This window comes from Variovorax sp. GW460-12-1-14-LB1 (assembly GCF_059423605.1).
Window position 1 is genome coordinate 1 of record NZ_JBWKYF010000035.1, and the last position, 54726, is coordinate 54726.

Consider the following 54726-nt stretch of genomic DNA (forward strand, 5'->3'; position numbering starts at 1 on the left):
CGCCACCCCCACCAAGGCGCGCGGAACGCCCACCGCGCCGACCAACAGCGTGGGCCCGCTCACGCCGCACCTGTACGCCCCCGACGCGGTGCGACCGCTGCGCGCCAAGGAACACTTCCTGAGCGCCGACACGCTGGTCGAGCTGCACGAGCACCCGTGGCCGCAGCTCACGTTCTCGACGCGCGGCGTGATCCGCCTGAGCACGCAGGATGGCAGCTACATCGTGCCGCCGTCGCGCGCGCTGTGGGTGCCGGCCAACATGCCGCACAGCATCACGCTGATCGAAGACGCCGAGCTGCGCACCGTCTACCTGCACGCCTGGATCGCGCCCACCTGGGAGAAGTGCGAGGTGCTCGAGATCAGCCCGCTGCTGCGCGCCCTGATGCTTGCGCTCGACACCACGCCCGACGGCCTGCCCCCGGCCGACCCGCACGCGCCGCAGCGCGAACGCATGATCGCGCCGTTGCTGGTCGACGAGGTCGAGCGCGCCACGCAGATCCGCATCGACGTGCCGCTGCCCTCCGACAAGCGGCTGCGCCAGCTGTGCGAGACGCTGCTGCGCAACCCGGCCGACCGCGCCACGCTGGCCGAGCGCGCCGCCGCCATCGGCGCCAGCGAGCGCACGGTGGCGCGGCTGTTTCGCGACCAGCTCGGCATGAGCTGGCAGCAATGGCGCCAGCAGGCCGTGATGGCGCACGCGCTCCCGCTGCTGGCGCGCGGCATGGCCGTGAGCCAGGTGGCGTCGGCCAGCGGCTACGCCACCGACAGCGCCTTCTGCGCCATGTTCAAGGCGGCCACGGGGCGCTCGCCCACCTCGTTCCAGCACCGCAAGCGACCGGCCACCCTTTGATGCCGCAGGGCATGGGCGGGGCACGCCATGGTGCTCTGGCAAGATCGGCGACCGACACCGACACCATGCACTCACCGATCCCCCTGCACATCGCGGCCGAGGCCAGGCCTGCAACGTGGACCGCCGACATCTGGCTGCGCATCCGCCGCCATTTCCTGCTGAAGGCGGTCGGCACCACGGCCTTCACGTGGCTGTTCTTCATCGGCTACTTCCACCTGCTGCGCAACCCGGCCTTTCCGGTCACGGTGATGCCGCTGACGGCGCTGGACCACCTGATTCCGTTCCAGCCCTACACGCTCGGCGCCTACCTGTCGCTGTGGGTGTACGTGGGCTTTGCGCCGGGGCTGCAGCTCACGTTTCGCGAGCTGGTGGTCTACGGGCTGTGGATCGGCGCGCTGTGCCTGAGCGGCCTGGGCCTCTTCTACTTCTGGCCGACGCAGATCCCGCCGCTGGACATCGACGTCTCGGGCTACCCCGGCTTCGCGATGCTGCAGGGCGTGGACGCGGCGGGCAACGCCTGCCCCTCGATGCACGTGGCGGTCGCCATCTTCACCGCCGTGCGCCTGGCCGACGTGCTGCGCGCGGCGCGCACGCCGTGGCTGTTGCAGGCGATCAACTGGGCCTGGTTTGCCGCCATTGCCTATTCCACGCTGGCGGTCAAGCAGCATGTGGTGCTCGACGCGGTGGCCGGCGCGCTGCTCGGGCTGGCCTTTGCGCTGCCCTCGTTGCGCTGGCGCCCCGGCCCCCGTTGATCTGGGGCCGCCCCGAGGATTTCCCTAAGGTCGAAGCGGATATCATCAATCACCATTGATCATCAACACAGGCCGAACGAGGAAGGGATCGACCCCGTGGCCCGCCACCCGCAAGGGACAGGCAGCCCATCGATCAACGGCGGCACAAGACGACAGGCATCGCAGATGAGTTCGCTGAAGGAATTGCAGGACCTGATCCACGAGAAGTACGGCATCGAACCGTCCAAGCTCGACCCCCACGCCTCGATGCGTGAAACCGGCGGACTCGATTCGCTGGCCCTGGCCGAATTCCTGTTCGCCATCGAAGACCATTTCGGCATCACCATGCCCGACGACGACGCGAGCATCGACACCCTGGCCGAGCTCGCGCAACTGGTCGACAAGGTCCGGGCCGCCAAGACAGCGTGAGCACGCACGAAGTCGCCGTCACCGGACTGGGCGTCATGGCGCCGCATGGCGACGCGCCCGACGCGCTGTTCGACGCATTGCTGCAGGGCCGCTCGGCCATCGCACCGGTCTTTCCCGAACTCCCCAAGCCCGCCGCCGCCGCCACGGTCGCCTTCGACGAGACGCGCTGGTTCACCAAGCTGCAGCTCGCGGGTGTCGACCGCGTGAGCCAGCTGGCCGTGGCCGCCGCCGACCTCGCCCTGCGCGATGCGGGCCTGGCGATGAGCGATGCCGGCATCGATGCCGAGCGCGTCGGCGTCTACGCCGGCTGCGGCATGGGCGGCGCCGCCGCGCTCGAAGCCGCCTACCGCGGCAACGGGCGCGTCTCGCCGCTCACCATTCCCGCCTTCATGCCCAATGCGCCGGCCGCCCACGTGGCGATGCGCAACGGCGTGCTGGGCCCGGTGCTCACGTACTCGGTCGCCTGCGCCTCGTCGTCGGTGGCCATCGCCGAGGCCGCCAAGGCGGTGCAGCGCGGCGAGGTCGACATCGCCATCGCGGGCGGCAGCGAAGCGCTCATCGTCCCGGGCGTGGTGCTGGCCTGGCAGGCCATGCAGACCCTGGCCGGCTTCCAGCCCGGCGAAGCGGCCGGCGCGGTGCGCCCCTTTGCCACCGACCGCAGCGGCTTCGCACTGGGCGAAGGCTCGGCCTTCCTCATTCTCGAATCGGCCGAACGCGCCCGCGCGCGCGGCGCCCGCCGCTACGCCACGCTGGCCGGCTGGGGCCTGAGCAGCGACGCCACCCACCTCACCAAGCCCGACGCACCGGGCCAGGCCCGCGCCCTGCGCGCCGCACTGCGCCAGGCCGGCCTGCAGCCGCGCGACGTGGGCTACTGCAACGCCCACGGCACGGCCACGCGCATCGGCGACGTGGTCGAGCGCAACGCGCTGGCCGAGGTCTGGGGCGCCGATTTCGACGCCCTGCGCGTCAGCTCGACCAAGGCGCTGCACGGCCACATGCTGGGCGCGGCCGGGGCCATCGAGGCGCTGATCACCGTGCTGGCGCTGCACCGGCGCGAGCTGCCGCCCAACGCGAACTGCCGCGAGGTCGACCCCGACTGCCGGATGAACCTCGTCGCCCCCGGTGACAGCGCCGCGCCCGCGCTCGACGCCGCCATCAGCAACTCCTTCGCCTTCGGCGGCACGAACTCGGTGCTGCTGTTCCGCCGAGGCTGAGCCGCGTGCTCTTGCGGGCGCTGCGCACCCCGTGGCGCTGTGCCCCGCGCGATAGAGACATTCCGGGCTCTCCGGTATGCTGGTGGGCGCTTCTCCCCCCATGTCCGTCCAAGGAGGCCACCATGCACGTTCGCTCCACATTCGTCGCCCTTGCCCTGCTCGCCGCAGGCGCTTCGGTGCAGGCCAACAACCTGCTCGACCAGCTGAAAGAACAGGCCGGCGCGGCGGTCAACTCGCAAGGCAGCAGCAACAGCAGCGGTGGCAGCTCGGCGCTCAGCGGCCTCAGCCTCGGCGGCTTCAAGATGCCCGCCATCGGCTCCAGCACCATCGGCAGCGCGGCCGGCGTGCTCGAGTACTGCGTCAAGAACAACTACCTCGGTGGCGATGCCGCCTCCGTCAAGGACAAGCTGCTGGCCAAGATCACCGGCCAGAAGAAACAGGAAAACGACTTCGCGAGCGGTGCCAAGGGCCTGCTCAAGGGCGGCGACGGCAAGTCGCTCAACCTCAAGGGGCTGTCGTCGAAGGTCAAGGAAAAGGCCTGCGACTACGTCCTGAAGAACGCGACCTCACTGATCTAGGCTCTTTCTCTCTCTCCCGCTCTCCGCGCGCGGCGTGCCCGCCGTGCGCGCGCCCCGCTTCATGAATCCGGCTTCTCCCTCCTCTTCCCCCGCACCGTCTCTTCGCCAGCGCCTCGCACGCTGGGTTCCCTGCCTCGGCTGGCCCCGCCCGTCCGCCGCGCTGCTGCGCAACGAGGCCATGGCCGGCATCACCGTCGCGCTGATGGTGCTGCCGCAGGGCGTGGCCTATGCGGCGCTGGCCGGCATGCCGCTGGTCACGGGCGTGTACGCGGCGCTGTTTCCGGCGCTCATCGCCGTGATGTTCAGCTCGTCGCAGCGGCTGTCGGTCGGGCCGACCGCGCTCACCAGCCTGCTGGTGGGCGCGTCGCTCGCGCCGCTGGCGGTGGCGGGCAGCGACGAATGGGTGGCGATGGCGGTGTGGCTCACGCTGATGTCGGGCGCGATCCAGATCGTGCTCGGCGCGGGGCGCTTCGGCTGGCTGCTGCGGCTGGTCAATTCGCCGGTGCTGATCGGCTTCACGCAGGGCGCGGCGGTGCTGATCGCGATCTCGCAACTGCCCGCGTTGCTGGGCTTCACGGGGCGCACCATCCCGCAGGTGCTGCAGGGCGGGCCGCTGCCCGACCTCACGGCCATCGCCTTCGGCCTGGGCAGCATCGCCGTGCTGTGGCTGGGCAAGCGCTGGGTGCCACGCTTTCCGACCACGATGGCGCTGGTGGCCGGCGCGGCCGCCATCAGCTGGAGCATCAACTACGCGCTGCGCGGCGGCGCCGTGGTGGGCGCCCTGCCCTCGGGCCTGCCCTCTTTCTACTGGCCCGGCCTGCTGCCGGCGCACACCTTCAGCGCGCTGGTACTGCCCGCGCTGATGATCACGCTGGTGAGCTTTCTCGAAACCGCGTCGAGCGCCAAGGTCGACAACGGCCGCGCCGGCACGCTGTGGAACGAAAACCAGGACCTGATCGGCCAGGGGCTGGCCAAGCTGGCCTCGGGCTTCACGGGGTCGTTCCCCACCAGCTCGTCGTTCTCGCGCTCGGCCATCACGCTTTACGCGGGCGCGCAGACCGGCTGGGCGACGCTGTTCAGCGTGGCGGTGGTGGCCGGCGCGCTGCTGTGGCTCATGCCGCTGCTGTACCACGTGCCGCAGGCGGTGCTGGCGGCCGTGGTGGTCACGGCCATCCTCGGGCTGGTGAAGCCGTCGAGCTTCACCGCGCTGTGGCGCGTTTCGCGGCTCGAAGCCGGCATCGCCTTCGGCACCTTCGTGCTCACCATCGCCACCGCGCCGAGCATCTACTGGGGCGTGCTGGGCGGCCTGCTCGCCAGCCTGGCGCACTACATGTACCGCCACCTGCACCCGCGCATCATCGAAGTGGGCCTGCATCCCGACGGCAGCCTGCGCGACCGCCACCTCTGGAAGCTGCCGCCGCTCGCGCCGCAGCTGTATGCGGTGCGCATGGACGCCGAACTCGACTTCGCCTCCGCCTCCACGCTGGAACGCGCGCTCACGGTCGCGCTGGCCGAGCGCCCCGACCTGACCGACGTGTGCCTGTTCGCGCAGCCGATCAACCGCATCGACATCACCGGCGCCGAGGTGTTCGGCTCGATCCGCCGGATGATGGAATCCAAGGGCGTGCGCCTGCACCTGAGCGGCATGAAGCTGCCGGCCATGCAGGTGCTGGAACGTGCCGGCCTGCTCGCGCCGGGACCGATGCTCTTCAGCTACCGCACCGACGCCGAGGCGCTGGCCGCGCTGATGCCGCGCATCGACATGCCCGAAGAAGCCGAAGCCGCGGCCTGACCGCGCCCTTCTCTTCGCAGACGCGGGCGCCATGAAAACCACCATCGAAGAACTGGTCGCCTTCCGCGCCGTGGTGGACACCGGCTCGATCACCGCCGCGGCCGACCAGCTGGGCCAGACCGTGTCGGGCATCAGCCGCGCGCTGAGCCGGCTCGAACAGAAGCTCGGCACCACGCTGATGCGGCGTACCACGCGGCGGCTCGAGCTCACCGAGGAAGGCGCCGCCTTTTTGCAGCGCACGCGCGCCATCCTCGATGCGATCGACGATGCCGAAGAGCACATGGCCGCGCGCCGCCAGCAGCCCGCCGGGCGCCTGCGCGTGAACGCGGCCTCGCCCTTCATGCTGCACGCCATCGTGCCGCTGGTGCCGGAGTTCCGACGGCTCTATCCGCAGATCAGCCTGGAGCTCGACACCGACGACCTGCCCATCGACCTGCTGGAGCGGCGCACCGACGTGGCGATCCGCATCGGCCCGCTGCGTGATTCCACGCTGCATGCGCGCCCGCTCGGCACGCACCGGCTGCGCGTGCTCGCGAGCCCCGCCTACCTCGAGGCCCACGGCAAGCCGCGCAAGGTCGACGAGCTGGCCGGCCACGCACTGCTGGGCTTCACGCAGCCCGAGTCGCTCAACCGCTGGCCGCTGCGCGGCGTGCATGGCGACGAATGGACCATCGCGCCCACCGTGGTCGCGTCCAGCGGCGAGACGCTGCGCCAGTTGGCGCTGGCCGGCGTGGGCATCGTCTGCCTGTCGGACTTCATGACCGCCGCCGACCGCGCCAGCGGCGCGCTGGTGCAGGTGCTGCCGAAGGACACGGTCGACGTGCGCCAGCCGGTCAACGCGGTGTACTACCGCAACACGCAGCTGTCGGCGCGCATCACCTCGTTCCTCGATTTCCTGTCGCAACGCATGGGCTGAGTTCAGCCCGGCGGCATCCGTTCGAACTTCGGCAGCGCCGGGTCGAGGAAGTCCCAGGCGTGCCCGCGCACCGCGTACGTGACCGCCTGCGGCCGGTAGCGCCCCGGGTCGTCCAGGCTCGCGGCATGCACGGTGAAGACGCCGGGCATCGCGGCGAAGGTCATGTACACGGGCGAGCCGCAGGTCGGGCAGAACGCGCGCGTCTTGATGTTGCCGCTGTCGCCCTTGAGGCTCCACAGCGTGGCCGCGCCGGTCTGCTTCACCTCGGCACCCGCGAAGCTGAGGTACGAGCCGTGGCCCGTGCCGCTCTTGTGCTGGCAGTCCAGGCATTGGCAGTCGTTCTGGAACACGGGTTCCCCTGAAATCTCATAGCGGATGGCGCCGCACGCGCAACCGCCGGTGTAGGCCGGGTTCATGGTTCTTGTCCTTTCGAAGTGGTGAAGGGCAATCTAGCCGCGCGAGGACTGGAGCGGGGAGTAACAAGATCGTCGTGAATCCGGAGCGGGCCAGAATCCGGCAGTCACGAAGACGCATCCCCAAGGAAATGCCATGCACGTCGATCTGGTGTCCGAAGCCCAACACGATTCGCTCATCGAGCTGCTGGCCGAACTGCACGCCTTCTACAACGAAGGCGCGCGCGTGCCGCGCGAGCTGGTGCGCGAACACCTGCTGGGCAATCTCCTGGCGCCCGGCTCACCGCACCAGCTCGTAGTCGCATCGACAGACGCGCGCACCGTGGTCGGGCTGGCCGCGATCACCTGGGTCTTCTCGCTGGTCGACTTCGCACCGGAACAACGCAGGCACTGCCAGCTCAAGGAGCTCTACGTGAAGTCGGGCCACCGCAGCGCCGGGGCGGGTCGCGCCCTCATGGCCTGGGTGGCCGCGCGCGCCGTCGCGCAGGGGTGCCACCGCATCGACTGGCCCGTGAAGGCGACGAATGCGCGGGGCATCGCGTTCTACGAAGGGCTCGGCGCGTTCCGGGTGGCCGAGCGGCTGAGCTACCGGCTGCTGCAGCCGGCCCTGGGCGAACTGGCGGCCTTCACGGTCCCTGCGTGACCGCCACCCGCTCGACCGCCGCCGACGCGATCTCGTAGCCGCTCACGCCCATGTCGGCCGATGCGTAGCGCGCCGCCTTGAGCGTGCCGCTCACGCGCACCGTGTCCATGGCGTGCAGCCCCTTCACGGGCGCGGGCGCGATCACGTGGACGATCTGGTTGGCGGGCGGCGGCGGGGTGTGGATGCAGGCGCCGAAATACGGCACCAGCAAGAACTCGCGGATGCCGTCTTGCGTGGCATCGAGCGGCACGACGAAGCCCGACAGCTTCGCGGGCCTGCCGTCGAGCGCGACGTTGACCGGCGCGTTGTCCCAGACGGCACGCATCTCGTCGAGCATCTGGATCGCGCGCGGGTCGTTGTCGCGCAGCGCCTCGAGGCTGATGTTGCGGTAGCGCTGGGTCGGGTCCCACTCCTTGGGCACCAGCGCGTCCCAGGCCATCTCCTGCGCGGCCGGCGCGCTGGCCGCGCCCTGCCCCTGGGCCGCGTCCGGGCTGCAGGCGGACAGCAGGCTGCCCGCGACCGCCATCAGCAGCACCATTCCCGTGCGACGAACAAAAACACTCATGGCCCCGATTGTGCTTGCCGAAGGTGACACAGCGCTCGGGGCAGGCCGGAAGACCTGCCCTGAAACGAATGGGCACACATGGCAAAAAGGCGGGCGCCGCGCCAGAATGCCGCACCACGACCACGAGGAGATCCGCATGGCACCCACAGGATGGCTTGGATTGACGTCACTCGGCACGGTTCACACCGCGATCAGCCTGATCGCCGTGTTCGCAGGCATCTGGGCCCTCCTGCGCTACAAGGAAATCACCCTGCGCACCAGCCTGGGCCAGGTCTTCGTCTGGACCACGGTGCTGACCTGCCTCACGGGCTTCGGCATCTTCCAGCACGGCGGCTTCGGCAAGCCCCATGCGCTGGGCATCATCACTTTGGTGGCGCTGGCCGTCGGCGCGCTGGCGGGGTACGGGCGGCTCGGGCCGAAATCGCGCTACATCGAGGCGGTCGCTTATTCGGCGAGCTTTCTCTTCCACTGGATTCCGGCCTTCACCGAAACGCTGACGCGCCTGCCGCTGGGCGCGCCGCTGCTGCCGAACGCCGAGGCGCCCGAACTGAAGGCGATCACCGCGGTGCTCGGCGCGCTGTACGTGGTCGGCGTGACGCTGCAGATCAAACGGCTGCGCGGCGACAAGCCGGTCAGTCCTGCACCCGCCCGCGCAGGCTCTTGATCTGCGAGCGCTGGCTCTTGCCTTCGAGCCGGCGCTGCTTCGAACCGTAGGTGGGCTTGGTGGCGCGCCGCACGCGCGGCGGCGTGGCCACGCTGTCGATCACCGCCTGCAGCCGCGCGAGCGCGTCGGCGCGGTTCATCTCCTGCGTGCGGTGCTGCTGCGCCTTGAGCACGAACACGCCTTCCTGCGTGATGCGGCTGTCGCGCAAGGCGAGCAGCCGCTCCTTCACATCGGCCGGCAGCGAGCTGGCATGGATGTCGTAGCGCAGGTGCACCGCGCTCGACACCTTGTTGACGTTCTGCCCACCCGCCCCCTGCGCACGGATGGCGCTGATCTCGACTTCGTCGGGGTCGATCAGGAGTGGGGGGCGGAGCATGCCCGCGAGTGTGCCCTCAAACGCGCTCGAAGACGGCGGCAATGCCTTGGCCGCCGCCGATGCACATCGTCACCAGCGCGTAGCGGCCGCCGGTGCGGTGCAGCTCGGCGATCGCCTTCGTCGTGATGATCGCGCCGGTCGCGCCCACCGGGTGGCCCAGCGAAATGCCCGAGCCGTTCGGGTTCACCTTGGCGGGATCGAAGCCCAGCTCCTTGATGACGGCGCAAGCCTGCGCCGCGAACGCTTCGTTCGACTCGATCACGTCGAAGTCGCTGACCTTCAGGCCCGTGCGCTCCAGCACCTTGCGCGTGGCCGGCACCGGGCCGATGCCCATGTACGCCGGCTCGACGCCCGCGTGCGCGTAGCCCACGAGGCGCGCCAGCGGCTTCAGGCCCAGCGCCTTCACCCGGCCGCCTTCGGCCAGCACCACGGCGGCGGCGCCGTCGTTGATGCCCGAGGCGTTGCCGGCGGTCACGAGGCCGTCCTTCTTGAAGGCGGGCTTCATCTTCGACAGCGTGTCGACGGTGGTGTCGGCGCGCACGTGCTCGTCGGTGTCGAACAGCACGACGCCCTTGCGCGTCTTCACCTCGACCGGAACGATCTGCTCCTTGAAGCGGCCCGCGGCAATGGCGGCGGCGGCGCGCTGCTGGCTGGTCACAGCCAGTTCGTCCATTTGCTCGCGCGTGATGCCGTAGCGCGCGGCCACGTTCTCGGCCGTGATGCCCATGTGGATCTTCTCCCACGGGTCGTGCAGGATGCCCAGCATGTAGTCGACCAGCACCGCGTCGCCCATGCGTGCGCCGTAGCGGGCCGAGGTGTCGAAGTACGGGCCGCGGCTCATCGATTCGGAGCCGCCGCCGATGGCGATGTCGCAGTCGCCCAACGCAATGGCCTGCGCCGCCGACACGATGGCCTGCAGGCCCGAGCCGCACAGGCGGTTGACGTTGAAGGCCGGCGTCTCGATCGGGCAGCCCGCGTCGATGGCGGCCACGCGGCTCAGGTAGGCGTCCTTCACGTCGGTGGGGATCACGTTGCCCATCACCACGTGGCCGATGGCGTCGGCTGCGACGCCGCTGCGCTCGATGGCGGCCTTGACGGCGGTGGTGGCCAGTTGCGTGTTGGGCACGTCCTTGAGCGCACCGCCGAAGGTGCCGATGGCGGTGCGGGCAGTGCCGACCACGAAGATGTCGCGTTGGGTCATGGGATGGATCTCCTGGATTGAAAAAACGAAAACAAGGAATTCTTCAGCGGCCCGTGAAGGCCGCGGGCTTCTTGCCGAAAAAGGCATCGAGGCCGATGCGGAAATCGGCAGTGGCCGCGCACGACTGGAACGCGGCCGACTCGGCATCGAGCTGGCTCGCGAGGTCGCGGTCGAGCGAGCCGCGCATCAGCCGGCGCAGGTGGCCCAGCGCCACGGTCGGCCCCTTGGCCAGCCGCTGCGCGAGGGCCATGGCTTCGGATTCGAGTTCGGCCGCAGGCACCACGCGGTTGATGAGGCCCATGCGCTCGGCGGCGGCGGTGTCGTAGGTGTCACCGAGCATCGCGATTTCCAACGCGCGGCGCATGCCGACCAGGCGCGGCAGCGCCCACGAGGCACCGACGTCGCAGCTGGTGCCGACGTTCACGTAGGCCAGGTTGAAGCGCGTGCCCTCGGCCGCGAGCACGAAGTCGGCCTGCAGCATCAGGCTCAGGCCGGCGCCGGCCGCCACGCCGTGCACCTGCGCGACCAGCGGCGCGTCCATGGCGTCGAGCACGGTCAGCGCCTCGTGCAGCGGGCCGATGAGGTCGGCCGCGCCCTGCTTCGGGTCGGCGCTCAGCACGCCGAGGTCGCCGCCGGCCATGAAGCCCTTGCCCGCGCCGCTCAGCAGCACGGCACGCACGCTCTTGTCGGCAGCCAAAGAACGCGCGGCGGCGAGGAAGGCGGTGGCCATCGGCACGTCGATGGCATTGAGCGCGGCCGGCCGGTTGAAGCGCAGCGTGGCCACCGCGCCTTCGCGGCCCACCAGCAGGGGCGAAGAAGAAGTCTCTGAAGTCATGGGTTCGCTTTCGTCGGGGCGCGCTGCAGCACGCCGTTGAGCAGCAGCTCGATGCCCTGGTCGGCGATCTGGTCTGGCGTGAGGTCGCCGTCGGGGCGGTACCAGCGGCCGATCCAGCTCAGCGCGCCGGCCAGCATGAAGGCCGCCATCTTCGGGTCGCAGGGCGCGAGCGCGCCTTCGGCCACGCCCTCTTCGATCAGGCGGCGGAAATGCCCGTCGATGCCGGCCTTGAGGCGGCGCAGTTCCTTCTTGAGCGGATCGGGCAGCGGGTCTTCGCCGATGCGGATCACGCACATGCCGAAGTCCTGCGTGACCACGCCCGAGTAGATGCGCATGCAGGCCTTGAGCTGGTCGATGGCGCTGCCGCCCGCGGCGCGCACCTCGCCGATGCCGGTCTGCATGAGATCGAGCGCCATCTTCACGCACTCGAGCAGGATCTGGTCCTTGTTCTCGATGTAGTAGTACAGCGTGGGCTTGCTCACGTTGAGCCGCTCGGCAATGTCGTCGAGCGAGGTCGCGTGGAAGCCGCGCTCGTTGAAGAGCTGGGCGGCCGTGCGCAACACGGCCATGCGCTTGACCTCGCGCTGCTGCGCACGGCGGTCGGCGGGCGCCCACGGAGAGGCTGAAGCAGGAACGGCGGTGGAACGGGGCATGGGGTTTGTGCGGGCGGGGAAAGTCCCGATGCCGCGAACTGCGGCGAACACGGACATTACCGGCCAGTAGGAATTTTACGGGCCAGTAGCATTTCGCTGCTGGACACAAACCCTGACCTTGCGGCGCGCCCCTTAGCCATGCCTGACGAGACTCGACGGGATACCCCCATGTCCGCACCTTCCGCCACGGCCCCGGTGCTGCAGGCCGAGGCGTTGACGCTGGCATTCGGCGGCGTGAAGGCGCTCACCAATGTCGGCTTCAGCGTCGCGCCCGGCTCCATCACCGCGGTGATCGGGCCCAACGGCGCGGGCAAGACCTCGCTGTTCAACACCATCTCGGGCTTCTACAAGCCTTCGCAGGGCCGCGTGCTGTTCGAGGGCGCGGACATCACCCGCCTGCCCGCCCCCAAGCGCGCCGCGCTCGGCCTGGCGCGCAGCTTCCAGAACATCGCGCTGTTCCGCGGCATGACCGTGCTCGACAACATCAAGCTCGGCCGCCACACCCACCTGAAGACCAACGTGTTCGACGCCCTCTTCTACCTGGGCCGCGCGCGCCGCGAAGAGGCCGAGCTGCGCCGCGACGTGGAAGAACGCATCATCGACTTCCTCGAGATCGACCACATCCGCCACGCCTCGGTGGCCGCCCTGCCCTACGGCCTGCAGAAGCGCGTCGAAATGGCGCGCGCCCTGGCCATGCAACCCAAGGTGCTGATGCTCGACGAGCCCGTGGCCGGCATGAACCGCGAGGAGACCGAAGACATGGCGCGCTTCATCCTCGACGTGCGGCGCGAGTGGGGCATCACGGTGCTGATGGTGGAGCACGACATGGGCATGGTGATGGACCTGTCGGACCACGTGGTGGTGCTCAACTTCGGCCAGGTGATTGCGCAAGGCACGCCCGCGCAGGTGCAGGCCGACCCGGAAGTGATCCGCGCCTACCTCGGCGCGGGCGACGTCGGCGAGCTGCGTCGCCGGCTGCGCGGTGAAGCTGCCGTGGGAGCCGTCTGATGGATTGGGCCTACCTCTTCGAGATCGCGCTCACCGGCATCGCCGGCGGCGGCCTGTATGCGCTGGCGGCGCTGGCCTTCGTGCTGGTCTACAAGGCGACGCGCGTGGTCAACATCGCCATCGGCGAGATGCTGATGGTTGGCGCCTACCTGTTCTTCACCTTCGCCGCGAGCTTTTCGCTGCCGATCTGGATGGCGGTGCTGGGCTCGGTGATCGGCACCGGCCTGCTGGGCGCGGTGATCGAGCGCACCATCATCCGCCCGCTGCTGGGCGAGCCGCCGATCTCGGTGTTCATGGTGACGGTGGGGCTGGCGTCGATCCTCGTCGGGCTGGTCGAGATCATCTGGACCGCCGACCAGCGCCGCCTGCCCGAGTTCCTGCCCAACACGCCCGTGATGATCGGCGAGGCCTTCCTGGCGCCCAAGATCGCCTACGGCGCACTCATCGCCGTGGTGCTGATCGGCCTGGTGCTGCTGCTGTTCCGCTTCTGGCGCGGCGGCGTGGCGCTGCGGGCCACCGCCTCCGACCAGGCGGCGGCGTACTCGATGGGCATCCACGTGCCGCGCGTGTTCTCGCTGGCCTGGGTGGCCTCGGCCATGATCGCGGCGGTGGCCGGCATCATCGTCGGCGCCATCGGCGGCATCTCGTCGTCGATGGGCGTGTTCGGGCTGTCGGTGCTGGTGGTGGTGATCGTCGGCGGGCTCGACAGCGTGCTCGGCGCGCTGGTGGGCGGCGTGCTCATCGGGTTGATCGAAGCACTGGCCGGCTCCTACCTGGGCGGCGAATACAAGCTGCTCGCCACCTTCATCGTGCTGGTGTTCGTGCTGATGGTGCGGCCGTACGGGCTCTTCGGCACGCACGAGATCGAGAGACTCTAGCCATGCGCATCGGCACCCTCAAGCAAAGCTACACCGCCGACGCGGCGCTGTTCGATTCGCGCACGCAGAAGGTGTGGCTCGCGATCGGCACGGCGCTGCTCGTGCTGTTCCCCTTCATGGCCAGCGACTACTGGCTGTACCTCGCGTGCCTCGTCGCCATCAACGTCGCGAGCGCCACGGGCCTGAACATCCTCACGGGCTACACGGGCCTCGTGAGCCTGGGCCAGGCCGCGTTCATGGGCCTGGGCGCGTACACGGTCGCGATCATGCAGACGCGGCTGGGCACGCCCTTCCTGCTCAACATCCTCGCGGGCGGCGTGGTCGCGATGCTCGGCGGATTGGTCGTCGGCATCCCGTCGCTGCGCGTGAAAGGCCTGTACCTGGCCATCGCGACCATCGCGGCGTCGTTCATCACGCACTTCCTGTTCGCCAACCTCAAGCTCACGGGCGGCACCACGGGCATCTCGCTGCCGCCCGCGCAGCTCTTCGGCCTGCCGCTGGACACCTCGTTTCGCCTGTACTGGGTGATCGTTCCGGTGATGGTGCTGATGGTGCTCGGCGCGGCCAACCTGTTTCGCACGCGCGTGGGTCGCGCCTTCATCGCCATCCGCGACCGTGACATCTCGGCCGAGGTGCTGGGCATTCCGCTCTTGCGCTACAAGCTGCTGTCGTTCGGGCTGTCGTCGTTCTATGCGGGCGTGGCGGGGGGCCTGTGGGCCTACTTCTTCCGCGTGGTCACGCCCGAGAGCTTTCCGCTCCTGATGTCGATCTTCTTCCTGGCGGCCATCATCGTCGGCGGCATGGGCACCATCCTGGGCGGCATCTTCGGCGCCGTGTTCATGACCATGGTGCCCGAGCTGCTCAAGCTGGTGGTCGACCTGCTGCCGGGCGGCGTCGAGATGACCGTGTTCCTCTCGCCGGTGCGCACCGTCGTCTTCGGCCTGCTGATCGTCGGATTTCTGGTGTTCGAGCCGCACGGGCTCGCAGAAGTGTGGCGGCGCCTGCGCCGCTTTTTCCATCTATGGCCGTTTCGTAACTAGAACCAGGAGACACACATGCCCAAGACAACGAAGAAGCTTTCCCCCCAGCGCCGCGCCCTGCTGATCGCCGCGGGCCTGGCCGCCGCCGTGCCGTTCGCAGCGAACGCGCAAGGCAACGAGGACATCGTCATCGGCGGCTCGATCCCGATGACCGGCGTGTTCGCCTTCGCGGGCGTGGGCATCAACGCCGGCATTGCCGACTACGTGAAGATCGTCAACGACGCGGGCGGCATCAAGGGCCGCAAGCTGCGCTACGTGCCGGAAGACACGGGCTACAAGGTCGACGTGTCGGTGGCGGCCTTCAAGAAGATCACGAGCCAGAACAAGGTCAACCTCTACTACGGCGACTCCACCGGCTTCTCCAAGACCATCAACCCCGAGCTGGACCGCGGCGGCCAGATCTTGATGGCGGGCGCCTCGTTCGCCACCGAGCTGAACGACCCGGCCAAGTACCCGAACCAGTTCCTGGTGGGGCCCGACTACACCGAGCAGATCGGCATCCTGCTGCGCCACATCGCCAAGGAAAAGCCGGGCGCCAAGGTGGCCTTCGTGTACTCCGATTCCGAGTTCGGCCGCGACCCCATCGAGGCCAGCGAAGCTGCCGCGAAGAAGCTGGGCCTCAGCGTGCCGGTGAAGCTCATGACACCCGCGGGCAGCGTCGACGTGTCGACCGAGGTCATCAAGCTGCGCCGCGCCGCGCCCGACTACACGATCTTTCACGGCTACATCCTGGCGCCCATTCCCGAGTTCGTGCAGCAGGGCAAGCAGATGGGCATGACCAGCAAGTGGATGGGCACCTTCTGGACCATGGACAGCTCCACCGTCATGAAGATGGGCGAAGGCGGCGACGGCTTCATGGGCGTCATGCCCTACCGCTACTACTACGACACCTCGGCCAAGGCGCCGATGCTCGACAAGATCCGCGCGCTGCGCCCCGAGTACCAGAGCACGGCCTACACGCAGGGCTTCCTCACGGCGATGCTGTTCACCGAGGCCGCCAAGCGCACGCTCGACGCCGGCAAGCCGCTCGATGGCAAGAATCTGAAGGCCGCGCTCAACACCATCAAGGACTTCGACACCGGCGGGATCATCGGCACGCCGATCACCATCAAGGGCAACTCCATTCCCGTGGGCCGCGTCTACAAGGCCGACATGAAGGCGCAGAAGATGGTGCCGGCGTCGGACTGGATCGCACTGAACTGACCGACACGATGGACGCGCGCGCGGCACCGCCCGACCTCGTGCTCGAGGTCAACAACATCGAGGTGGTCTACAACAAGGTCGTGCAGGTGCTGCGCGGCCTGTCGCTGGCCGTGCCGCGCGGGCAGATCGTGGCGCTGCTGGGCAGCAACGGCGCGGGCAAGTCGACCACGCTGAAGGCGGTGTCGGGCCTGCTCGCGCTGGAAGACGGCGAGGTCGAGGCCGGGCGCATCGTGTTCGACGGCGCACCCACCGAGCGGCTCGCGCCGCAGCAACTCGTGCGGCGCGGCCTGAGCCATGTGATGGAAGGCCGGCGCGTGTTCGAGGACCTCACGGTCGAAGAGAACCTCGTCGCTGCGACCTACGCGCTGACCGGGCGCGCGGGCGTCGCGCCTGCGTCGCGCAACTTCGACGATGTCTATGCCTACTTCCCTCGCCTGCACGAGCGCCGCAAGGGCCTCGCGGGCTACCTCTCGGGCGGCGAGCAGCAGATGCTCGCCATCGGGCGCGCGCTGGTGGCGCAGCCCCAGCTGATATTGCTCGACGAGCCTTCGCTGGGCCTGTCGCCCAAGCTGGTCGAGGACATCTTCACGATCATCGCGCGCATCAACGCCGAGCGCGGCACCTCGATGCTGCTGGTGGAACAGAACGCCAGCGTGGCACTGGCCATCGCCCACACGGGCTACATCATGGAAAGCGGCAAGGTCGTGATCGACGGCAGTGCCGAGCGCCTCGCGGCCGACCCCGACGTGCGCGAGTTCTACCTGGGCGTGGGCGGCAGCGGCGAATCGCGCAGCTTCCGCGAGCTGAAGCACTACAAGCGCCGCAAGCGCTGGCTGTCATGACGACCCCGACGATGAACGCGCTCCCTTCGCTCACGCTGCCGCAGATGCTGCGCGAGCAGGCACGCCTGCAGCCGCAGCGCATCGCGATCCGCCAGAAGGACTTCGGCATCTGGCATCCGCTGGACTGGGCCGGCTACCTGCAGCGCGCCAGCCGCTTCGGCCTGGGCCTGCACGCGATGGGCCTCGCGCCCGGCGGGCACCTGGGCGTGATCTCCGAGAACCGCGTCGAGTGGCTGCTCGCGCAGATGGGCGCGGGGCTCATCGGCGCCGTGACCGTGGGCGTGTACCCCACGAGCCCGAGCAACGAGGTGGCCTACGTGGTCGGCCATGCGGACATCGAGGTGATCGTCTGCGAAGACCAGGAGCAGACCGACAAGGTGCTCGACGCCCTCGACCAATTGCCGCGCCTGCGCAAGATCGTCGTGATCGAGACCAAGGGCCTCGCGAGCTACCCGCCCGACGTGCGCGAGCGCATCGCGACCTTTGCGGAAGTCGAGCAGGCCGGCGCCGAGGTGCTGGCACGCGACGGCACCGCGCTCATCGACGCCGCGCTGCAGCGCCAGACGCTGGCCGACATCGGTTTGATGATCTACACCTCGGGCTCCACCGGCAAGCCCAAGGGCGCGATGATTTCGTACCGCAACATCCGCGGCGTCGTGCCCGGCATCGTCGATCGGCTCGGGCTCGACGGCAGCACCACGCACCTGTCGTACCTGCCGCTGTGCCACGTGGCCGAGCAGATGCTCACGGCCTTCGTGCCGCTGTACCTGGGCTCGCAGGTCAACTTCGGCGAATCGATCCGCACCGTGCAGGAAGACCTGCGCGAGGTGGCGCCCACCATGTTCCTCGGCGTGCCGCGCATCTGGGAAAAGCTGCACGCGGGCATCAGCATCAAGATGCAGGAAACCGGGCGGCTGCAGCGCGCGCTGTTCCGCAAGGCCATCGAGGCCTGCGCGCCGCTGGCCGAGAAACCACGCAGCGCCTGGACGCTGGCCGAGCGCGGCCGCTTCGCCCTCGCCTACTGGACCGTGCTGCGCGCCCTGCAGAACTTCATCGGCCTGCGCCGCGCGCGCATCGCGCTCACGGGCGCGGCGCCGATTCCCGCTGACGTGGTGCGCTTCTTTCGCACGCTGGGCGTGCCGCTGGTCGAGGTGTATGGCCTCACCGAATCGACCGGCATGGTCTCGGGCCACCGCGCGGACGCCGTGACCATCGGCACCGTCGGCCCGCCGACGCTGGGCACCGAGCACCGCGTGGGTGAAGCCGGCGAGCTGCTGGTGCGCGGCGACATGGTGTTCGAGGGCTACTACAAGAACCCCGAGGCCACGGCCTCATCGATCCGCGACGGCTGGCTGCACACGGGCGACGTGGTGCGCGAGGAAGCCGGTGGCCAGCTGCGCATCATCGACCGGCTGAAGGACATCATGATCACCGCCGGCGGCAAGAACCTCACGCCCTCGGAGATCGAGAACACCATGAAGGGCAGCCCCTTCATCAAGGAATGCATCGTGGTGGCGGACGGCCGCAAGTTCGTCGGCGCGCTGCTGCAGATCGACTACGAGACGGTCGGCAAATGGGCCGAGGCGCAGCGCCTGCCCTTCACGCATTTCCGATCGCTGGTGGAAGAACCCAAGGTGCGCGCGCTGATCGAGGCCGAAGTGGCGCGCGGCAATGGGAAGCTGGCGCAGGTGTCGCAGATCAGACGTTTTCATCTGCTCACCAAAGAGTTGGACCATGACGACGGTGAAGTCACCGCCACCATGAAGGTGCGGCGCTCCAGCATCTACAAGGCCTACGCCAACGAGATCGAGGCGCTGTACAGCGCCTGATCGAAGAAAACGGGGCTCAGTCGCCGCGCACGGGCCGGGCCCGCACGTCGGTCACATCGTCGGCCGGGCCCAGAACGACCGGGCTGCGCACTGACTCGCCGCGCGCACGGGCACTGACCACGTCGGCCGCCGTGGGCTCGGCCGGCTGTTGTGCCGCATGGCGAAATCGGTCGAAACCCGAACGCGGGTTGAAACGCATGACCCAGGGCGTCACGGGCTTGCCCGTGAGACGCCCCCAGGCGTAGCGCACACCCCACACCGCCGCCAGCAGCAGGGCCGCCACAGCCAGGCTGGCCGCGAAGACCAGCCCCAGGAGCAGAAGAATGACGCGAAGAATGAAGTTCATCATCCGACTTTAGGCCGATGCAGCCGCCGTTGGTTCCCCGCCCTTGCGGAACGAGAACTGGCCCGGCGACTGGATCGGGTCGGTTTCGACTTCGATCGTGTCCTTCGGCCCGAAGCTGCCGTCCAGCAACAGCTTCGAGAGCGGGTTCTCGATGCGCTGCTGGATCGCACGCTTGAGCGGACGCGCACCGAACACCGGGTCGAAGCCGACCTTGGCGATCTCGGCCAGCGCCGCGGGCGACACCTGCAGGCCCAGGTCCATCTTCGCCAGGCGCGCCTGCAGCACCTTGAGCTGGATCGCGGCGATCGATTCGATGTTCTTCGCGTCGAGCGCGTGGAACACGACGGTCTCGTCGATGCGGTTCAGGAACTCGGGGCGGAAGTAGTTCTTCAGCTCGTCCCACACCGCTTCCTTGATCTCCTCGCTCGGCTGGCCCACCATCGACTGGATGATCGGCGAGCCGATGTTGCTGGTCATCACGATCACGGTGTTCTTGAAGTCCACGGTGCGGCCCTGGCCGTCCGTGAGGCGACCATCGTCGAGCACCTGCAGCAGCACGTTGAACACGTCGGGGTGGGCCTTCTCGACCTCGTCGAGCAGCACCACGCTGTAGGGCTTGCGGCGCACGGCTTCCGTGAGGTAGCCGCCCTCTTCGTAGCCCACGTAGCCCGGCGGCGCGCCGATGAGGCGGGCGACCGAATGCTTCTCCATGAACTCGCTCATGTCGATGCGGATCAGGTGGTCTTCGCTGTCGAACAGGAAGCCCGCGAGCGCCTTGCACAGCTCGGTCTTGCCCACGCCCGTGGGGCCGAGGAACAGGAACGAACCCGTGGGGCGGTTCGGATCAGAAAGGCCCGAGCGCGAGCGGCGGATCGCATTGGCGACCGCACCGATGGCCTCGTCCTGGCCGACCACGCGCTCGTGCAGCTTGTCTTCCATGACGAGCAGCTTGTCGCGCTCGCCCTGCATGAGCTTGGCGACCGGGATGCCGGTGGCGCGCGCCACGACCTCGGCGATTTCTTCCGAACCGACCTGCGTGCGCAGCAGCGTGGGCGCGCTGGACTTGCCCTTGCTCGCCTCGCTCTCCTCGGCTTCCTTCAGGCGCTTCTCGAGCGCCGGCAGCTGGCCGTATTGCAGCTCGGCGACCTTGTTGAAGTCGCCCTTGCGCTTCCACTCCTCGATCTGGAACTTGATCTTGTCGATGTCTTCGCGCACGTGCGCGCTGCCCTGGGCCTGGGCCTTCTCGGCCTGCCAGATCTCGTCGTAGTCGGCGATTTCCTTTTGCAGCTTGGTGATCTCGTCCTCGATGAGGCCGAAGCGCTTCTGCGAGGCTTCGTCCTTCTCGCGGCGCACGGCTTCGCGCTCGATCTGCAGCTGGATCAGGCGGCGGTCCAGACGGTCCATGACCTCGGGCTTGGAGTCCATCTCGATCTTGATCTTGGCCGCGGCCTCGTCGATGAGGTCGATGGCCTTGTCGGGCAGGAAGCGGTCGGTGATGTAGCGGTCACTCAATTCGGCCGCGGCCACGATGGCCGGGTCGGTGATCTGCACGCCGTGGTGCACTTCGTACTTCTCCTGCAGGCCGCGCAGGATGGCGATGGTGGCTTCGACGCTCGGCTCGCCCACGATGATCTTCTGGAAGCGGCGCTCCAGCGCGGCGTCCTTCTCGATGTACTTGCGGTATTCGTCCAGCGTGGTGGCGCCCACGCAATGCAGCTCGCCGCGCGCGAGCGCGGGCTTGAGCATGTTGCCTGCGTCCATGGCACCTTCGGCCTTGCCGGCGCCGACCATGGTGTGCAGCTCGTCGATGAAGACGATGGTCTGGCCTTCGTCCTTCGCGAGTTCGTTGAGCACGGTCTTCAGGCGCTCTTCGAATTCACCGCGGAACTTGGCACCGGCCAGCAGCGCGGCCATGTCGAGCGACAACACCCGCTTGCCCTTGAGCGACTCGGGCACTTCGCCGGCGACGATGCGCTGGGCCAGGCCTTCGACGATGGCGGTCTTGCCCACGCCGGGTTCGCCGATGAGCACGGGGTTGTTCTTGGTGCGGCGTTGCAGCACCTGGATGGCGCGGCGAATTTCCTCGTCGCGGCCGATGACCGGGTCGAGCTTGCCCAGGCGGGCGCGCTCGGTGAGGTCCAGGCAGTATTTCTTGAGGGCTTCGCGCTGGCCTTCGGCGTCGGCGCTGTTCACGCCCTGCCCGCCGCGCACGGCCTCGATGGCGGCCTCGAGCGACTTGCGGCTCAGGCCGTTGTCCTTGGCGATCTTGCCGATGTCGGCCTTGCTGTCGGCCACGGCGAGCAGAAAGAGTTCGCCCGCAATGAACTGGTCATTGCGCTTGATGGCTTCCTTCTCGGTCGCCTGCAGCAGCTTGCCCAGCTCGGGGCCGACCTGCACGATGTCGTGGCCCTGCACCTGGGGCAGTTTCTTGATGGCGCCTTCGGCCGCCTGCAGCAGCCCGGGCACGTTGACGCCGGCACGCTCCAGCAGGGCGCGCGGGCCGTCGTCCTGGCGCAGCATCGCGACCAGCAGGTGCGCCGGTTCGATGTAGGCGTTGTCGCTGCCAAGGGCGAGCGACTGGGCGTCGCTCAGTGCTTCCTGAAATTTGGTGGTGAGTTTGTCTTGTCGCATGGTGGTATTCCTGCATCCAAAATAGGGCTGTTCGGGCACGATTCAAGGTTGCGAATCGGATTTGCACCCTGGGCACGGGTATTGCACCGGGCCCCGCACCGTCCTGCCGTAGGCATTTCTCTCTTTCTTCGAATGGAGTCGATCATGGTTTTTTCAATGCAGCGCGTCCAACCGATGCGCCGCGCGTTCAGCGTGGGTCTCTTGGCAGCGGCCATGGGCATGGCCGGCCTGGCACAGGCCCAGAGCGGCACGCCGGTGCGCCTCTTGGTGGGCTTTCCCGCCGGCGCGGGCACCGACGCCATTGCACGCACCCTGGGCGAAAAGCTCAAGGACGTGCTGGGCGTGCCCGTGGTGGTCGAGAACCGCGCGGGCGCGGGCGGCCAGATCGCGGCGCAGGCGCTGAAGGCCGCACCGGCCGACGGCCACACGCTGTTCCTGTCGCATGACCACTCCATCTCGATCCTGCCGCAGGTGGTGAAGAACCCGGGCTTCAACCCCGCCACCGACTTCGTGCCCGTGGCCGGCTTTGCCACCTTTGCCAACGTGCTGGCGGTGTCGGGCGGCACGCCGGCCAAGAGCATCGACGAGTACGTGAAGTGGATCCGCACGCAAAAGGGCGGCAAGGAAACCATCGGCGTGCCGGCACCGGCGTCGATCCCCGAGTTCCTGGTGAAGATGATCTCGGACAAGTACAAGATCGACGTGCAGCCCGCACCGTACCGCGGCAGCGCGCCCATGACGGCCGACATGCTGGGCAACCAGATCACGGCGGGCATCGCCTCGGTGCCCGACTTCATCGAGAACCACCGCGCGGGCAAGGTGCGCATCGTGGCCTCGATCGGCGCCAAGCGCCAGGCCCTGCTGCCGAACGTGCCGACCTTCACCGAGCTGGGCTTTGCGAACCTGGAAGACCTGCCCTACTACGGCATCTTCGCGCCAGTGGGCACGCCGCAAGCCGTCATCGACAGGTACGGCGACGCGCTGCAGAAGGTGCTGGCCATGCCCGACGTGAAGCAGAAGCTCACCACCATGGGCCTGACGGTCGGCTACGAGCCCCAGGGCCAGTTCGCGGGCCGCGTGCGCAGCTACACGCAGACCTGGGAAAAGATCATCCAGGCGAGCGGCTTCAAGCCCTGAGTCGCGCGATCTGGTACGACCCGGCACGGCCGTCACCTGGGTGATCTTCCGGCCCGGCGGGGCCCCTCTACGATGGGCCCTCGCCTTCCAACAACAAAGCCGGAGACACATCCCTCATGCGATTCACGACCCTCGCCGCCTCGCTGGCGGCCGCGCTGCTGCTCGGCGCCTGCGGCAGCACAGCCCCCATTTCCCCCGCCGAAGTCGGCGAATTGCGCCCCGGCTCGGGCTACCTCAAGGGCTACCTGCCCAGCGCCGAGCTGCCCGACAGCCTCGCCCTGCTGCCGGCGCCCCCGGCCGAAGGCTCCGCCGCGCTGGCGGCCGACGGCGCCACCTTCCGCGCGCTCACGGCCCTGCAGGGCACGCCGCGCGGCGCACTCGCGGTACAGGACGCAAACCTCAAGTTCCCGAAGGCCGCCGAGGTGTTCTCGTGCGCGCTGGGCATGCCCATTTCCGAGCAAGCCACGCCGAACCTGAACATGCTGCTGCGCCGCACGCTGGCCGACGCCGGCACGGCCACCTACAAGGCCAAGAACACCTACAACCGCACGCGCCCCTTCGTGGCCTTCAAGACCGGCAGCTGCACGCCCGCCGAAGAAGCCTCGCTGGCCAAGGACGGCTCGTACCCTTCGGGCCATTCGGCCGTCGGCTGGGCCTGGGCGCTGGTGCTGACGGAACTCGCACCCGAGCGCGCCGATGCACTGCTGCAGCGCGGCCGGGCCTTCTCGCAGAGCCGCGCGATCTGCGGCGTGCACTGGCAGAGCGACATCGAGAACGGCCGGCTGGTCGGCGCAGCGACGGTAGCCAGGCTGCACACGAACCCGGTGTTCCAGGCGCAGATGGCGGGTGCCCGGTCAGAGATCGCGAAGGCACGCGCAGCAGGCGCGGTGCCCGCTCAGGACTGCGGTGCGGAAGCCAAGGCACTGGCGGCCTCGGCACTGATCGCGCCCTGAGCCTCGAACGCGCCGCTCAGGTGGCGCTGTTCGAAGCCGCGATGCCCCAGCGTGCCAGCGCTTCGTCGTCGGTCACGCGGGCATCGACCCAGCGGGCGCCTTCGGGCGTCTGCTCCTTCTTCCAGAACGGGGCCTGCGTCTTCAGGTAGTCCATCAGGAACTCGCAGGCCTGAAAGCTCTGGCCGCGGTGGGCGGACACCACCGCCACCATCATGATCTGGTCCAGCGGCTGCAGCAGCCCCACGCGGTGGATCACGCGCGCGCCCAGGATGTCGAAGCGTTTGTGGGCCTCGTCGATCATGGCCTCGATGGCTTTTTCGGTCATGCCGGGGTAGTGCTCCAGCTCCATCGAGGCGATGGTGCTGCCGTCATTGCGGTCTCTGACCGTGCCGATGAAGCTGCAGACAGCGCCGACGCGCGCGTCGGCCGCGCGCAGGGCGGTGATCTCGGCACCGGCGTCGAAGTCGGCCGTCTGGATGGAAACGCGAGGGAGCGAGGACATGCCCAAATTGTGGCACTGCCGCCCTACACTGCGCCGATGCCGGCCCCCACGTCGCAGCCCCTGACGCCCGACGATGTCGAGATGCTGCGGCGCGTCGACCTTGCCGCGCGCACCCCGGCCGCCGGCCTGGCGGTGCTGGCCGTGCTGCTGGCGGGCTGCGCCCTCGTCTTCGTGGTGATCGGGCGGCTGCCCGGCGCCCCGGCGGGCCTGGCCCTGGCGATGAACGCGGCGGCACTGGTCACCTTGCTGCTGGGCGTGTGGCTGTTCACCCATCGGACGCGGATCGACCGGCGCCGGGCCCAGACCACCCGCGAGGCCCTGGCGAAGAACAGCAAGTTCACCGTGGCCGGCACCGTGGACCACGTGGCCGCCCTGCCCGGCGGCGCGCTGCGCTACACGGTCGACGGCCAGTTCCACATCGACGTCGCGCCGGTGCTGGGCCTGGACGCGCCTCGCAGCCACGCCACGGGCCGGCCGCTGACGGCGGTGCGGCACCTGGCACAGGCGCCCGTCGAGATCGAATGCGTGGCGCGCGACAACGACGTGCATCTGCTGCTGCGCACGCGTTATCCGATGGCGCGCCAGGCTACGCGCACCGAGCGGCCGGCCACCTCGCGCGACCGTCGGCGCGCCGGGCGCTCGGACCGCCGCTTCATGGGCGTCGTGCTGGCGGGCGGCGCGGTCCTGGCGATCGGGACGGCGTGGGCCGACGGTTTTCGCCCGGGCTTCGGCCTGTTCATGGCGGGGTACGCAGCCGCCATCTGTGCGCTGGTGTTCGCGGTCGGCGTGCTGCCGCAGCTGCTGCGCGCACGCCGGTTCACGCACCTGCACACGGTGAGCGGGCCGGTCACCGAAATCCTCACGGCCCAGGTGCCGCAGGGCAAGCACACGGCGGAGGTGCGCTGGTTCCGGGTCGACGGCCAGCTGTTCGGCGCGCTCGACCTCAAGACCGACGCGCAGCTGGGCAACCAGGTCACCGTCGAGTTCCTGGGCAATGCCCGCGCCGCCGATGGCGGCCGTGTCGTGAGCCTGCAACGCAGCGCCACCGCACCGCCGGCCTAGGCGCGACAATGCAGCCCATGCCTTCGCGCCGCACGCCCATCCGCCTCTCGCCTTCGTTCGAAGGCCAGGCATGCGCGCGCCAGGGCAACAAAGCCAAAAAACCAAAGCTCGTCTGACCGGAGCCGAGGTTCCGTCGTCGGATGAGCGACGGAACCTGCCAAGGCTTTGGCCCCTCTTGGGTTGCGCGCGCATCGGACGGTGGTTCTTTCCATCGGTCGATTCCTGAAAGGAAGCCTGCGTGCCACATCAACAACCAACCGCCGACACCACCACCGATTTCTCGGGCCTGTGGGTCGCCCTCGTCACCCCGTTCCGCGACGGCGCGGTCGACCACACCGCGCTGGCCGCGCTCGTGCGCCGGCTCGCCGACGACGGCGTGACCGGCTTCGTGCCCTGCGGCTCGACCGGCGAAGCCGCCGCGCTCGACGAGGCCGAGCAGCTCGCCGTGCTCGACACCGTGCTGACCGCCGCGGGTGGCCTGCCGGTCGTGATGGGCGTATCGGGCTACCACCTGGGCAAGGCCACGGCCTGGGCCCGCAAGCTCTCGGAACGCCCGCTGGCGGGCCTGCTGGTGGCCGCGCCGCACTACATCCGCCCGTCGCAGGCCGGCGTGCTCGAGTGGTTCCACGCCATCGCCGATGCCAGCACGGTGCCCGTGCTGGTCTACGACATTCCCTACCGCACGGGCGTGACCATCGCGCGCGAGACGATGCTGGCGCTGGCCGAGCACCCGCGCATCCGCGGCATCAAGGACTGCGGCGGCGACATGGCCAAGACGCGCGCGGTGATCGCCGACGGCCGGCTGCAGGTGCTCACGGGCGAAGACCACCAGATCTTCGCCACCATGGCCGAAGGCGGCGTGGGCGCCATCGCGGCCAGCGGCCATGTGCAGACGAAGCGCCTCGTGCGGCTGGTGCGCCTGCTCGCCGAGAACCGGCTGGCCGAGGCGCGCGCCGAATGGCAGCCGCTGCAGCCGTTGCTGGAGATGCTGTTTGCCGAACCGAACCCGGGCCCGCTGAAGGCGCTGCTGGCGCATGCGGGCGAATTGCGTGACGAGCTGCGCTCGCCGATGACGCGCGCGTCGGACGGCCTGCGCGAGCGCCTCGTGGCGCTGGACGCGCGGCTCAGCCGCCCGTGACGGGCGGGAAGAACGCGACTTCGCAGTCGTCGTTCAGCGCGGCGGCCTCGTCGCTCATGGTCTGGTCGAGCGCCATGCGCACGGCCTTGCCGCGTGCGAGCGCGCTGGCGTAGGCCCCGCCACGGGCGATGAGTTCGTCGCGCAGGGCTGCGAGCGTGCCGGCGGCTGTGTCGACGGTTTCACCGCTGCTGGACAGTGCCTCGCGCACGGAGGCGAAATAACGGATGCGGACCTTCATGGGGTGGTTCAACCGAGCAGCGATGCGAGAGGAATGAAGTTCACGGTGTCGCCGGTCTTGATGGTCCGACCCGCCGGGTTGTCGACCAGGCCGTCGCCCCAGACCATCGAGGTGAGCACGCCCGAACTCTGGTTGGCGAACAGGTCGAGCCCGCCCGCCGCGTTGCGCCGCACACGCAGGAACTCGCGGCGCTTGTCGGCGCGCGGCCAGTCGAAATCGGCGCGCAGCGGCACGGCCGCGGGCGCCACGCGCGTGGCCCCCTGCAGCGCGAGCAGGAAGGGCCGCACCAGCATCAGGAAGGTCAGGAAGCTCGACACCGGGTTGCCGGGCAGCCCCGTGACATGGCAGGCGCCCTGCCCGTTCCTGCGCGCGATCGAGCCGTAGGCAAAGGGCTTGCCGGGCTTCATCGACAGCGACCACAGCTGCAGCTCGCCCAGCGATTGCAGCGCCGCGCGGATGTGGTCTTCTTCGCCGACCGAGACGCCGCCGGTGGTGATGATCAGGTCGTTCGCCTCGGCCGCCTCGCGCAGCGCGGCGATGGTGGCCTCGCGGTTGTCGGGCACGATGCCCAGGTCGTTCACCTCGCCGCCCAGGCGGTGCAGCAGCGCGCGCATGAAGAAGCGGTTCGAGTTGTAGATCGCACCGGGCTTCATCGCGTCGGGCGCGACCTCGCCGGGCATCACCAGTTCGTCGCCGGTCGAGAGCATGGCCACACGCGGCTTGCGCGCGACCTGCAGCGTGTCGAAGCCGACGCTGGCGGCCAGGCCGAGCGCAGCGGGCGTGAGGCGTTCACCGCGCTGGAGGACCACGTCGCCCGAGGCCACGTCTTCGCCTGCGCGGCGCACCCACTGGCCGGCCACGGGCACGATGGCGATGCGCACCGACCCCAGTCCGCCCTCTTGGGGCGTGGCGGCCGTGTCTTCCTGCATGACGACCGCGTCGGCGCCTTCAGGAATCTGCGCCCCCGTGAAGATGCGCGCCGCCGTGCCGGCCGCGAGCGGCGTGCCGACGGTGCCGGCGGGAATGCGCTGCGTCACGGCCAGCTCGGTGCCGGGCGTGGCGCAATCGGCCGCGCGCACGGCGTAGCCGTCCATCGCGCTGTTGTCGCGCGGCGGCACGGTGAGGCCGGAGACGAGGTCCTGCGCCAGCACGCGCCCGTCGGCGTCGAAGGTGCCGACGCTTTCGGCCGGCAGCAGCGGCCGGGCCTTGGCGAGCAGCACCGCGATCGCCTCATCGAGCGGCATCAACGGTGGGCGCGAGGACGAGGCGGCGAAGGGAACGGGAGAGGAATCAGCCATGGTGTCCGGGGTTGTAGTCGAAGCGCTCGCCGCTGTCGATCAACCACGTGGCAATGGCCTCGGCGTCGTTGAGGTCGAGCACCGGGCGCGCCGTGGCCTCGGGCAGGCCGTCCGGCGCATCGGTGGCGACGGCGGTGACAAAGGGGTCGTCGATGTACAGCGCGGGGCGCGGCGCCTCGCCGTCGCCGCTCGGGCGCCAGACCTCGATCTTGAGCACGTCGCTGTGCCGGAAGCCCTCGACCAGTGCCCAGTCGACCGCCGGATGCAGCTCGGCGAGCAGCTGATGCACCGTGAGCTCGACCGGCACCTCGAACTCGCGCATCAGCGCCAGCCGCTGGTCGGACGCGACGACCACCTCGAAGGCCCCGGCCTGCCGGTGGCGCCAGGTGTCCTTGCCGACGTGGTCGATGTCGAAGCGGTGGTGCGCATGCTTGACCACCGACACGCGCAGCCCGCGCTGCTTGAGCACGGGAATCAGGCGCTCCACCAGCGTGGTCTTGCCAGCGCCGGAATACCCGGCGAAGCCGACGACCTTCATGCCGCGGACGCCCCGGTCAGTCGCAGTGCTGGGCGATGTAGGCCTTGACGGCCTCGGCATCGGCCGGCAGCTGGACCACGCGCTTGGGCAAGGCTTCGATGCCTTCGAACTTCTTCGGGCGTGCGGGCTCTTCGCCCAATGCCTCGACCACCGTGGCCGCGAACTTGATCGGCAGCGCGGTCTCGAGCACCACCATCGGCACGCCGGGCGTGAGCTGCTCGCGCGCGGCCTTGAGGCCGTCGGCGGTGTGCGGGTCGATCAGCGTGGCGAAGCGCTTCTCGGTGTCGCGGATCATCGCGAGCCGGTCGGCGTGCGTGCTGCGGCCGCTGCGAAAGCCGAAGCGCTCGGCGGCCTGCTTGAACGCCGGGTCGGCGCTCAGGTCGAAGCTGCCCGTCAGGCCCAGGTCGTCCACGAACAGCTTGCGCAGGCGGTCTGCATCGCGGCCGACGAGGTCGAACACGAAGCGCTCGAAGTTGCTGGCCTTGCTGATGTCCATCGACGGGCTGGAGGTTTCGTGCGTGTCGACCGCTGCGCGCACGCGATACACGCCGGTGCGGAAGAACTCGTCGAGCACGTCGTTCTCGTTGGTGGCGACCACCAGCGTCTGGATCGGCAGGCCCATCATGCGTGCCACGTGGCCCGCGCAGACATTGCCGAAGTTGCCCGAGGGCACGGTGAAGCTCACCGGCTTGTCGTTGCTCGCCGTGGCCTGGAAGTAGCCCGCGAAGTAATAGACGACCTGTGCCAGCAGGCGCGCCCAGTTGATCGAGTTGACCGTGCCGATGCGGTACTTGCGCTTGAAGGCCAGGTCGTTCGACACGGCCTTGACGATGTCCTGGCAGTCGTCGAACACGCCGGTGATGGCGATGTTGTGGATGTTGGCGTCCTGCAGGCTGAACATCTGCGCCTGCTGGAACGGGCTCATGCGCCCGTCGGGCGAGGTCATGAAGACGCGCACGCCCTTCTTGCCGCGCATGGCGTACTCGGCCGCGCTGCCGGTGTCGCCGCTGGTGGCGCCCAGGATGTTGAGCTCGGCGCCGCGGCGGGCCAGTTCGTACTCGAACAGGTTGCCCAACAGCTGCATCGCCATGTCCTTGAAGGCCAGCGTGGGGCCGTTGGACAGGGCTTCGAGGTACACGCCGTCTTCGAGCTCGCGCAGCGGCACGATCTCGTCGGTGCCAAACACCTCGGCCGTGTAGGTCTTCGCGCAGATCGCCTTCAGGTCGGCCGCAGGAATGTCGTCGATGTACAGCGAGAGGATTTCGAAGGCCAGCTCGGCGTACGGCAGCGTGCGCCACTTTGCGAGCGTGGCGGTGTCGACCTGCGGGTACGTTTCCGGCAGGTACAGGCCGCCATCGGGCGCCAGGCCTTCGAGGAGGATTTCGCAGAAGCGCTTGCGGTCGGCGTGGCCGCGGGTGCTCAGGTAGTTCACTTCAACTCTTCCTTGCGGATGCGTACGATGGGCTCGAGCACGGTCGGCAGCGCCTGCAGTTCGGCCATGACGTCGTTGACCGTGCCTTCGCGCGCGTCGTGCGTGAGGATGATGAGGTCGGTCTGCGTCGAGCCTTCGCCGCCCACTTCGTCGGCCTCGCGCTGCAGCACGGCGTCGATGCTGATACCGGCGGTGGCCAGCAGGCCCGTGACCTTGGCGAGCACGCCGGCCTGGTCGGCCACGCGCAGGCGCAGGTAGTAGCTGGTGACGACTTCCGACATCGGCAGCACCTTCAGGTCGCTCATCGCGTCAGGGTGGAAGGCCAGGTGCGGCACACGGTGCGCGGCGTCGGCGGTGTGCAGGCGGGTGATGTCGACGAGGTCGGCGATCACGGCGCTGGCGGTCGGCTCGCTGCCGGCGCCCTTGCCGTAGTACAGCGTGGTGCCCACGGCGTCGCCGTGCACGACCACGGCGTTCATCGCACCTTCGACGTTGGCCAGCAGGCGCTTGGACGGCACGAGCGACGGATGCACGCGCAGCTCGATGCCCTGGGCGGTGCGCTTGGTCACGCCCAGCAGCTTGATGCGGTAGCCGAGCTGCTCGGCGTACTTGATGTCCTGCGCGGCGAGCTTGGTGATGCCTTCGACGTGGGCCTTGTCGAACTGCACCGGAATGCCGAAAGCGATGGCGCTCATCAGCGTGACCTTGTGCGCGGCGTCGACGCCTTCGATGTCGAAGGTGGGGTCGGCTTCGGCGTAGCCCAGGCGCTGGGCTTCCTTCAGCACGGTGGCGAAGTCCAGGCCCTTGTCGCGCATCTCGGACAGGATGAAGTTGGTCGTGCCGTTGATGATGCCGGCCAGCCACTGGATGCTGTTGGCCGTGAGGCCTTCGCGCAGCGCCTTGATGATCGGGATGCCACCGGCCACCGCGGCCTCGAAGGCCACCATCACGCCCTTGGCATGCGCGGCCGCGAAGATTTCGGTGCCGTGCACGGCGAGCAGCGCCTTGTTGGCCGTGACCACGTGCTTGCCGGCTGCGATGGCTTCGAGCACGAGCTGCTTGGCAATGCCGTAGCCGCCGATGAGCTCGATGACGATGTCGATGTCGGGGTTGGCGATGACTTCGCGCGCATCGGCGACCACCTTCACGCCTTCGCCGGCCACTTCGCGGGCACGGGCGGTGTCGAGGTCGGCCACCATGGTGATCTCGATGCCGCGGCCGGCGCGGCGCTTGATTTCTTCCTGATTGCGCTGGAGCACCTTGAAGGTGCCGCTGCCGACCGTGCCTGCGCCGAGCAGGCCTACTTGGATGGATTTCATGGGAGGGGTCGCGTTCATGGTTTGGATGAGGTGAGAGACGGTGCTGCGGCGTCCACGAGGCGGCTGACGTAGCGCGGCAGGCTCCAGGCGCCGCCCGCAAAGCCGCGGCACATGCCGTCGCCGTTCGCACCGGTGCGCACGAAGGTCGTGCCGTTGAAGTGCCAGGTTTCGCTCGACCAGCAATCGCCGATGCCGCGGCCCTTTATGGAAGAGGTGACGCTGGCGTCCTTGTCGTCGAACTCGCCGCTCGCCTCGAGCGACACGGGCGCATAGGGCGGCTTGTCGTTGGCGGTCCAGAGCAGCGTGGTGTAGTTGTACGCGCCCACGCCGCAGCCCAGCGCCAGAAGCACCTTGCGGTCGTTCAGGCGGTGAACCTCCACCGACTTGGCGTTGACCTGGTCCTGGTTGTTGCACCGCTCGCGCGCGTCTTTCAGGTCGAGCGACGGAAAGATGCGCGCGGCCAGCGTGTCGTCGCCAGCTCGCGCCTTCGGCGGCTTGACCACATGGACGACGGGCATGGGCACCGGCGGCAGCACGGAAGATTCGGGCTTGGCGCCCTTGCGCACCAGCGCACCCGGGGTGCCGACGCGGCCTTGCGTTTCGTCCATCTTCAGCAGCACGGCGTTGAGGCCGGCGAGCGACAGCGTCCACTTCTTGCCGCCGTTGGCCGTGACGGTGGCGTCGTCGCTCTTGAGCAGTTCGGGCAGCACGGCGCGGACCTGCCCCTGGTCGAAGCTGGCGGTTCCCGCGTCGAGGCCGGACAGGGCGGCCTTGCCGACCTTGAAGCGCAGCGGCCCCTTGGCGCGGCCGTCATCGCCGATCTGCAGCTGGATGTCGAGGGCCGTGTTCGGCCCGGCCGCGCGGGTGATCAGCATCGACACCTGCTGGTGCTCCCCGCTGTCCGCCTGGTAGCCGGCGGCGCGGCAGGTCAGCGTGTTGTCGCAGACCAGTTCCCAGTCGTTGTGCGAGAACGAGACCGGCTCTTTCTTCCCGGCCGCGCCGACAGACAGTGCGCCCAGCAACAGCGCGGCAGCGACGCAGGCGGATCTCATGGTCCCGTCTTGCGACGCAACCGGTACTGCTCCAGGAACTTGGCGATGCGGTTGATGGCCTCGCGCAAGTCGTCTTCGTGGGGCAGGAACACGATGCGGAAGTGGTCCGGCGTGGCCCAGTTGAAGCCGGTGCCCTGCACCAGCATCACACGGGTTTCCTTCAGCAGCTCGAGGAAGAACTGGCGGTCGTCCGCGATCGGATAGACCGCGGGGTCGAGCTTGGGAAACATGTAGAGCGCCGCGCTGGGCTTGACGCAGCTCACGCCCGGGATGGCGGTGATCAGCTCGTAGGCCAGGTCGCGCTGGCGGCGCAGGCGCCCGCCTTCGCACACGAGGTCGTTGATGCTCTGGTAGCCGCCGAGCGCCGTCTGGATCGCCCATTGACCCGGCACGTTGGCGCACAGGCGCATGTTCGAGAGCATGTTCAGGCCCTCGATGTAGTCGCGTGCGCTGCGCTTGTCGCCCGACACCACGAGCCAGCCGGCACGGTAGCCGCACGAGCGGTAGCTCTTGGACAGCGAATTGAAGGTCAGCGTGAGCACGTCGGTCGACAGGCTGGCGATGGCCGTGTGCTTGACGCCGTCGTACAGCACCTTGTCGTAGACCTCGTCGGCGAAGATCACGAGGCCGTGCTCGCGGGCGATCTCGACGAGGCTCTTGAGCAGCTCGTCGGAATACAGCGCGCCGGTCGGGTTGTTCGGGTTGATGACCACGATGCCCTTGGTGCGGGGCGTGATCTTGGCGCGGATGTCGGCCAGGTTCGGCATCCAGCCGTTGTCCTCGTCGCACAGGTAGTGCACCGGCGTACCGCCCGACAGGCTCGTGGAGGCGGTCCACAGCGGGTAGTCGGGGGCCGGCAGCAGCAGCTCGTCGCCGTCGTTGAGCAGCGCGTTGGTGGACATGGCGATCAGCTCGCTGGCGCCGTTGCCCAGGTAGATGTCGTCGAGCGTGACGCCCGCGATGCCCTGCTTCTGGGTCTCGTGCATCACGGCCTTGCGCGCCGCGAAAACGCCCTTGCTGTCCGAGTAGCCCGCCGAGGTCGGCAAGTTGCGGATCATGTCCTGCTGGATCTCCTCAGGCGCATCGAAGCCGAACACGGCCAGGTTGCCGATGTTGAGCTTGATGATCTTCTGGCCTTCTTCCTCCATCTGCTTGGCGGCGTCCATGATGGGGCCGCGGATGTCATAGAGGACGTTGGCCAGCTTGGCCGATTTCTTGAGCTGCTTCAAAGGGGCCCTCCCGGGCGGGTTTACTCGAAGGTCAAAGGCCCCTGCGGGCCTCGTGTCACTAGGGAAAACCTATAATTTGACCACAGTTCCCAGTGCCCCGATGAAGCTCCAGCCCGACAAATCCGACGTCCAGACCCTCACCGCACACGGCCCCGGCTGGGTCGCGATCAACAACGAAAAGGTGGAGGGCAGCGTGGTCGTGGGTTCGCGTGGCGAACGCTTTGCCTGGGATTGCACGCGTTTCGACCAGCTGGGCCCCGAACAATTCGCGCAATTGGCCTCGTTGGGCGCCGAATTGGTCATTTTCGGCAGCGGCAACCGCATCCGATTTCCCCAGCCGGCCTGGCTGCAGCCCCTGATGGCGCAACGCACCGGCGTGGAGACCATGGACACCCCGGCGGCCTGCCGCACCTACAACATCCTGGCCGGCGAAGGCCGGCACGTCATCGCCGCCCTGCTCGTCGAGAGCCCGGCGGGTGGCTGAGAGAGGGGTTTTCGAGGTAAAATACCGGGTTGCGAACCGGCCAGCTACCCCAAGTTAGCAACGACCAATCCTCCGTTCATCGAGCAAGCCCGAAAAAGGCTGAGAGGGCTCGGAGAACGGAATCTAACGGAGAAAACAAGTTTCATGGCGATCGTTGTCAACAAACCCATTCCTGAATTCGACGCCAACGCCACGGGCGGCATCAAGGTTTCGAACACCTCGCACCTCGGCCACGTCATGGTCATGTATTTTTACCCGAAAGATAACACTCCGGGTTGCACGACCGAAGCGATGCAGTTCCGCGACCACTACAAAGACTTCGAAAAAGCCGGTGCCACGGTCTTCGGCGTGTCGCGCGACAACATGAAGTCGCACGACGAATTCAAGGCCAAGCTCGAACTCCCCTTCGAACTGATTGCCGACACCGAAGAAAAAATGTGCCACATGTTCGGCGTGGTCAAGAACAAGATCATGTACGGCAAGAAGGTCAAGGGCATCGAGCGCAGCACTTTCCTGATCGGCGCCGACGGCATCCTGAAGGCCGAATGGCGCGGGCTCAAGGTTCCAGGCCATGTCGAAGACGTCCTCAAGGCCGTCAAGGCACTCAAGAAGGCCGCCTGATCGCGCCGCAAGGCACCGGGCGTGCGCTTTTGCATCAAGTCGTGGGAATTGCCCCACGCGGTGTGCAAAGAGCCTCTGGTGCGTCTTTTGCGGTGTGCATAATGGCCTCATGCCGTTGAGCTCCACGACCGCATCCTCCGAACGAAGCCGCCTGGGTCTACAGGCGGCTTTTTCGTTTTCCGGCCCTCCTCTTTCTTCCTTGCGAGCGACCTGACCCATGCCATTGCCTCCCGCCCCCACAAAACGCGCCGCATTGCTCTCGCCGGATGCCATCGACGCACCCGCCCGTCCCTCGCACAGAAATTCGCGCCGCTCCGGCGATTCGCGCGACGACGCCCCCGCCAAGAGCGGACCTCAGCCGCTGGAGCTGTTTGACAACCTCGGCACGGAAGGCGGCGGCGGCGATGCGCCTGTCGCCCGCCCGGCACGCCGCGCGAAAACCAAGGCTGCACCCGCCCCGGCACCCACGTCGGCACCGGTGAGCGCACCGCAGCAGCAACAACAACCCGCGATGGTGCAGGTCGAGACGCGCGTGCCCACGCCCGCCCCGGCAGCCGCCACGCCTATCGCGGCGCCCCAGCAGGCCCCGGCACGCCCCAAGCGCAAGTCCACCGGCCCCGCCAAGCTGTTCGTGCTCGACACGAACGTGCTGCTGCACGACCCGATGTGCCTGTTCCGCTTCGAGGAACACGACATCTTCCTGCCGATGATCGTGCTGGAAGAGCTCGACGGCCACAAGAAGGGCACGACCGAAGTCGCGCGCAACGGCCGCCAGACCAGCCGCACGCTCGACGCGCTGGCCGCCGCGCAGGACGCCGACATCGACAAGGGCCTGAAGCTGGACACCACCGGCCACCGCGAAGCCGGCGGGCGCCTCTTCTTCCAGACCGCCCCGCTCGACTACTCGCTGCCGATCAGCCTGCCCCAGGGCAAGGCCGACAACCAGATCCTGGGTGTGGTGCACGCGCTGCGCGACGAGTACGCCAAGGACCGCCCGGGCAAGCCGAAGCAGGAAGTGGTGCTGGTGTCCAAGGACATCAACATGCGCGTCAAGGCGCGCGCGCTGGGCCTGGCCGCCGACGACTACCAGAACGACAAGACGCTGGAAGACGGCGACCTGCTCTACGCCGGCTCGCTCGCGCTCCCGCCCGATTTCTGGACCCGCCAGAGCAAGACGGTCGAAAGCTGGCAAAGCGGCAGCAACACCTTCTACCGGATCAGCGGTCCGCTGGTGCCTAACCTCTACATCAACCAGTTCGTCTTCTTCGAGGCGCCCGGCGAACCGAGCATGTACGCGCGCGTCACCGAAATCCGCGACAAGACCGCGGTGCTCAAGACGCTCAAGGACTACAGCTCGGGCAAGAACGCGGTGTGGGGCGTGAACACGCGCAACCGCGAGCAGAACTTCGCGATGAACCTGCTGATGGACCCCGAGATCGACTTCGTCACGCTGACCGGCACCGCCGGCACCGGCAAGACCCTGATGGCACTGGCCTCCGGCCTCACGCAGGTGCTCGACGACCGCCGCTACACCGAGATCATCATGACCCGCGCCACAGTGAGCGTCGGTGAAGACATCGGCTTCCTGCCCGGCACCGAGGAAGAAAAGATGGGCCCCTGGATGGGCGCGCTCGACGACAACCTCGAGTTCCTGGCCAAGGGCGACGGCGGCGGCGCCGGCGAGTGGGGCCGCGCGGCCACCAACGAGCTGATCCGCAGCCGCATCAAGGTCAAGAGCATGAACTTCATGCGCGGCCGGACCTTCCTGAACAAGTACGTGATCATCGACGAGGCGCAGAACCTCACGCCCAAGCAGATGAAGACGCTGATCACCCGCGCCGGCCCCGGCACGAAGATCATCTGCATGGGCAACCTCGCGCAGATCGACACGCCCTACCTCACCGAAGGCTCGTCGGGCCTCACCTTCGCGGTTGACAAGTTCAAGGGCTGGCCGCATGGCGGGCACATCACGCTGGCGCGCGGCGAACGCTCGCGCCTGGCCGACTTCGCAAGCGACGTGCTCTAGATTCATCGGCACCGGCCGACACAAGCCCGCGCATGCTCCGGGAGCATCGCGGGCTTTTTTTCGCCCGCCATGACAGGCTACTGACAAGACGTTGTCAGGAGGCGGCTCGCACCATCCAGGCTCCTTCCAACGCAACGAACGAAAGAGAGCTCTTCATGACCACCCATGCCATCACCTGGTTCGAGATTCCGGTCGCCAACCTGGACCGCGCCCAGGCCTTCTACGAAACCGTGCTCGCGCGCAAGCTGCGCCGCGAAGACTTCGGCGGCAACCCGCTGGCCGTGTTTCCCTACGACGACCCCGCCACCGGCGGTGCGCTGAAGCCCGGCGCCAACACCAGCGCGCAGGCCGGCAGCGGCATCCGCGTCTACCTCGACTGCATGCCGAGCATCGATGCCGTGCTCTCGCGCGTCGAAGCAGCCGGCGGGCAGATCGTGGCGCCCAAGTCGGCGCTGCCGCCGGGCATGGGCTTCATCGCCCACCTGCGCGACACCGAAGGCAACGAAGTCGGCCTGCACGCCCCGGCCTGAGACACCATGGCACAACGCAACTGGATTGCGGTCGCCAGCGCCGAGCACGCCCGGCGCGGCCGGGACCACCGGCCGCTCGGGTTCATGCAGGTGGGCCACGGCAAGCTCGCGCCGCTCAAGCGTGTGGCGGCGGGCGATCGCGTGGCCTACTACGCACCGGCCACGGTGTTCGGCGGCACGGACAAGCTGCAAAGCTTCGTGGCGCTGGGCATCGTGCAGCCGGGCGATCCGTACGAGTTCGACATGGGCAACGGCTTCGTCCCGTGGCGCCGCGACGTGGCCTATGTCGCCGCGCACGAGGCGCCCATCGCCCCGCTGATCGAACGCCTGGCCTTCATCGAAACCCCGAAGCAATGGGGCTACAAGTTCCGCTTCGGCCTGTTCGACATCACCGACATCGACATGAAACTGATCGCGCAGACGATGAAGGCTGAACCGAAGGCGCTCCTGTTTTGAGCGCCTTCGCCCTCCTCATCCGCCACTTCCGGAGAAAAAACGCATGGACCCCATCCGCCAACACCACGACGCCTTCCGCGTCGCCGGCCTCACGGTACGCACCACCAACCGCGAAGAGGTCGACCCCGCCACCGCACGCATCGGCGCGCTGTGGAACCGCTTCTTCGGCGAACAGACCTACGAGTCGACGCCGCACCGCACCAGCGACACGCGCATCTTCAGCGTCTACTCCGCCTACGAATCGGACGCGCACGGCGCCTTCGACATGACGGCCGGCGTGGCCGTCTCGGATGGCACCAACAGCGTCGCCATCGAAGCCGGCGACTACCTCGTGTTCAGCGGCCGCGGCGAGATGCCGCAGATGGTGATCGCCACCTGGCAGCGCATCTGGCAGTATTTCGAGGCGCACCCGGAAATCGTTCGCCGCTACCGCAGCGATTTCGAAGCCTACGAGGGGCCGGACGCAGTGGCGATCCACATCGGAGTCTCATGAGCACACGCAAGGGCTGGCGCGACAGGCTGGCCGGCTACCCGAACCTGCCGAACGTGAAGGCCATTCCCCCGGCCATGCGCGCGCGGCACGGCGAGGGCACCATCGCCACGCCCTCGCCGGCCGAAGTCGAGGAAGCCATGCGCGGCGTGCCCGAAGGTCGGCTCGCGACCGTGCTCGGTATCGGCGAAGACATCGCGGCACGCCACCAGACCACCATCGGCTGCACCGTGACCACGGCCATCTTCGCCCACATGGTGGCCCACGCCACCGAGGAAGCCATGATGACGGGCGCCGGTCGCACGCCAGGCACGCCGTACTGGCGCACGCTCAAGATCGGCGGCGAGCTCAACCCGAAGTACCCGGGTGGCATCGAGGCCCAGATGTCGCGCCTCGAGGCCGAAGGCCACACGGTGGTCCAGCGCGGCAAGCGCTACTTTGTCGAGGACTTCGCCAGGAAGCTCGTCGGAACGCGTTGATGCGACGCGCCGACCGCCTCTTCCAGCTCGTGCAGCTCATCCGCGGCCGCCGGCTCACCACGGCCGCCTTTCTGGCGCAGCGCCTGGAGGTGTCCGAGCGCACGGTGTATCGCGACGTGGCCGACCTGCAGCACCAGGGCGTGCCGATCGAGGGCGAGGCCGGCGTCGGCTACCGCCTCGGCGCGGGCTTCGAGCTGCCGCCGCTGATGTTCACGCAAGACGAAGCGTCGGCGCTCGTGGCCGCCGCGCGCATGACCCAGAGCTGGGTCGACCCAGCCATGGCGCGCAACATCGAGACGGGCCTTGGAAAGATCCTGTCGGTACTGCCGCCAGCGGCGCGCGTCTCGGCCGAGGCGCTGGCGCTGTATGCGCCCGCGCTCGGCCTCGACGACGCCCTGCGCACCCGGCTGCAGACACTGCGCGAGGCCGTGCAGGCCCACCAGAAACTGCAGCTGCACTACCGCGACGTCTCGGGCGATGCCAGCGAGCGCACGGTGCGACCGCTGGGCTGCTTCTATTGGGGCAAGGTCTGGACGCTCTCGACGTGGTGCGAGCTGCGCAACGATTTCCGCGGCTTCCGGGTCGACCGCATGGAGGCCGTGGAGGTGCTCGACACGCGCTTCCAGGACGAACCCGGCAAGACACTGGCCGACCTGCTGCGGCAGGTGAAGGCCGAGGCGGCGCGGCACAAGGAGTGGGCGCAGAAGCCGCCGGCCTCGACACCCGGGCCCGACAGCGAAGCCAGCTGACGACCTGGCGTGCGAGCCGGTCAGTACTCGTCGTTGTTGCTGTAGCCCACCAGGTTCTCGAACTTGGTGATCGGCTTCAGGAAGGCCAGCTTCACCGTGCCGGTCGGGCCGTTCCGGTGCTTGCTGATGATCACCTCGGCCACGCCCGGTTCCTTCGACTCCTTGTTGTAGTAGTCGTCGCGGTAGATGAACATGATGATGTCCGCGTCCTGCTCGATGGCGCCGGATTCGCGCAAGTCGCTCATCATGGGGCGCTTGTCGGTACGCGCTTCCACGCCGCGGCTGAGCTGCGACAGCGCGATCACCGGGCACTTCAGTTCCTTGGCCAGCATCTTCAGGCCGCGCGAGATTTCACCCACGGCCGTGGCGCGGTTCTCGTCGCCCGAGCTGCTGGTGGACATGAGCTGCAGGTAGTCGACCACGATCAGGCCGAGGCGCCCGTACTGGCGCGCGAGCCGGCGCGCATTGGCGCGCAGTTCGCTGGACGAAAGGCCCGGCGTCTCGTCGATGTGCAGCGACACCGTGCGCAGCTTCTCGATGGCCTCGGTCAGGCGCGGCCACTCCTCGTCGCTGAGCTTGCCGGTGCGCAGGTGGCCCTGGTCGATGCGGCCGATGGAACCCACGATACGCACCGCCAGCTGGGCGGCGCCCATTTCCATCGAGAACACCGCCACCGGCAGCCCCTCTTCGAGCGCCACGTGCTCGGCGATGTTGATCGCCAGCGAGGTCTTGCCCATCGAGGGACGCGCGGCCAGCACGATCATGTCGCCCGGCTGCAGGCCCGAGGTCATTTTGTCGAAGTCGTTGAAGCCCGTGCGCACGCCCGTGATGTCGTTCGGGTTCTCGGCCATCTCGGTCACGCGGTCGAGCAACTCGACCACCAGGGAATCCATGCTCTGGAAACCCTGCTTCATCCGCGTGCCTTCTTCGCCGATGTTGAAGATCTTCTGCTCGGCTTCGTCCAGGATCTTGTCGACCGGCTTGCCCTGCGGATTGAAGGCGTTGGTCGCGATCTCGTCGGCGGCGGTCACGAGCTTGCGCAGGATGGAGCGCTCGCGCACGATCTCGGCGTAGCGTCGGATGTTGCTCGCGCTCGGCACGTACTGCGCGAGCGAGTTCAGGTAGACCAGCCCGCCGATGTCGTCGGCCTTGCCGAGGTTCTGCAGCTGCTCGAAGACCGTGATCACGTCGGCCGGCTTGCTGGCATTGATCAGCCCGCCGATGGCCGCGTAGATCAGCTTGTGCTCGTGGCGGTAGAAGTCGCCGTCGACCAGCAGGTCGCCCATGCGGTCCCAGGCGCCGTTGTCCAGCAGCAAGCCCCCCAGCACGCTGGATTCGGCCTCGATGGAATGAGGCGGAATGCGCAATTGCGCGATCTGGCGGTCGGCCGACGAATCATTGTCGGCATAGGAGAAAACGGCGGACATGGACTTCCCTTGCAACCCTGCATGCTAAGCCGCGCAGGGCGCGGCGTGTGTGGACAAGGTTGTTAATAAACAGTGAACTTCCGGTGCGGCGAGGTGGACAACTCGCGCGCAGAAAAGAAAAAGCCGCCCGAAGGCGGCTTTCTTGCGTCAGCGCACCGGGCGCTGCGAACGATCAGGCGGTTTCGCCGTAGACCGTGACGGTGATCTCGACGACCACGTCGGTGTGCAGCGAGACGCTCACGGTGTTGTCGCCGACGACCTTGATCGGGCCATTGGGCAGACGCACTTGCGACTTGGCAACCTTGTAGCCCTGCTTGTTCAGCTCTTCGGCGATGTCGCCGTTGGTGACCGAACCGAACAGACGGCCATCCACGCCAGCCTTTTGGGTCAGCTTGACGGTCGAGCCGGCGAGCTTTTCGCCCTGGGCTTGCGACTCGGCCAGCTTGGCGGCCGCAGCCTTTTCGAGTTCGACGCGCTTGGCTTCGAATTCGGCCTTGTTGGCAGCGGTGGCGCGGCGGGCGCGGCCCGAGGGGATCAGGAAGTTGCGTGCGTAGCCGTCCTTGACCTTGACGATGTCGCCCAGGCCGCCGACGTTCAGAACCTTGTCCAGAAGAATGATTTGCATGGTGTGTGCTCCTTCTTAGACGCGGTGCTGGTCGCTGTACGGCACCATGGCCAGGAAGCGCGCGCGCTTGATGGCGGTGTTCAGCTGACGCTGGTAGATCGCGCGCGTGCCGGTCAGGCGTGCGGGGATGATCTTGCCGTTTTCGCTGATGAAGTCACGCAGCGTGTCGATGTCCTTGTAGTCGATTTCTTCGACGCCAGCGACGGTGAAACGGCAGAAGCGCTTGCGCTTGAACAGCAGCGACTGGGTGTTGCGCTTCGGGCGCTTGTCTTTGTTGAATTTCTTGAACGTGGCCATTGGGGGACCTCTTGTCGAAAATTAATCTTGCTGAAAATCCTGGATGTGCAGGACCGGATGCTTGCCGTTGCCCGGTGTCGCGAGAAACCCCTGGAATCGCCAGAGACTTCCCATCGACTGCGCTGCGAGCCGCTCGGCGATGGCGCCGAACGCAACAGCCTTGAGGGCCGTCTTCACCTGCCGGGGCCTCCCCGCCTCTTGGAGCGTCGACTCATGGTCGAGCTTCAGATCGAGGGCGGGCAGGCCGGCTGGCGTGTATCGCAGGGTTCCGAGTTCGGCGACAGAGGCGGTCAGCAGAAGCTGGTTGACCCCGGTCGCCGCAGCGGCAGCCGTCACGCCATCAGTTGTTGTTGGCGGCGTATTCGGCCTGCTGGGCCTTGCGGGCCTCTTCGCGCTCGACCGTCTTCATCATCGACGAAGGACCGGTGTCGGCCTTCTTCTTCTGAACGGTCAGGTGACGCAGCACGGCATCGTTGAACTTGAACGCGTGTTCCAGTTCACCCATCACGGCTTGTTCAGCTTCGATGTTGACGCACAGGTAGTGGGCCTTGTTGAGCTTGTTGATCTGGTAAGCCAGCTGACGGCGGCCCCAGTCTTCAACGCGGTGGACCTTGCCGCCGCCGGCCGTGATCAGGCCCTTGTAACGCTCCAGCATGGCCGGAACTTGTTCGCTCTGATCCGGGTGGATGAGCAAGATGATTTCGTAGTGACGCATGGCACTCCTTGTGGATTCTTCCGTGGAAGAGGAAAAGCCACCCGCAGCGTCGGGCGCGGTATGGCAAGGCAAAGCCGGCGATTATAGCCCTGTGTTGCGCGATCCGGCAAGGCACCTCAGTCGTTGAGGGCCTTGTCGAGGGCGGCGGCCTTCTCCGCGCCAACGGCGGCGCGGATCTTGGGTGCCAGTGCCAGGAGGTCTTCGTAGCTGGTCGTGCCTTCGACCTGAAGGTTGAGCCGGAAGCCCATCAGGCCCAGGCTGCCGGTCAGCTGGGTGGCGATGGGGTATGCGTCCTTGTAGCGCTGCTGGCGGCTGCGACCGGAAGACGCAGCCGGCGGCGGGGCCGCCGAAACTGCAGGCGCCGCGGCTGGCGGCTGGCCGGCCAGAGGCGCTAGCAGGCCCAGCGCAACCATCTGATCGACCTCCTCGCGCCCGATGCCCAAGCCCGAGGCCAGCACGTCGTCGATCGAGCGCTTGCCGTCGAACTGGATGAAGGCCGAGCGCTGGCGCGGCGTCAACGGCACCGAGCGGTCCTTGAGGACCTGCTGTCCGGCTTCCGTCTTGACAAGAATCATGGGGGTCTCCGGCGAAGTGCTGACACGGGCCCTGACGGGCCCGCATCACCTCAGGCAGGCAGCCGGATTGCGCCGCCTGCGAATGTCACGAGTCTGACACCGGAAACGCACTTTGTTTCATTTGCACGGGCAGGCACGGGGGGAATCCCCCATGGGGATTTCCGCCATTCGCCGCGTTGCGTCACACGGCGGTGCATGCCCGCCGCGCGCGGACTCAGCCTCTCTGGGCGAGCTGCTGCCAGGTGTCAATCACGCTGTCCGGGTTCAGCGAGATCGACTCGATGCCCTGCTCCGCCAGCCACAGCGCGAAGTCCGGGTGGTCGCTGGGGCCCTGGCCGCAGATGCCGACGTACTTGCCTTCGGCCTTGCAGGCCTTGATGACGCGGCTCAGCAGCGCCTTGATGGCCGGGTCGCGCTCGTCGAAGTCGGCCGCCAGCAGCTCCAGGCCGGAGTCGCGGTCCAGGCCCAGCGTGAGCTGGGTCAGGTCGTTCGAACCGATCGAGAAGCCGTCGAAGAACTTCAGGAACTCTTCCGGCAGCACGGCATTGCTCGGCACCTCGCACATCATGATCAGCTTGAGCGCGTTCTCGCCGCGCTTGAGGCCATGCTCGCCCAGCAGCGTGGTCACGCGCTCGGCCTGGCCCAGCGTGCGCACGAAGGGCACCATGATCTGCACGTTGGTCAGGCCCATGTCGTTGCGCACGCGCTTGAGCGCCTCGCATTCCATGGCAAAGGCCTCGCCGAAGTCGGCGCTCAGGTAACGCGCCGCACCGCGGAAGCCCAGCATCGGGTTTTCTTCTTCGGGCTCGTAGCGGCTGCCGCCGATCAGCTTGCGGTACTCGTTCGACTTGAAGTCCGAGAGACGCACGATGACGGGCTTGGGCCAGAACGCAGCGGCGATGGTCGCCACGCCCTCGGTCACCTTGTCGACATAGAACGCGCGCGGCGAGGCATGGCCACGGGCCACCGACTCGACGGCCTTCTTCAGGTCGTTGTCGACGTTCGGGTAGTCGAGGATCGCCTTCGGGTGCACGCCGATGTTGTTGTTGATGATGAACTCGAGGCGGGCCAGGCCCACGCCGTGGTTCGGCAGCTGCGCGAAGTCGAAGGCGAGCTGGGGGTTGCCCACGTTCATCATGATCTTCAGATCGATCTCGGGCATCACGCCGCGCTGCACCTCGGTCACTTCGGTCTCGAGCAGGCCGTCGTAGATGAAGCCGGTGTCGCCCTCGGCGCAGCTCACGGTGACGAGCGTGCCGTCCTTCAGCAGGTCGGTGGCGTCGCCGCAGCCGACCACGGCCGGAATGCCGAGTTCGCGCGCGATGATGGCCGCGTGGCAGGTGCGACCGCCACGGTTGGTGACGATGGCGGCGGCGCGCTTCATCACCGGTTCCCAGTTGGGGTCGGTCATGTCGGTGACGAGCACGTCGCCGGCCTGCACCTGGTCCATTTCGCTGATGTTGTGCACGATGCGCACGGCACCGGTGCCGATCTTCTGGCCGATGGCACGGCCTTCGGCCAGCACGGCGCCCTTGCCCAGCAGCTTGTAGCGCTGCTCGGCCTTGCCCTGCTGCTGGCTCTTCACCGTTTCGGGACGCGCCTGCAGGATGTAGAGGTGGCCGTCGGTGCCGTCCTTGCCCCACTCGATGTCCATCGGGCGGCCGTAATGTTCTTCGATCACCAGCGCGTAGCGGGCCAGTTGCTCGACGTCGGCGTCGCTCAGCGAGTAGCGGTTGCGCTGCTCGGCCTTGACGTCGGTGGTCTTGACCAGCTTGCCGCTCGCCTTCTTCTCTTCGGGCGTGGCGAACTCCATCTGGATCAGCTTGGAGCCGAGGTTGCGGCGGATCACGGCCTTCTTGCCGGCCTTGAGGGTCGGCTTGTGGACGTAGAACTCGTCGGGATTCACCGAGCCCTGCACCACCGTCTCGCCCAGGCCATAGCTCGAAGTGATGAACACGACCTGGTCGAAGCCCGACTCGGTGTCGATGGTGAACATCACGCCGGCGGCGCCGAGGTCGGAGCGCACCATGCGCTGCACGCCGGCCGACAGCGCGACCACGTCGTGCTCGAAGCCCTTGTGCACGCGGTAGCTGATGGCGCGGTCGTTGTACAGGGAGGCGAACACCTCCTTCATCTTGTGCAGCACGTCGTCGATGCCGACCACGTTCAGGAAGGTTTCCTGCTGACCGGCGAACGAAGCGTCGGGCAGGTCTTCGGCGGTGGCCGAGGAGCGCACGGCGAACGATGCGGCGGGGTTGCCGGCGCTCAGCGTGGCAAAGGCCTCGCCGATGGCTTTTTGCAGGTCGGCCGGGAACGGCTGGGCCTCGACCATGGCACGGATTTCGGCGCCGGCCGCGGCCAGGGCGCGCACGTCTTCGGTGTCCAGCGCAGCCAGGCGCTTGCTGATCTTGTCGGCCAAGCCGTCGTGCGCCAGGAATTGGCGGAACGCGTGGGCCGTGGTCGCAAAACCGGTCGGCACGCGCACGCCCTGTGGCAGCTGCGAGATCATTTCGCCGAGGCTGGCGTTCTTGCCGCCAACCGACTCGACGTCGGTCATCCTCAGGTTTTCAAATGGCACGACCAGTGCGGTCGCCTCGAAAAGTGCAGACATGGGGAAGCTCCAGAAGTTGAAACCGGCGCTGCATGCAGACGGCGCAGCACGATCGTTGTCGTTGCTTTGGGTGCGGTCGCGGTGTGCATGGAAAGAATTCGAGGGGGTTGGGAAAGCGGATTCCCGATAATGGCCCGGATTGTAGGCGTGGCAGGTCGCGCGCGCCGCAGGACTCCGCCGCAAAAGCAACACCATGCATACACGCACCGTTTTCTTCGTCTCCGACGGCACCGGCATCACCGCCGAAACCTTCGGCAATGCCGTTCTGGCCCAGTTCGAGATGAAGCCGCGCCACGTGCGGCTGCCATTCACCGACACTGTCGACAAGGCGCACCAGGCGGTCCGGCAGATCAACCACACGGCTGAAGTCGAGGGCGTTCGGCCCATCGTCTTCACCACGCTGGCCAACATGGACGTGCTGGGCGTGATCGAAACCGGCTGCAAGGGCATGCTGCTGGACATGTTCGGCACCTTCGTGCGGCCGCTCGAAATCGAGTTGGCCATGAAGTCGAACCACCGCATCGGCCGCTTCAGCGACGTCAGCAAGAGCAAGGCCTACAACGACCGCATCGCGGCCATCGACTTCAGCCTGCAGCACGACGACGGCCAGAGCCACCGCGACCTGGAAGGCGCCGATGTGATCCTGGTCGGCGTGAGCCGCAGCGGCAAGACGCCCACTTCGCTCTACCTGGCGATGCAGCACGGCCTGAAGGCGGCCAATTACCCGCTGATTCCCGAAGATTTCGACCGCCGCCAGCTCCCGCCGGCGCTGAGCCCGCACCGCAAGAAGATCTTCGGCCTGACGATCCAGCCCGAGCGGCTGAGCGAGATCCGCAACGAACGCCGGCCCAACTCACGCTACGCCAGCCTGGAGAACTGCCGCCACGAAATCAGCGAGGCCGAGGCCATGATGCGGCGCGCCGGCATCCGCTGGCTCTCGACGACCACCAAGTCGATCGAGGAAATCGCGACGACGATCCTGCAGGAGCTGCGGCCGGAGCGGTTGGTCTACTGATCTGCTAGCTTTTCAGTAGCAAGCACCGCCCGCCCGACGGACTATCCGAACAGATACTGCGTGACGCCGTCCGCGCCGGTCACCGGCTGGCAGGGCATGCGCCAGACGGCCTCGATCAGCGCGGGCCGTAGCACCTCGGCGGTCGCCCCCTGGCGCAGGCCGCCGGGCGCCCCCAGCACCACGACCTCATCGGCATAGCGCCGCGCCAGATTCAGGTCGTGCAGCACGGCCACCACGCCCACGCCCCGCGCCGCCCAGGCGCGCAGCAGGCGCATCGCCGAATGCTGGTGCGCGAGGTCGAGCGCGGCGGTCGGCTCGTCGAGCAGCAGCCAGCGGCTCGCGCCATCGGGGCGCGGATGCCAGAGCTGGGCCAGCGCCCGCGCCAGGTGGACCCGCGCCTTCTCGCCGCCCGACAGCGTGTTGAGGATGCGTGGCGCCAGCGCCGTGACGTCGGTCAGCGCCATCGCCTCGGCCATGATCGCGTCCTCGTCGCGGGTCGGCGCGCGGCGGTGCGGGTAGCGGCCGAGCGCGACGATGTCCTGCGCCGTGAAGTCGAAGGCGACCGCGCTTTCCTGCGGCATCAGGGCCCGGCGCAATGCCAGCACGGGCATGCCGTGGTCTGACAGTGGCCGGCCGTCGAGCATCGCCCTGCCCTGCGTCGGCTCGCGCTGGCCGGCCAGCACCGACAGCAGCGTCGACTTGCCCGCGCCGTTCGGGCCGAGGATCGCGGTCACGCGGCCCGGCGCCAGTTCGACCGATGCATTCGCCAGCAACGTCTTGGCGCCGATGCGCACCTCGACACTGGCACACGCCAGCGCCCCGTGTCCCGCCGCCGTCATACGCGCCCCCTGAAATGCCGCAGCATCAGAAGGAACATCGGCACGCCGATGAAAGCCGTGAGCACGCCCAGCGGCAGTTCGGCCGGCGCCATCACCGTGCGCGCCACCGTGTCGGCCGCGAGCACCAGCGCCGCGCCCAGCAGCGCCGAGGCCGGCAGCACGATGCGGTGATCAGGCCCGGCCACCATGCGCACCCAGTGCGGCGCGATCAGGCCGATGAAACCGATGATCCCGGTCGTGGCCGTCACCGCACCCACCGCCACCGCCGTGATGACCACGGCGCGCCGCTTGGTGCGTTCCACGTCCACACCCAACAGCGCCGCCTGCGCCTCGCCGAGCGCGATGGCGTTCAAGGGCGAAGCGAGCGATGCTGCGGCCCAGCACGAGAGCAACACCGCCACGCCCACCAGGATGACCGCGCTCCAGCGCGCGCCGCCCAGGCTGCCCAGCAGCCAGAACTGCAGGCTGCGCAGTTGCTCGTCGGTCGCCATCACGCTCAAGAGGCCGAGGCCGGCGCCGGCCAGCGCGTTGATCGCGATGCCCGCCAGCAGCATCAGCGCCATGCGCGTGCCGCCTTCGCTGCGCGACAGACCGTAGATCAGCAAGGTCACGACGAAGCCACCGCCGAAAGCCATGAGCACCAGCGTCCAGCTGCCGAGCGTGCGCGGCAGCATCGGCCAGAACGAGGCGCCCAGCACGATGGTGATGCCGGCCGCCAGCGCCGCGCCGCTGCTGATGCCGATCAGCCCCGGGTCAGCCAGCGGATTGCGGAACAGCCCCTGCATCAGCGTGCCCGCCATGCCGAGCCCCGCGCCCGCCGCCACACCGAGGACGAGGCGTGGCAAGCGGATGTTGAGGAACACGAGGTGCTCGGGCGACTGGCTGCTTGTGCCCTGCCCCAGCGAGGTCAGCACGTTCCACAGCTGCGAAAGACTGATGGCGTAGGCGCCCGACACGGCGCCCACCGCGAAGGCTGCGGCGAGCAGCACCGCGCTGCCGCCCAGCACGGCACGCGCCCCCAAGCGCTGGCTCATGCGAGCGCGGCCCGGAACTTGTCGTGCAGTTCGCCGATGGCGGCCGGCAGGCGCGGGCCGAAGCCCAGCAGCAGCAAGGCGTCCTGCGTGATGAGCGCTCGCTTCTTGTACGCCGGCGTGAGCGCCAGCTCGGGCCGCTGCCAGAACCGCTCGACGCCGCCGTGCGCCTCGATGCTCTGCGTGCTCGTGAGGATGATGTCGGGCGCCGCGCTGGCCATGGCCTCGGCCGTCATCGGCCGGTAGCCGTGGAAGCCGCCCAGCGCATTCACGCCGCCCGCGAAGCCGATCACCGCGTGCGCCGCGGTCTTCTCGCCGGACACCTGCGGGCTCGCACTGTGCGACAGCACGAACAGCACCTTCGGCTTGCGGCCCTTTGCGCCGCCGATGCGCTGCAGCACCTGTGCCCATTCGGCATCGAGCCGGCCTTGCAACTCACGCGCCTGTGCTTCCTTGGCGGCAGCGCGACCCACGGCCTGCACCTTGCGCTGCACTTCGGCCCAGGTGTGATCGGCCTCGATGATCTCGACCTTGACGCCGGCCGTGCGAATCTGGTCGAGCACCACGGTCGGGCCCGACTCGTTGGTCGCGATGATCGCGTCGGGCTTCAGCGAGAGCAGCCCTTCGGCCGACAGCTGACGCATGTAGCCCACCTTGGGCGTGGCACGCGCCGCAGCGGGAAACAGGCTGGTCGTGTCGGTCCCGACCAGCTGGCCTTCGGCGCCGAGCGCATAGACCACCTCGGTGATCGCGCCACTGACCGTGACCAGCCGCGGTAGGCGCTTGCCGTCTTGTGCGAACGCGGGCCATGCGCTCGCACCGAGCGCTGCAGCAGAAAGCAGGCGCAGCGCATCACGACGACGCGGCACGGAAGAAGAAAGGAAAGAGGAATCGCGCGGTTCAGTCATGGGGTCACGGACAGCGAAAGGAGGACGCGCGTCAGCCGCGCCGGGGAATGTTGTGTGCGATGCGCCAGAGCACGCCGGTCGGGTCGGTCAATGTGAAATCGACCATGCCCCAGGGGCGTTCGGCGGGTGGCGTGGTCTGTACGGCGTAGCGTTCGGTCAGCCGCTGCGCCTGTACGCGCGCCCACCAGGCCAGCGCGTCATCGACCAGCAGATGCATCATGAAATTCTCTGCATGGGTCTGGGCGTAGAAGTCCTGCAGCAGGAGGCTGCTCTCGCCACAGAAGAAGTAAGCAATGCCGTCCTCGTTCGAGGCCAGCGTGAAGCCCAGGTCCTGGTAGAAGGCAATGGAGAGCGCGAAGTCCTTCGCCGGCACGAAGGCCTTGATCTCGACCACGCCCGGAACGGTCTCGACGCTCATCGCGCTTGCACCTCAGAAGTGGCCAGGCGCGAGAGCTTGGCCACGATCTGGCGCCACTCCGCGCGCTCGGGCACGCCGGGCTTGCGCGCACCGAAGAACATCGCCATCAGCTCGCCCTCGCCATCGAAAGCCTCCACCGAGGTCACGATGCCGTCGCTGGTCGGCTTCTGGACGATCCACACGCTCGCGATGCGGTCTTCGCGCAGGTGCAGGTTGAAGCCGGGGTCGAGCACGTTGAGCCACCGCATGCCGTGCATCTCCATCGGCTCGATGCGCACGACCGGCCCCGAGTGGATCTGGATGCAGCCCGGGCTGCCGACGAACACCATGATCGGCGTGCCGTCGAACGAAGCCTCGAGCAGCAGCTCGCGCACCGCGCCCGTTTCGGCCCGCTGCGTGAACTCGCCTTCGGTGAGGCGAAAGCTCTGCTGGCGCTCCACGTCGAACTTGTTCAGCAGGCCGAAGAATTCATGCGTGTCCTGCATGCCGCGCCAGGCGTCGGCCAGCGCGACCGCATCGATGGCGCTGTCGTCGCGCGGCGCCGCCTTCTTCTCGGCGGGCGCGAACTGCACGGGTTCGTCGGGCGCGGCGGTGTAGGTGTCGATGATCGACTGGAAGGCATCGCGATCGGTCGCGTCGCGCACGAAGATCTTGTGCACCGCCACGCCCTGCGGGCTGAAGAACTGCAGGCTCAGCGACGGCGGCACGCCGGCATTGGCCGCCGCCTCGCTGACCGCGAACCCTGCATGCCAGCGGCTGAAGAACAGGCGCAGGTCGATGACCTCGCCCAGCGCGAGCCCCATCGCGTCGCTGCCGGACACCTTCTCGTAGACGCCGGTCTTCTCGTGCACCGTGGTCTCGTTGCGCGTGAGCGCCAGCACGGGGCCGCACAGCTCCAATGCCTGCAGCAACTCGACCCACGGGCCCTTCAGCCGCGCGGCGCGCAGTGCCTTGTCGTGCACGCCGGTGTGCGCCGCAATGGCGGCGCCTTCGCTCAGGCCCATGGCCGCGGCGGCGTCCTTGTGGCGCATGCCCTTGGCACGCAGTTCGGCGAAACGGGTGCGGATGTCTTCGGCATTCATCGGGTGTCCTTTGTTTGGAGAGAAGTGGCGGTGCGGCTCAGAAGTCCGCCACGAGCGAGACGTTGAAGCTGCGGCCCGGCTGGGTGTAGGCGTCGCGGATGGCCGAGGTGGTCGTCACGCCGCGCACATCGCTCCACATCCAGTAGCGCTTGTTGGTGAGGTTGGTCACCGACGCGTTCAGGCGCAGGTCCTTGCGGATGCGCCACTGCGCGCTGATGTCCAGCGTGGTGGCCGCCGGCGTGCGGAACTGCAGGCCCGTGGTCACTTCGCTGCGATCGACGTCTTCCCACTCCTTGGCGCCATGATGAACCGCATCGAGGCGCACGCTCCAGGCCGACGCCTGGTACTTGATTCCGGCGCTGAACTTCTGCGGATCGATCGAGTTGAGCGGCCGGTTGTTGGTGCGGTCGCGGCCCTGCGTGCGGCCGTAGGCGAAGGGCACGGAGAAGCCGTTGCCGTTCTCGGTGAAATCGAGCTCGCCCTTGATCTCGAAACCGCTGATGCGCGCGCGCCCGACATTGACGGTCTGGTAAATCAGCGGGTCGATGCGCGGAATGCCGCGCCCGCCCACGAGCTTGTCGTTCTCGATGAGGTCCTTGTAGTCGCCTGTGAAGGCGGCCACGTCGAAGCTCAGGAGGCCGGTGCGACCGCGCACGCCCAGCTCGATGTTCTGGCTCTTCTCGGGCTTGAGGTTCGGGTTCGGGATCGTCTTGTAGCCCGAAATCACGTTCTCGAAGAAGTTGTTCACCTGGAACGCGTTGGGCGCCTTGAAGCCCGAGGCGTAGTTGCCGTACACGCTGAACTGCGGCGTGGCACGGAACAGCACGCCCAGCTTGGGCGACACGGCCGAGCCCGACAGCGACACGGCCTGCGCGTTGAAGCCCGCCTGCTTCGCGTCGAGCGAGAAGCGGTCGAAGCGGATGCCGGGCGTGATGCTCCAGCGGTCGTGAATGAACTCGTCCTGCACATAGAAGGCGGTCGAGGTTTCGCGCGTGTCGGGGAAGCGCTTGAGCGGGTAGCTCTCGCCGGCCGGCGGCACGAGGCCGGTCTGCAGGTTCTCGACGTTCGTGCGCGTGTAGTCCAGGCCGTAGGTGATCTTCTGGGCCCAGTTGCCCATGCGGATCGTCTTGTCGGCCTGCAGGCCGAACTGCCAGGTGTTCTCGTCGTAGGTGACGTCGCGCGTGCGGTCGGCCGCGGTGAAGCGGTCTTCGTGGATGTACTCGCGCGAGCCGGCCTTCTGGTAGCTCACGACAGCGAGCAGGTTGTCGGCCACCACGCTGTTCAGGCGCAACCGGCCTTCGTAGGTCAGGCGGTCGCGGTCGAGGTCGGTCTTGGCGTTGAGGCCGATTACCGAGGTGGACGCATACGGCGGCTTGGCCACGCCCGACAGCAGGTTGTAGCGGCTGCTCTTCTCGACGTGCTCGAAGGTGAAGGCGTGGCGCTGGTCGGAGTTGGGCGTGAGGATGGCCTTGGCCAGCAGCGAACGGGTCTGGTCGCGCTGCGGATTGGGCGTGGTGCGGTCGAGGTTGGGCACGTTGAGCGAGCCCCGGTTCTCGAGTTCGCTGGCGTGCCCCAGGTTGGCGGACACGAGCCACTCGAGCACGTCGTTCGCCTTGCCCGCGAGCGTGACGCCGCCGCGCACGCCGTTGTCTTCGCCGCTGTAGCCGATGTTCGCACTGCCGCCGAAGGTCTTGCCCTCGCGCAGGAAGGACGAGGGCTCGCGGGTGATGAAGTTGACCAGCCCGGCCAGGCCGTCCGAACCGTAGAGCGCCGAGGCCGGGCCCTTGATGATCTCGATGCGCTCGACGAGGCTGATGTCGAAGTAGTCGCGTCCGAACGCATTGGCGCTGAACACGTAGCTGCGCGGCGTGCGGATGCCGTCGGTCAGCAGCAGCACGCGGTTGCCGTCCAGGCCGCGGATGTTGAAGCCCGCGTTGCTGTCGCGCCCGGTGTTGCCCTGCGCCAACCCGAAGCGCGCCGGCGAACGCTTGACCGACACGTTGGGCAGGTCGCGCACGGCATCGCGGATGTCGTGGATCTGCTTGCTCTCGATGTCCTGGCGGTTGATGACCTCGATGCTCAGCGGCAGGTCGTCCCTGGCCTGCTCCGAGCGCGATCCGCTCACCACCACTTCGCCGAGCGCCGCGAGTTGCTGGGACCACGCAGGCGCGGCGGCCATGCCGAAGGCAGAAGCGATCAGCCAGGGCAGCAGCGCGGGTCGGTGGGAAGACGGTCGAGGGAAATGAGCGGCCACGAAAAAGGTCCAGAAAACAGTTGAAGAACTGCTTGCTGGACCTTGAGGCGCAAAGGCTTGCGCGAGTGACCTGGCTGGCAATGAGGGGCAGCGGTGTGCCCGTGTTTTTATTGTATGAGAATAATTCTCATCTTCACAACTTCAGGCACTTAAGACTTACTCACGCAGGGGCCGTCGTGCGGATCAGGTGGTCGAACGCACCGAGCGCCGCCTTCGCGCCGTCGCCGGCCGCGATGATGATCTGCTTGAACGGCACCGTGGTGACGTCACCCGCCGCGAACACGCCGGGCACCGAGGTCTGGCCGCGCGCGTCGACAACGATCTCGCCGTGCTTCGTCAGCTCGACCGTGCCCTTGAGCCAGTCGGTGTTGGGCACCAGGCCGATCTGGATGAACACGCCTTCGAGCTCGACCTTCTTCAGCTCGCCCGATGCGCGGTCCTTGTAGACCAGCCCGTTGACCTTCTGGTCGCCGGTGATCTCGGTGGTCTGCGCGTTGGTGAAGATGTCGACGTTCTTCAGGCTCTTGAGCTTGCGCTGCAGCACGGCGTCGGCGCGCAGCTGCGTGTCGAACTCGATCAGCGTCACGTGGCCGACGATACCGGCCAGGTCGATCGCCGCTTCGACGCCCGAGTTGCCGCCGCCGATCACCGCCACGCGCTTGCCCTTGAACAGCGGGCCGTCGCAGTGCGGGCAGTAGGCCACGCCCTTGTTCTTGAACTCGTGCTCACCCGGCACGTTGATGTTGCGCCAGCGGGCACCGGTCGAAATGATGACGGTCTTGCTCTTGAGCGACGCGCCGCTTTCGAGCTGCACCTCGATCAGGTTCTTGCCCGGCACCAGTGCCTTGGCGCGCTGCAGGTTCATGATGTCGACGTCGTAGTCGCGCACGTGCTCTTCGAGGGCATGGGCGAACTTCGGTCCTTCGGTTTCCTTGATCGAGATGAAGTTCTCGATGCCGAGCGTGTCGAGCACCTGGCCGCCGAAGCGCTCCGAGGCGACACCCGTGCGGATGCCCTTGCGTGCGGCGTACACCGCGGCAGCGGCACCGGCGGGGCCACCGCCGACGATCAGCACGTCGAAGGCGTCCTTGGCGGCGATCTTGGCGGCTTCGCGCTCCACGCCGCTGGTGTCGATCTTGGCAAGGATTTCTTCCAGGCTCATGCGGCCCTGGCCGAACTCGGTGCCGTTCAGGAACACGGTCGGCACGGCCATGATCTGGCGTTCCTTCACTTCGTCCTGGAAGGTGCCGCCCTCGATCATCGTGGTGCGGATGCGCGGGTTCTGGATGGCCATCAGGTTCAACGCCTGGACCACGTCGGGGCAGTTGTGGCAGGTGAGCGAGACGTAGATCTCGAACTCGAAGTCGCCGTCGAGCGCCTTGATCTGGTCGAGCACAGCCTGCTCGACCTTGGGGGGGTAGCCGCCGATCTGCAACAGCGCAAGGATCAGCGACGTGAATTCATGACCCATCGGCAGGCCGGCAAAGCGCGGGCCGTGGTTTTCGCTCGGGCGGTTGACCGAGAACGAGGGCTTGCGGTGGCTGTCGTCGCGGCTTTCG

General features: G+C 67.9%; 58 protein-coding genes (1 of these 58 only partly in view). 28 read left to right on the top strand and 30 right to left on the bottom strand.

What is annotated here, in order from left to right:
• Positions 1 to 49 precede the first annotated feature (49 nt).
• The 7 genes from AC07Y4_RS18370 (at position 50) to AC07Y4_RS18400 (ending at position 6510) form a co-directional block, all read left to right on the top strand.
• A complete protein-coding gene (locus AC07Y4_RS18370; RefSeq protein WP_083259026.1) occupies positions 50 to 850 on the top strand; it encodes an AraC family transcriptional regulator in 801 nt (266 codons plus the stop codon).
• 65 nt (positions 851 to 915) lie between these two features.
• Positions 916 to 1602 carry a phosphatase PAP2 family protein gene (locus AC07Y4_RS18375; protein ID WP_062473052.1) on the top strand — a complete coding sequence of 229 codons (687 nt, stop codon included), beginning with the start codon at positions 916 to 918 and terminating at the stop codon, positions 1600 to 1602.
• Positions 1603 to 1767: 165 nt separating this feature from the next.
• Positions 1768 to 2010, top strand: coding sequence for an acyl carrier protein (locus AC07Y4_RS18380; RefSeq protein WP_062472943.1), 243 nt, complete (start codon positions 1768 to 1770; stop codon positions 2008 to 2010).
• The gene (locus AC07Y4_RS18385; RefSeq protein ID WP_487849214.1) at positions 2007 to 3224 is read left to right on the top strand and encodes a beta-ketoacyl-[acyl-carrier-protein] synthase family protein; all 1218 of its coding nucleotides are present in this window, start codon (positions 2007 to 2009) and stop codon (positions 3222 to 3224) included. Before AC07Y4_RS18380 ends, AC07Y4_RS18385 begins: the two co-directional genes overlap by 4 nt.
• Before the next feature lie 122 nt (positions 3225 to 3346).
• Positions 3347 to 3802: a DUF2501 domain-containing protein gene (locus AC07Y4_RS18390; protein ID WP_487849215.1), complete on the top strand. Its 456-nt coding sequence runs from the start codon at positions 3347 to 3349 to the stop codon at positions 3800 to 3802.
• A gap of 61 nt (positions 3803 to 3863) precedes the next feature.
• Positions 3864 to 5594 (top strand): SulP family inorganic anion transporter, encoded by a 1731-nt coding sequence (locus AC07Y4_RS18395; protein WP_095950799.1) that lies wholly within the window; start codon positions 3864 to 3866, stop codon positions 5592 to 5594.
• Positions 5595 to 5625: 31 nt separating this feature from the next.
• Positions 5626 to 6510, top strand: a complete 885-nt coding sequence (locus AC07Y4_RS18400; protein WP_070059579.1) for a LysR family transcriptional regulator — start codon at positions 5626 to 5628, stop codon at positions 6508 to 6510.
• 2 nt (positions 6511 to 6512) lie between these two features.
• Here the strand turns inward: AC07Y4_RS18400 and AC07Y4_RS18405 are convergent, their stop codons facing one another.
• A complete protein-coding gene (locus AC07Y4_RS18405; RefSeq protein ID WP_487849216.1) occupies positions 6513 to 6926 on the bottom strand; it encodes a GFA family protein in 414 nt (137 codons plus the stop codon).
• Between the two features lie 133 nt (positions 6927 to 7059).
• Between AC07Y4_RS18405 and AC07Y4_RS18410 the strand changes: the two genes are divergently transcribed.
• Positions 7060 to 7566, top strand: a complete 507-nt coding sequence (locus AC07Y4_RS18410) for a GNAT family N-acetyltransferase (RefSeq protein ID WP_487849217.1) — start codon at positions 7060 to 7062, stop codon at positions 7564 to 7566.
• Here AC07Y4_RS18410 and AC07Y4_RS18415 read toward each other — a convergent pair.
• Positions 7550 to 8131 carry a DUF3299 domain-containing protein gene (locus tag AC07Y4_RS18415; RefSeq protein WP_487849218.1) on the bottom strand — a complete coding sequence of 194 codons (582 nt, stop codon included), beginning with the start codon at positions 8129 to 8131 and terminating at the stop codon, positions 7550 to 7552. The genes AC07Y4_RS18410 and AC07Y4_RS18415 overlap by 17 nt on opposite strands.
• A 136-nt stretch (positions 8132 to 8267) precedes the next feature.
• Here AC07Y4_RS18415 and AC07Y4_RS18420 point away from each other — a divergent pair, with 136 nt between their 5' ends.
• A complete protein-coding gene (locus AC07Y4_RS18420) occupies positions 8268 to 8795 on the top strand; it encodes a DUF2306 domain-containing protein (RefSeq protein WP_487849219.1) in 528 nt (175 codons plus the stop codon).
• On the opposite strand, the gene arfB is transcribed toward AC07Y4_RS18420, so the two are convergent.
• The 4 genes from arfB to AC07Y4_RS18440 are packed head-to-tail and all read right to left on the bottom strand — an operon-like array spanning position 8764 to position 11860.
• The gene (gene arfB, locus AC07Y4_RS18425) at positions 8764 to 9171 is read right to left on the bottom strand and encodes an alternative ribosome rescue aminoacyl-tRNA hydrolase ArfB (RefSeq protein ID WP_062472954.1); all 408 of its coding nucleotides are present in this window, start codon (positions 9169 to 9171) and stop codon (positions 8764 to 8766) included. The two genes, AC07Y4_RS18420 and arfB, sit on opposite strands and share 32 nt — an antisense overlap.
• Positions 9172 to 9187: 16 nt before the next feature.
• Positions 9188 to 10372 carry an acetyl-CoA C-acyltransferase family protein gene (locus tag AC07Y4_RS18430; RefSeq protein WP_062472956.1) on the bottom strand — a complete coding sequence of 395 codons (1185 nt, stop codon included), beginning with the start codon at positions 10370 to 10372 and terminating at the stop codon, positions 9188 to 9190.
• A gap of 43 nt (positions 10373 to 10415) precedes the next feature.
• Positions 10416 to 11207 carry an enoyl-CoA hydratase/isomerase family protein gene (locus AC07Y4_RS18435; RefSeq protein WP_487849220.1) on the bottom strand — a complete coding sequence of 264 codons (792 nt, stop codon included), beginning with the start codon at positions 11205 to 11207 and terminating at the stop codon, positions 10416 to 10418.
• A complete protein-coding gene (locus AC07Y4_RS18440) occupies positions 11204 to 11860 on the bottom strand; it encodes a TetR/AcrR family transcriptional regulator (protein ID WP_235926668.1) in 657 nt (218 codons plus the stop codon). The genes AC07Y4_RS18435 and AC07Y4_RS18440 overlap by 4 nt, the downstream gene beginning before the upstream one ends.
• 168 nt (positions 11861 to 12028) lie before the next feature.
• Here AC07Y4_RS18440 and AC07Y4_RS18445 point away from each other — a divergent pair, with 168 nt between their 5' ends.
• The 6 genes from AC07Y4_RS18445 to AC07Y4_RS18470 are packed head-to-tail and all read left to right on the top strand — an operon-like array spanning position 12029 to position 18660.
• Complete coding sequence (locus AC07Y4_RS18445; RefSeq protein ID WP_487849221.1) at positions 12029 to 12868, top strand: ABC transporter ATP-binding protein; 840 nt, start codon at positions 12029 to 12031, stop codon at positions 12866 to 12868.
• Positions 12868 to 13746 (top strand): branched-chain amino acid ABC transporter permease, encoded by an 879-nt coding sequence (locus tag AC07Y4_RS18450; RefSeq protein ID WP_487849222.1) that lies wholly within the window; start codon positions 12868 to 12870, stop codon positions 13744 to 13746. Before AC07Y4_RS18445 ends, AC07Y4_RS18450 begins: the two co-directional genes overlap by 1 nt.
• Positions 13747 to 13748: 2 nt before the next feature.
• Positions 13749 to 14786 (top strand): branched-chain amino acid ABC transporter permease, encoded by a 1038-nt coding sequence (locus AC07Y4_RS18455; RefSeq protein ID WP_487849223.1) that lies wholly within the window; start codon positions 13749 to 13751, stop codon positions 14784 to 14786.
• Positions 14787 to 14801: 15 nt separating this feature from the next.
• Complete coding sequence (locus AC07Y4_RS18460) at positions 14802 to 15989, top strand: ABC transporter substrate-binding protein (RefSeq protein ID WP_487849224.1); 1188 nt, start codon at positions 14802 to 14804, stop codon at positions 15987 to 15989.
• 8 nt (positions 15990 to 15997) lie between these two features.
• Entirely contained in the window at positions 15998 to 16831 is an 834-nt protein-coding gene (locus AC07Y4_RS18465; RefSeq protein ID WP_070059586.1) for an ABC transporter ATP-binding protein, read from the top strand.
• An 11-nt stretch (positions 16832 to 16842) separates the two neighbouring features.
• Positions 16843 to 18660, top strand: a complete 1818-nt coding sequence (locus AC07Y4_RS18470; protein WP_487849343.1) for an AMP-dependent synthetase/ligase — start codon at positions 16843 to 16845, stop codon at positions 18658 to 18660.
• 16 nt (positions 18661 to 18676) lie between these two features.
• Here the strand turns inward: AC07Y4_RS18470 and AC07Y4_RS18475 are convergent, their stop codons facing one another.
• Both AC07Y4_RS18475 and clpB read right to left on the bottom strand, forming a co-directional pair.
• Positions 18677 to 19006: a hypothetical protein gene (locus tag AC07Y4_RS18475; protein WP_223301262.1), complete on the bottom strand. Its 330-nt coding sequence runs from the start codon at positions 19004 to 19006 to the stop codon at positions 18677 to 18679.
• A gap of 9 nt (positions 19007 to 19015) precedes the next feature.
• Positions 19016 to 21637 (bottom strand): ATP-dependent chaperone ClpB, encoded by a 2622-nt coding sequence (gene clpB / locus AC07Y4_RS18480; protein ID WP_139706121.1) that lies wholly within the window; start codon positions 21635 to 21637, stop codon positions 19016 to 19018.
• A 156-nt stretch (positions 21638 to 21793) separates the two neighbouring features.
• Here clpB and AC07Y4_RS18485 point away from each other — a divergent pair, with 156 nt between their 5' ends.
• Together AC07Y4_RS18485 and AC07Y4_RS18490 are read left to right on the top strand one after the other, a co-directional pair.
• On the top strand, positions 21794 to 22774 hold the full coding sequence (locus AC07Y4_RS18485) for a Bug family tripartite tricarboxylate transporter substrate binding protein (RefSeq protein WP_487849225.1): 981 nt from the start codon (positions 21794 to 21796) through the stop codon (positions 22772 to 22774).
• Between the two features lie 116 nt (positions 22775 to 22890).
• A complete protein-coding gene (locus AC07Y4_RS18490; protein ID WP_487849226.1) occupies positions 22891 to 23727 on the top strand; it encodes an acid phosphatase in 837 nt (278 codons plus the stop codon).
• 16 nt (positions 23728 to 23743) lie between these two features.
• Here the strand turns inward: AC07Y4_RS18490 and AC07Y4_RS18495 are convergent, their stop codons facing one another.
• The gene (locus AC07Y4_RS18495) at positions 23744 to 24229 is read right to left on the bottom strand and encodes a molybdenum cofactor biosynthesis protein MoaE (RefSeq protein WP_159277536.1); all 486 of its coding nucleotides are present in this window, start codon (positions 24227 to 24229) and stop codon (positions 23744 to 23746) included.
• Positions 24230 to 24265: 36 nt separating this feature from the next.
• Here AC07Y4_RS18495 and AC07Y4_RS18500 point away from each other — a divergent pair, with 36 nt between their 5' ends.
• Positions 24266 to 25291 carry a hypothetical protein gene (locus AC07Y4_RS18500; protein WP_159277537.1) on the top strand — a complete coding sequence of 342 codons (1026 nt, stop codon included), beginning with the start codon at positions 24266 to 24268 and terminating at the stop codon, positions 25289 to 25291.
• Between the two features lie 238 nt (positions 25292 to 25529).
• On the top strand, positions 25530 to 26429 hold the full coding sequence (gene dapA, locus AC07Y4_RS18505) for a 4-hydroxy-tetrahydrodipicolinate synthase (RefSeq protein ID WP_487849227.1): 900 nt from the start codon (positions 25530 to 25532) through the stop codon (positions 26427 to 26429).
• Here dapA and AC07Y4_RS18510 read toward each other — a convergent pair.
• Genes AC07Y4_RS18510 through AC07Y4_RS18540 form a run of 7 tightly spaced genes read right to left on the bottom strand, consistent with a single transcriptional unit; the run spans position 26416 to position 33535 of the window.
• Complete coding sequence (locus tag AC07Y4_RS18510) at positions 26416 to 26667, bottom strand: MoaD/ThiS family protein (RefSeq protein WP_369647641.1); 252 nt, start codon at positions 26665 to 26667, stop codon at positions 26416 to 26418. The genes dapA and AC07Y4_RS18510 overlap by 14 nt on opposite strands.
• A gap of 8 nt (positions 26668 to 26675) precedes the next feature.
• Complete coding sequence (locus tag AC07Y4_RS18515; RefSeq protein WP_487849228.1) at positions 26676 to 27965, bottom strand: molybdopterin molybdotransferase MoeA; 1290 nt, start codon at positions 27963 to 27965, stop codon at positions 26676 to 26678.
• Positions 27958 to 28503 carry a molybdopterin-guanine dinucleotide biosynthesis protein B gene (gene mobB, locus AC07Y4_RS18520; RefSeq protein ID WP_487849229.1) on the bottom strand — a complete coding sequence of 182 codons (546 nt, stop codon included), beginning with the start codon at positions 28501 to 28503 and terminating at the stop codon, positions 27958 to 27960. The genes AC07Y4_RS18515 and mobB overlap by 8 nt, the downstream gene beginning before the upstream one ends.
• 16 nt (positions 28504 to 28519) lie before the next feature.
• On the bottom strand, positions 28520 to 29935 hold the full coding sequence (gene thrC / locus AC07Y4_RS18525) for a threonine synthase (RefSeq protein WP_487849230.1): 1416 nt from the start codon (positions 29933 to 29935) through the stop codon (positions 28520 to 28522).
• A complete protein-coding gene (locus AC07Y4_RS18530; protein ID WP_095744704.1) occupies positions 29932 to 31254 on the bottom strand; it encodes a homoserine dehydrogenase in 1323 nt (440 codons plus the stop codon). Before AC07Y4_RS18530 ends, thrC begins: the two co-directional genes overlap by 4 nt.
• A gap of 14 nt (positions 31255 to 31268) precedes the next feature.
• Positions 31269 to 32306, bottom strand: coding sequence for a DUF1176 domain-containing protein (locus AC07Y4_RS18535; protein WP_487849231.1), 1038 nt, complete (start codon positions 32304 to 32306; stop codon positions 31269 to 31271).
• Positions 32303 to 33535 (bottom strand): pyridoxal phosphate-dependent aminotransferase, encoded by a 1233-nt coding sequence (locus tag AC07Y4_RS18540; protein WP_062472994.1) that lies wholly within the window; start codon positions 33533 to 33535, stop codon positions 32303 to 32305. The genes AC07Y4_RS18535 and AC07Y4_RS18540 overlap by 4 nt, the downstream gene beginning before the upstream one ends.
• A 100-nt stretch (positions 33536 to 33635) precedes the next feature.
• Here AC07Y4_RS18540 and AC07Y4_RS18545 point away from each other — a divergent pair, with 100 nt between their 5' ends.
• The 8 genes from AC07Y4_RS18545 to AC07Y4_RS18580 all read left to right on the top strand — a co-directional run bounded on the left by AC07Y4_RS18545 (position 33636) and on the right by AC07Y4_RS18580 (position 39370).
• The gene (locus AC07Y4_RS18545) at positions 33636 to 34019 is read left to right on the top strand and encodes an Mth938-like domain-containing protein (RefSeq protein WP_062472996.1); all 384 of its coding nucleotides are present in this window, start codon (positions 33636 to 33638) and stop codon (positions 34017 to 34019) included.
• A 144-nt stretch (positions 34020 to 34163) separates the two neighbouring features.
• Complete coding sequence (locus AC07Y4_RS18550) at positions 34164 to 34640, top strand: peroxiredoxin (RefSeq protein WP_062472998.1); 477 nt, start codon at positions 34164 to 34166, stop codon at positions 34638 to 34640.
• 217 nt (positions 34641 to 34857) lie between these two features.
• On the top strand, positions 34858 to 36666 hold the full coding sequence (locus AC07Y4_RS18555) for a PhoH family protein (protein ID WP_487849232.1): 1809 nt from the start codon (positions 34858 to 34860) through the stop codon (positions 36664 to 36666).
• Between the two features lie 155 nt (positions 36667 to 36821).
• Positions 36822 to 37196: a VOC family protein gene (locus AC07Y4_RS18560; protein ID WP_062473002.1), complete on the top strand. Its 375-nt coding sequence runs from the start codon at positions 36822 to 36824 to the stop codon at positions 37194 to 37196.
• Between the two features lie 6 nt (positions 37197 to 37202).
• Positions 37203 to 37652: an EVE domain-containing protein gene (locus AC07Y4_RS18565; protein ID WP_070059600.1), complete on the top strand. Its 450-nt coding sequence runs from the start codon at positions 37203 to 37205 to the stop codon at positions 37650 to 37652.
• 43 nt (positions 37653 to 37695) lie between these two features.
• Positions 37696 to 38145 (top strand): GyrI-like domain-containing protein, encoded by a 450-nt coding sequence (locus AC07Y4_RS18570; protein WP_487849233.1) that lies wholly within the window; start codon positions 37696 to 37698, stop codon positions 38143 to 38145.
• A complete protein-coding gene (locus tag AC07Y4_RS18575) occupies positions 38142 to 38621 on the top strand; it encodes an MGMT family protein (RefSeq protein WP_487849234.1) in 480 nt (159 codons plus the stop codon). The genes AC07Y4_RS18570 and AC07Y4_RS18575 overlap by 4 nt, the downstream gene beginning before the upstream one ends.
• Complete coding sequence (locus tag AC07Y4_RS18580; RefSeq protein ID WP_487849235.1) at positions 38621 to 39370, top strand: helix-turn-helix transcriptional regulator; 750 nt, start codon at positions 38621 to 38623, stop codon at positions 39368 to 39370. The genes AC07Y4_RS18575 and AC07Y4_RS18580 overlap by 1 nt, the downstream gene beginning before the upstream one ends.
• A gap of 20 nt (positions 39371 to 39390) precedes the next feature.
• On the opposite strand, the gene dnaB is transcribed toward AC07Y4_RS18580, so the two are convergent.
• The 7 genes from dnaB to ppsA form a co-directional block, all read right to left on the bottom strand.
• Positions 39391 to 40797, bottom strand: a complete 1407-nt coding sequence (gene dnaB, locus AC07Y4_RS18585) for a replicative DNA helicase (RefSeq protein ID WP_062473012.1) — start codon at positions 40795 to 40797, stop codon at positions 39391 to 39393.
• Between the two features lie 172 nt (positions 40798 to 40969).
• A complete protein-coding gene (gene rplI, locus AC07Y4_RS18590) occupies positions 40970 to 41422 on the bottom strand; it encodes a 50S ribosomal protein L9 (protein ID WP_056583114.1) in 453 nt (150 codons plus the stop codon).
• 15 nt (positions 41423 to 41437) lie between these two features.
• Positions 41438 to 41719 (bottom strand): 30S ribosomal protein S18, encoded by a 282-nt coding sequence (rpsR, locus tag AC07Y4_RS18595; protein ID WP_007830781.1) that lies wholly within the window; start codon positions 41717 to 41719, stop codon positions 41438 to 41440.
• Between the two features lie 21 nt (positions 41720 to 41740).
• Entirely contained in the window at positions 41741 to 42055 is a 315-nt protein-coding gene (gene priB / locus AC07Y4_RS18600; protein ID WP_487849236.1) for a primosomal replication protein N, read from the bottom strand.
• Positions 42056 to 42059: 4 nt separating this feature from the next.
• A complete protein-coding gene (gene rpsF, locus AC07Y4_RS18605) occupies positions 42060 to 42434 on the bottom strand; it encodes a 30S ribosomal protein S6 (protein WP_062473016.1) in 375 nt (124 codons plus the stop codon).
• Between the two features lie 116 nt (positions 42435 to 42550).
• Entirely contained in the window at positions 42551 to 43009 is a 459-nt protein-coding gene (locus AC07Y4_RS18610; protein ID WP_487849237.1) for a hypothetical protein, read from the bottom strand.
• A 214-nt stretch (positions 43010 to 43223) separates the two neighbouring features.
• On the bottom strand, positions 43224 to 45620 hold the full coding sequence (ppsA, locus tag AC07Y4_RS18615) for a phosphoenolpyruvate synthase (protein WP_062473021.1): 2397 nt from the start codon (positions 45618 to 45620) through the stop codon (positions 43224 to 43226).
• 193 nt (positions 45621 to 45813) lie between these two features.
• On the opposite strand from ppsA, the gene ppsR reads away from it, so the two are divergent.
• Positions 45814 to 46635, top strand: coding sequence for a posphoenolpyruvate synthetase regulatory kinase/phosphorylase PpsR (gene ppsR, locus AC07Y4_RS18620; protein ID WP_062473023.1), 822 nt, complete (start codon positions 45814 to 45816; stop codon positions 46633 to 46635).
• A 41-nt stretch (positions 46636 to 46676) separates the two neighbouring features.
• Here ppsR and AC07Y4_RS18625 read toward each other — a convergent pair whose 3' ends face one another.
• From AC07Y4_RS18625 to ahpF, 7 genes are all read right to left on the bottom strand, one after another.
• Positions 46677 to 47474, bottom strand: coding sequence for a heme ABC transporter ATP-binding protein (locus AC07Y4_RS18625; protein WP_487849238.1), 798 nt, complete (start codon positions 47472 to 47474; stop codon positions 46677 to 46679).
• Positions 47471 to 48508, bottom strand: a complete 1038-nt coding sequence (locus AC07Y4_RS18630; RefSeq protein ID WP_487849239.1) for a FecCD family ABC transporter permease — start codon at positions 48506 to 48508, stop codon at positions 47471 to 47473. Before AC07Y4_RS18630 ends, AC07Y4_RS18625 begins: the two co-directional genes overlap by 4 nt.
• Entirely contained in the window at positions 48505 to 49413 is a 909-nt protein-coding gene (locus AC07Y4_RS18635) for a heme/hemin ABC transporter substrate-binding protein (protein ID WP_487849240.1), read from the bottom strand. Before AC07Y4_RS18635 ends, AC07Y4_RS18630 begins: the two co-directional genes overlap by 4 nt.
• Before the next feature lie 31 nt (positions 49414 to 49444).
• Entirely contained in the window at positions 49445 to 49831 is a 387-nt protein-coding gene (locus AC07Y4_RS18640) for a VOC family protein (RefSeq protein WP_487849241.1), read from the bottom strand.
• Positions 49828 to 50913, bottom strand: coding sequence for a hemin-degrading factor (locus AC07Y4_RS18645; protein ID WP_487849242.1), 1086 nt, complete (start codon positions 50911 to 50913; stop codon positions 49828 to 49830). The genes AC07Y4_RS18640 and AC07Y4_RS18645 overlap by 4 nt, the downstream gene beginning before the upstream one ends.
• Positions 50914 to 50950: 37 nt before the next feature.
• Positions 50951 to 53167 carry a TonB-dependent hemoglobin/transferrin/lactoferrin family receptor gene (locus tag AC07Y4_RS18650; RefSeq protein WP_487849243.1) on the bottom strand — a complete coding sequence of 739 codons (2217 nt, stop codon included), beginning with the start codon at positions 53165 to 53167 and terminating at the stop codon, positions 50951 to 50953.
• Between the two features lie 160 nt (positions 53168 to 53327).
• Positions 53328 to 54726 carry the 3' portion of an alkyl hydroperoxide reductase subunit F gene (gene ahpF, locus AC07Y4_RS18655; RefSeq protein ID WP_487849244.1) on the bottom strand. 158 nt of this gene lie beyond the right edge of the window, so the window shows 1399 of its 1557 coding nt (coding positions 159-1557); its start codon lies off the right edge, out of view; its stop codon occupies positions 53328 to 53330.

Bases quoted from the DNA above. Each gene is read 5' to 3' on its own strand.
- AC07Y4_RS18375 (WP_062473052.1), top strand. From the start codon at position 916: ATGCACTCACCGATCCCCCTGCACATCGCGGCCGAGGCCAGGCCTGCA.
- AC07Y4_RS18380 (WP_062472943.1), top strand. From the start codon at position 1,768: ATGAGTTCGCTGAAGGAATTGCAGGACCTGATCCACGAGAAGTACGGC.
- AC07Y4_RS18390 (WP_487849215.1), top strand. From the start codon at position 3,347: ATGCACGTTCGCTCCACATTCGTCGCCCTTGCCCTGCTCGCCGCAGGC.
- AC07Y4_RS18395 (WP_095950799.1), top strand. From the start codon at position 3,864: ATGAATCCGGCTTCTCCCTCCTCTTCCCCCGCACCGTCTCTTCGCCAG.
- AC07Y4_RS18400 (WP_070059579.1), top strand. From the start codon at position 5,626: ATGAAAACCACCATCGAAGAACTGGTCGCCTTCCGCGCCGTGGTGGAC.
- AC07Y4_RS18405 (WP_487849216.1), bottom strand. From the start codon at position 6,926: ATGAACCCGGCCTACACCGGCGGTTGCGCGTGCGGCGCCATCCGCTAT.
- AC07Y4_RS18410 (WP_487849217.1), top strand. From the start codon at position 7,060: ATGCACGTCGATCTGGTGTCCGAAGCCCAACACGATTCGCTCATCGAG.
- AC07Y4_RS18415 (WP_487849218.1), bottom strand. From the start codon at position 8,131: ATGAGTGTTTTTGTTCGTCGCACGGGAATGGTGCTGCTGATGGCGGTC.
- AC07Y4_RS18420 (WP_487849219.1), top strand. From the start codon at position 8,268: ATGGCACCCACAGGATGGCTTGGATTGACGTCACTCGGCACGGTTCAC.
- arfB (WP_062472954.1), bottom strand. From the start codon at position 9,171: ATGCTCCGCCCCCCACTCCTGATCGACCCCGACGAAGTCGAGATCAGC.
- AC07Y4_RS18430 (WP_062472956.1), bottom strand. From the start codon at position 10,372: ATGACCCAACGCGACATCTTCGTGGTCGGCACTGCCCGCACCGCCATC.
- AC07Y4_RS18435 (WP_487849220.1), bottom strand. From the start codon at position 11,207: ATGACTTCAGAGACTTCTTCTTCGCCCCTGCTGGTGGGCCGCGAAGGC.
- AC07Y4_RS18440 (WP_235926668.1), bottom strand. From the start codon at position 11,860: ATGCCCCGTTCCACCGCCGTTCCTGCTTCAGCCTCTCCGTGGGCGCCC.
- AC07Y4_RS18445 (WP_487849221.1), top strand. From the start codon at position 12,029: ATGTCCGCACCTTCCGCCACGGCCCCGGTGCTGCAGGCCGAGGCGTTG.
- AC07Y4_RS18450 (WP_487849222.1), top strand. From the start codon at position 12,868: ATGGATTGGGCCTACCTCTTCGAGATCGCGCTCACCGGCATCGCCGGC.
- AC07Y4_RS18455 (WP_487849223.1), top strand. From the start codon at position 13,749: ATGCGCATCGGCACCCTCAAGCAAAGCTACACCGCCGACGCGGCGCTG.
- AC07Y4_RS18460 (WP_487849224.1), top strand. From the start codon at position 14,802: ATGCCCAAGACAACGAAGAAGCTTTCCCCCCAGCGCCGCGCCCTGCTG.
- AC07Y4_RS18465 (WP_070059586.1), top strand. From the start codon at position 15,998: ATGGACGCGCGCGCGGCACCGCCCGACCTCGTGCTCGAGGTCAACAAC.
- AC07Y4_RS18470 (WP_487849343.1), top strand. From the start codon at position 16,843: ATGAACGCGCTCCCTTCGCTCACGCTGCCGCAGATGCTGCGCGAGCAG.
- AC07Y4_RS18475 (WP_223301262.1), bottom strand. From the start codon at position 19,006: ATGAACTTCATTCTTCGCGTCATTCTTCTGCTCCTGGGGCTGGTCTTC.
- clpB (WP_139706121.1), bottom strand. From the start codon at position 21,637: ATGCGACAAGACAAACTCACCACCAAATTTCAGGAAGCACTGAGCGAC.
- AC07Y4_RS18485 (WP_487849225.1), top strand. From the start codon at position 21,794: ATGCAGCGCGTCCAACCGATGCGCCGCGCGTTCAGCGTGGGTCTCTTG.
- AC07Y4_RS18490 (WP_487849226.1), top strand. From the start codon at position 22,891: ATGCGATTCACGACCCTCGCCGCCTCGCTGGCGGCCGCGCTGCTGCTC.
- AC07Y4_RS18495 (WP_159277536.1), bottom strand. From the start codon at position 24,229: ATGTCCTCGCTCCCTCGCGTTTCCATCCAGACGGCCGACTTCGACGCC.
- AC07Y4_RS18500 (WP_159277537.1), top strand. From the start codon at position 24,266: ATGCCGGCCCCCACGTCGCAGCCCCTGACGCCCGACGATGTCGAGATG.
- AC07Y4_RS18510 (WP_369647641.1), bottom strand. From the start codon at position 26,667: ATGAAGGTCCGCATCCGTTATTTCGCCTCCGTGCGCGAGGCACTGTCC.
- AC07Y4_RS18515 (WP_487849228.1), bottom strand. From the start codon at position 27,965: ATGGCTGATTCCTCTCCCGTTCCCTTCGCCGCCTCGTCCTCGCGCCCA.
- mobB (WP_487849229.1), bottom strand. From the start codon at position 28,503: ATGAAGGTCGTCGGCTTCGCCGGGTATTCCGGCGCTGGCAAGACCACG.
- AC07Y4_RS18530 (WP_095744704.1), bottom strand. From the start codon at position 31,254: ATGAAATCCATCCAAGTAGGCCTGCTCGGCGCAGGCACGGTCGGCAGC.
- AC07Y4_RS18535 (WP_487849231.1), bottom strand. From the start codon at position 32,306: ATGAGATCCGCCTGCGTCGCTGCCGCGCTGTTGCTGGGCGCACTGTCT.
- AC07Y4_RS18545 (WP_062472996.1), top strand. From the start codon at position 33,636: ATGAAGCTCCAGCCCGACAAATCCGACGTCCAGACCCTCACCGCACAC.
- AC07Y4_RS18550 (WP_062472998.1), top strand. From the start codon at position 34,164: ATGGCGATCGTTGTCAACAAACCCATTCCTGAATTCGACGCCAACGCC.
- AC07Y4_RS18555 (WP_487849232.1), top strand. From the start codon at position 34,858: ATGCCATTGCCTCCCGCCCCCACAAAACGCGCCGCATTGCTCTCGCCG.
- AC07Y4_RS18560 (WP_062473002.1), top strand. From the start codon at position 36,822: ATGACCACCCATGCCATCACCTGGTTCGAGATTCCGGTCGCCAACCTG.
- AC07Y4_RS18565 (WP_070059600.1), top strand. From the start codon at position 37,203: ATGGCACAACGCAACTGGATTGCGGTCGCCAGCGCCGAGCACGCCCGG.
- AC07Y4_RS18570 (WP_487849233.1), top strand. From the start codon at position 37,696: ATGGACCCCATCCGCCAACACCACGACGCCTTCCGCGTCGCCGGCCTC.
- AC07Y4_RS18575 (WP_487849234.1), top strand. From the start codon at position 38,142: ATGAGCACACGCAAGGGCTGGCGCGACAGGCTGGCCGGCTACCCGAAC.
- AC07Y4_RS18580 (WP_487849235.1), top strand. From the start codon at position 38,621: ATGCGACGCGCCGACCGCCTCTTCCAGCTCGTGCAGCTCATCCGCGGC.
- dnaB (WP_062473012.1), bottom strand. From the start codon at position 40,797: ATGTCCGCCGTTTTCTCCTATGCCGACAATGATTCGTCGGCCGACCGC.
- rplI (WP_056583114.1), bottom strand. From the start codon at position 41,422: ATGCAAATCATTCTTCTGGACAAGGTTCTGAACGTCGGCGGCCTGGGC.
- rpsR (WP_007830781.1), bottom strand. From the start codon at position 41,719: ATGGCCACGTTCAAGAAATTCAACAAAGACAAGCGCCCGAAGCGCAAC.
- rpsF (WP_062473016.1), bottom strand. From the start codon at position 42,434: ATGCGTCACTACGAAATCATCTTGCTCATCCACCCGGATCAGAGCGAA.
- AC07Y4_RS18610 (WP_487849237.1), bottom strand. From the start codon at position 43,009: ATGATTCTTGTCAAGACGGAAGCCGGACAGCAGGTCCTCAAGGACCGC.
- ppsA (WP_062473021.1), bottom strand. From the start codon at position 45,620: ATGTCTGCACTTTTCGAGGCGACCGCACTGGTCGTGCCATTTGAAAAC.
- ppsR (WP_062473023.1), top strand. From the start codon at position 45,814: ATGCATACACGCACCGTTTTCTTCGTCTCCGACGGCACCGGCATCACC.
- AC07Y4_RS18625 (WP_487849238.1), bottom strand. From the start codon at position 47,474: ATGACGGCGGCGGGACACGGGGCGCTGGCGTGTGCCAGTGTCGAGGTG.
- AC07Y4_RS18630 (WP_487849239.1), bottom strand. From the start codon at position 48,508: ATGAGCCAGCGCTTGGGGGCGCGTGCCGTGCTGGGCGGCAGCGCGGTG.
- AC07Y4_RS18635 (WP_487849240.1), bottom strand. From the start codon at position 49,413: ATGACTGAACCGCGCGATTCCTCTTTCCTTTCTTCTTCCGTGCCGCGT.
- AC07Y4_RS18640 (WP_487849241.1), bottom strand. From the start codon at position 49,831: ATGAGCGTCGAGACCGTTCCGGGCGTGGTCGAGATCAAGGCCTTCGTG.
- AC07Y4_RS18645 (WP_487849242.1), bottom strand. From the start codon at position 50,913: ATGAATGCCGAAGACATCCGCACCCGTTTCGCCGAACTGCGTGCCAAG.